Origin of the sequence: Segatella buccae ATCC 33574 (assembly GCF_000184945.1) — a bacterium.
GTDB lineage: Bacteria > Bacteroidota > Bacteroidia > Bacteroidales > Bacteroidaceae > Prevotella > Prevotella buccae.
In genome coordinates this window covers 2,952,700-2,995,427 of record NZ_GL586311.1, presented here as the reverse complement: position 1 = coordinate 2,995,427, position 42,728 = coordinate 2,952,700, and the positions used below count along the sequence as shown (strand labels likewise).

Sequence of the window (42,728 nt, the reverse complement as noted above, 5' to 3'; positions counted from 1 at the left end):
AAGGGGCAAACGGGGGGAATGGGGGAAACGCGAAACGCCCCCCTTTTCGCAAAGGAGGGCGTTCATCTCAATAGGTATTAGTCTTTTTAAGGTAAAAAGATTGTATTCAGGATAACAGATGCAAAGATAAAACATTTTGAAAATATGTGCAAATTCTTTTTCATGTTTAAAAACATAAATTAAGAAAAGCCCCATCCTTCCCCCAAAACAGGGCATGGATGGGACTCCTTCAAGGTCGGGGAAAGTCTTCCCGATTTACTTTGCGTAAAGGGCTACGATGGTCTCGTAGAGCTCCTGCTTGCCGGAGGTCTGCTTGGGTTCGCCATTCTCCTTGGCGTAGGCCACGAGCTGTTCGAGGCCGAGCTTGCCCTCTTCAAACTCCTTGCCCTTGCCGGCATCGAAGCTGGCATAGCGTTCTTTGGCCATCTTGGGCAGTTCGCTCTCGGTGAGGATGGCGGCAGCATTTTCGAGTGCGCGGGCCATGGCGTCCATACCGCTGATGTGGGCGATGAAGATGTCCTCGGGATCGGTGGAGTTGCGACGCAGCTTGGCATCGAAGTTGGAGCCGCCGTTGCCCAGTCCGCCGTTGCGGATGACCTGCATCATGGCCTGTGTGAGCTCGTAGTTGTCGATGGGGAACTGGTCGGTGTCCCAACCGTTCTGGGCATCGCCGCGGTTGGCGTCGATCGATCCGAGCATACCGTTGTCAACGGCCACGGCCAGTTCGTGCTCGAAGGTGTGGCCGGCCAGCGTGGCGTGGTTCACCTCGATGTTCACCTTGAAGTCCTTGTCCAGTCCGTGGGCCTTGAGGAATCCGATCACCGTCTCCGTGTCCACGTCATACTGATGCTTAGTGGGCTCCATCGGTTTCGGTTCGATGAGGAACGTGCCGGTGAATCCTTTGCTGCGGGCATAGTCGCGGGCAGCCTTCAGCATCTGTGCCAAGTGCTCCTTTTCGCGCTTCTGGTCGGTGTTGAGCAGGCTCATGTAGCCTTCGCGGCCGCCCCAGAACACGTAGTTGGTGCCGCCGAGCTTGATGGTGGCGTCAATGGCGTTTTTGATTTGCACGGCAGCGCGGGCCACCACGTCGAAGTTGGGATTGGTGGCGGCACCGTTCATGTAACGCTTGTGGCTGAACACGTTGGCCGTGCCCCAAAGCAGCTTCACGCCGGCTTCCTTCATCTTCACCTCGGCATAGTCGGTGATGGCCTTCATGCGGGCCTCATATTCTGCGATGGTGTCGCCCTCGGCCACGAGGTCGATGTCGTGGAAGCAGAAATATTCGATGCCGAGCTTGTTCATGATTTCAAAGCCTGCATCCATCTTGTCTTTGGCGCGCTGCACGGCATCTTCTGCCTTGTCCCACTCGTAGCTGCGGGTGGGGCCGCCAAACTGGTCGCCGGAGGCATCGCCCAGTGTGTGCCACCAGGCCATGGCGAACTTCAACCAGTCTTTCATCTTCTTTCCGCAGACCTCTTTCTCGGGGTCATAGTAGTGGAAAGCCATTGGATTTTTACTTGCTGTTCCTTCGAAAGGAATCTTGCCGATTTGTGGAAAATACTCTTTTGCCATAGTTTTGTAATTATTAGTTTGTGAAAGATTTTTAGAGTCATAAGTGAGGGGTGAGCAGCCGGCGCGCCCTTCGCGAGCCGGGAGTCAGGGGGCGGTAGGAAGGGTATGGAGTGCAGAAGCGTCTTGGTGCTCCCTCCCCCGGTCTATTCCCCGAGATGGACGGCCAGTTCCCGCTTCCAGTTGGCGTAGGCGGCGAGATAGGCGGCGCGGTTGGCTTCGTCGGGCTCAATGACATCGAGCCTCTTGAGCGTGGCGAAGGCCTCGTTGTGGTCTTTGTAGATGCCTGCACCGATACCCGCTCCCTTGGCCGCCCCGGCACTGCCGTCGGTCTCGTAGAGTTCGATGGTGGCTCCGCTCACCCCGGCCAGCGTGTCGCGGAAGAGCGGACTGAGGAACATGTTGGCCTTGCCGGCGTGTATCTTCTTGATGTCCATGCCCATCTTCTTCATCACCTCCATGCCGTAGCAGAAGCTGAACACGATGCCCTCTTGGGCGGCGCGCACGAGGTGGGCGCGGTGGTGCTTGTTGAAGTTGAGCCCGTTGACGGAGCAACCGATTTCCTTGTTCTCGAGCACGCGCTCGGCCCCGTTGCCGAAGGGGATGACGGTCACCCCCTCCGCACCGATGGGCACGGTGGCGGCCAGTTCGTTCATCTCGGCATAGCCCATCTCGGGGGCCACATTGCGATGCACCCATGCGTTGAGGATGCCCGTGCCGTTGATGCAGAGCAACACACCGAGGCGGTCGAGCGAGGTGGTGTAGTTGGCATGGGCAAAGGTGTTGACACGGCTCTTGGGGTCGTAGTTGACATCGCCCAACACACCATACACCACACCCGAAGTGCCGGCCGTGGAGGCTATCTCGCCGGGGTTGAACACATTGAGGCTCACGGCATTGTTGGGCTGGTCGCCGGCGCGATAGCTGACGGGCGTGCCCTCCTTGAGTCCCAGTTCGTCGGCTGCGGCTTTGCCCACCACGCTCTGCACGGAGAATGTGGGCACCACCTCGGGCAATATGCTCTCGGGGAAGCCGAAGTAGTCGAGCAGAAACTTGGCGGGCTTCTTCGCGGTGAAGTCCCACATCATGCCTTCCGACAGTCCGCTGATGGTGGTCTTCACCTCGCCGCTCAGCTTCATGGCGATATAGTCGCCGGGGAACATGATCTTGTCGATGCGGTCGAACAGCGCGGGTTCGTTTTCCTTCACCCACGCCAGTTTGGCGGCAGTGAAGTTGCCGGGCGAGTTGAGCAGATTGCGCAGGCAGAGGTCCTCGCCCAATTCCCTGAACGCGCGTTCGCCGTAGGGCACGGCCCGCGAGTCGCACCAGATGATGGATGGACGGAGCACCTGCTGATCCTTGTCCACACACACCAACCCGTGCATCTGGTAGGAGATGCCCACAGCGAGGATGTCTTCGCCGCGCGCACCTGTCTCGTTCATGATTTTGCGGAGCGAGAGCTTGGCGTTGTCCCACCACATCTGCGGGTCTTGCTCTGCCCAGCCGGCCTTGACGGCCATGATCGGGGCTTCGTGCTCGGGATAGAACGCCGAAGCGGCTATCGCACCACTGTCGACATCGGTGAGCGATGCCTTCACGCTGCTGGAGCCTACGTCGAAGCCCAATAAATATCTTCTTGCCATATTTGTTGTTATTGTTTTATTACCTTTTTATATATAATACGCATGAAAAGGAAAATCCCCCGAGAGAAAAGGTAAAAAAGTAAAGAGGAAAAAAGTAAAAAACGCATCGGGGGGCAGTAGGGGCAGTGCTTTATGCCTGCCCGCACGCCCGAAGGGCGTATTTTAAAGGTAAAAAGGTAGAAAAAGGAAAAAGGTAAAAAGAAGACCGGAGAGGATATTCGGGGGAAATTTTCCCTGCATTATGCTTTTCGGTCTTCTTTTTACCTTTTTCCTTTTTCTACCTTTTTAAATTAGCATACTTTTTCGAGCTTCTTCATGATGGCAAACATGAAGACGGCCGAGAGCAGGCAGAGCACGATGAACACGCCCCACACCATCCACAATGGCAACGGGCCCCAGAGATAGCCGCCCACGCCCACGAGTTTGTTGCCGATGGCGGTGGCCACAAACCAGCCGCCCATCATCAGACCCTTATACTTGGGAGGGGCCACCTTGGACACAAACGAGATGCCCATCGGACTGAGCAGCAGTTCGCCGAACGTGAGGATGAGATAGGTGCCCACCAGCCAGTTGGGAGAAACAAACGTACCGGCATCACCTGCTGCCTTTTGGGCATCGGGGGTGAGCAGATTCCACGAGGCGAACATCATCACCACGAAGGCTACACCGGCCACCAGCATGCCGTAGGCTATCTTGCGGGGGGGCGAAGGTTCCTTGCCCTTGGCGGCCAACTTGCTGAAAATGGCGATGCTCACGGGAGTGAGGGCCACCACATAGAAGGGGTTGAACTGCTGGAAGATAGGTGCGCTCACGGCGATGGAGCCCTCCAACTGCGTGTAGCGGTAGTAGAGGTAGCCCAGCGAGGCCACTATCACAAGGCCGGCAATGCTCTTGGTCTTGGTGGTCTTGCCTTGGAAAAGGGCAAACAGGGCGTAGACGATGAAGATGATGGCCACGAGATTGAACACGCCGAACTCCATGCTCTCAATGCCGGACGACGACCTGTTGACAAACTCGTTGGCGAAATAGGTCAGCGAAAGACCGTTCTGGTGGAAGGCCATCCAGAAGAAGATGACTACGGCAAACACCAGACAGAGGGCCACGATGCGCTCGCGGGTCTCAGCCGGACTGAGCTGCTCCACTTCGGCCTTCTGGTCGCCGGCCTTCTTGGACGCACCCTCGGTGTGCTTGAATGTGCTGCGGAAAGCGTAATAGATGGCTATCGAAAGGATGAGCGACGCGCAAGCCACGGCAAAAGAGAAGTGGTAGGAGTCGTTTTCGGAGTAGCCGATGGTCTGTGCCCACCGCATGATTTCCACGGCAGCCGTAGGCGCGAAGAGGGCCCCGATGTTGATGGCCATATAGAAGATGGAGAATCCGGAATCGCGCTGGCCGGCATACTGCGGGTCGTCGTAGAGATTGCCCACCATCACTTGCAGGTTGCCCTTGAACAGGCCCGTGCCCAAACCGATGAGCAACAGGGCACCGAGCATCACGATGAGGGCAAACGTGTTGCCGCCCAAGGGAATGGAAAGCAGCAGATAGCCGAAAAACATGACGACGATGCCGATGGTGACCATCTTGCCGAAGCCGAACCGGTCGGCCAGCAGACCGCCTACAAGCGGAAGGAAGTAGACGAGCATGAGGAAGTCACTGTAAATCTCGCCGGCCCATCCGGCATCAAGACCGAAATTGGCACGGAGGAAAAGGGCGAACACGGCTATCATGGTGTAGTAGCCGAAACGCTCGCCGGTGTTGGCCAGTGCCAACGCGTAGAGTCCTTTAGGTTGATTCTCAAACATAGTTTTGGATTGGTTGGTTATTATTTTTATTTAGGAGATTTATTTTAGGAGATTTATTTTAGGAGATTTATTTTAGGAGTTAAGGAGTTAAGGAGTTAAAGGGAGTTAAAGGGAGTTAAGACAATAGCTTTATTGCATGTGCCGTGGAATCCATAAGAGTAAAACCGTTGTCTTAACTCCCTTTAACTCCTTAACTCCCTTAACTCCTAAACAAATCTCCTAAATAGATCTACTTCACCACTTTCACGCTCTTGCCTCCGGACTTGCGGATGTAGACACGGCCGGGTTGCATGGAGCTTACGCGCTGTCCCTGCAAGTTGTAGAACTCGACTGCCGAAGAAGACTGATTGCCGGTGGTCGTGGCGGTGTTGATGCCGGTGGTGGCCCCGGTGATGTTGAGGGTGTAGCGGGTGGCGGTGAGCAGGTCGTTGGAAGTGACGGTCACGAGGGCCTTCACCCCACCCTCCACGGGCTCTACCTGCGTGTCTACTGTGGCTCCGCGCCCATCGACCTTGGCCACGATGTCGGTAGCGGAGAGCGGGCCGTCGGCTGTGAGGTTGTAGGTGAGCGTAGCGGCATCGAAGCCTTCTACGGGCTTGCCCTTCACGCTGAGTGCCGAGAGACGGGCGTTGTAGACCAGAGCGATGTCGTCCACGTAGAGCTCGTCCGTGCTTCCCTTGCCAGGCTGCGCATTGGTAGAGATCGTGATGAGCAAGGCCTTGGGTTCCACGCCGTTGGCTGCGTAGGTGTCGTAGTCGAACGGAATGGAGAGACGCTGCCATGCGAAGTCCTTGGAAGCAATCTTGTTGTCAGTGGCTTTGGCCACGATGTTGGTGTAGGCCTTGTCTTCGGGGTCTTGATAGCGCGTGCCGTCGGTGAGCACGGCATTGACCGTGGCGTAGGGAGCTTTGGGTTGGGGCGTGCCCTGCTTGAACTTCACCCACACCGTGAGACTGTCGGGACGGCCATTCAACGCGAGATAGAACGGGTCGCCATGAGCATCTTTATCGGTCGAACTGAGGTCGAGCCACGAGTGGTTGGCCTTGTTGGAAGCAGTCATGGAGCCGGTATTGAGCCGGCCGGTGGTAATGGTGCCGTTGGCCACGAATATGAATATCTTCGTGGAAGTGATTTTCACACTGTGCTTGCCCGTGGAACCGGGGCGCACCACATCGCTGATGAACGTATGGGGATTGTACCCGGCAAGCCACCGCAATGAAGGATCGCCCGATGTGCTCATGAACGAATGCCAGTGGTTGGGCTCGTCGCTCTTAGCCGTATTCTCGCCGGAACCATCAGTGATGGTAGCAGTATGGAAGTCCTCGAAGCCTCCATTCTCGATATGGTAGCCGCCATTGCCGAACACCACGCGGATGGTCTGGCCGAGCGTAGCCTGCATGTCAATGTCGATCACGGCATAGGCCTTGGGGGCACGCAGTTCGGCCACCATGTTTACGGGCACGGGGCCGAGGCTCGGGCCTATCCATAAGGGCACGCCGGCTTCCGTGCCTTCGGTGATATTGATAGTCTGCGAGGTGCGCAGCGTGGTCACTGCGCCTGCCGTGGTGCCCTTCACGTCTTTAAGCTCAATGTTGCCCACATTCAAGGTCTGTCCGCCCATCTCCAACTTGAAGTTCTTCAGCGTGAGCGTGTAGTCACCGTTGGCGGTTTGATCTACAGAGATGGTGGCCTGCTGTTCGGCCACATTGCCGTTGACATCGACGGTCAACCGGTCGGTATAGTCGGCAGCCATGCCTTGCAGGGCGGTGGCAGCCAACCACATAAATGTCAAGATTTTCTTCATGTCGTTTTCCTTTTTAGCGTTTTATATGTCTGAAATGATGCTGCTGCAATCGGTATCGGCACCCGTCACTTGAGGTGATAGACAACACCCACAGTGCCGAAGATGGAGTAAAGACGCTGCTCGATGGTCTTGAAGTCGCTGTGGAACACGCTGCTAAGCCCCCAGCTCACGTCGGCCCCCACGGCCCAGCGGTCGCTCCATCGCCAGTCGGCCCCGAGGTCGAGCCCCCATTGCAGGTGGCGCAGGTCGGTGGAGAAGTCGTAAGATCCGCGCTCGTCGGCCCCGCGGCCCAGTTCCACACGCGGCCCGGTGGGGTTGCCCACGCGCAGATAGCCAGCATAGGCCTCTCCGCTGAAACGGCGGGAATAGACATAGGTGGCGTAGGGCCCGAAGCGGAGGTCTACATCATTGACCACCCGACAGACGACCTGCACGGGCACGGTGAGTCCCCATTGGCTCACGCGTGTCACCACATTGCCCGTGAACTGCCCTTCGAGAGTTTCCCCGCCGTGGACTATCTGCATGTGGTAGTTCTTCACCTGTGCGTCGGTCTTCATGCCCTTGTTGCCGAAGTGCAGTCCCGTGCGGATGCCCCAGCGGTCGTCGAGCGGCTTCTGGGCCTCGATGCCGATGCTGAAATTGGGGCGCAGCGAGTAGCTGTCGAGCCGGCGTATGGTGGCAGGCAGGCCCACGGGAGCCGTGCCCCCGAGCGAGTAGTCCATGCGGAGATAGTATGAGAGGTCGTCGAGCATCTTCAGACCTTGCGCTCGGGTCACAGAGACGGGAAGCGCGAGGAGGAGTGCGGGGAGCAGATATTTGATTTTCATTGTTCTTCGGTGCAGATGATTTTTACTTTGTCCACCATGAGCGTGCTGCCGACGGCCCCCTCAAACTTGTCGCCGTCGGCGCTTGAGGAGAAGACGATGGCCAGACTGTAGCCCTGCCGGGCGAGCAGGTCGGCGTCGATGTCGGCCCGATAGTCGAACGCCGCCTCAAAGGCCGTCCACTCGCCGGTGGCAGGCACGGAGGCCACGTCGGCCAAGGCCACGATGAGCGGCGAGGTGCGCACGTCGTCGCCGTAGAGCGTCACGGGGTTGCCGGCCTCATCGTGGTTGCGGTAGAGCACGGCATAGACGGCCGCGCGGTCGGTGCGGCCATCCACGGCATTGCCGTTTTTGTCTTGGAATTTCTCGCCGGGACTGTACTTATAATAGCCCGAAAACTTGGTGGGACGCTTGCCGAAAGGCAGTCCGAAGCGCGTGGCGCGAAGGGTGTTGGTGAGTGCCGCGGCCACATCGAAAGTGCCGATGAAGAGGTTGCCGGCTGCCAACCGCTTGTTCACCAGCTGCCCGAAAGGCCCCGTGTCGCGGGTGGTGAGCTTCACGGCCGCCCCGTCGTAGCCCTCCCGGAGGGGCACGGTGGGATAGTCTTCCGGCCGCGCCGAACCCATGCTGATGGCAAAGCCCGGATTGCCCGTGGCCCAGAGGGGCTGCTGCGTGCCGTCGTCGGCCACATGCGTCCACACATAGTATTTCCCGGTGCGCCCTTCGAGGGCGAAATGCTCGAAGTCGTAGTGCAGCGTGTCTTTCACCGTCACCGTCACGGGGTTGAACCCCACCTCGTAGCGGCGCGTCCACCGTCCGTCTTCCGAGGTCACGGTGTAGGTCACGCGCCCGGCGGAAAAGTCGTGCGTGCTGCCCGATGCCGGCACCACCGTGGCTCCGGGGGTGAGGCGGAAGAGCGGGGCGAGGGCGGTCAGACTGGCCGTGCGGCGCACGTTGAAGATGATGGTGCTGTCGGTGTAGGGCACGTTGACGAGCGTGTCGCTGCTGTTGAAAAACAGTTCCTCGGCATGGGGCGTGTGGAGATAGGCGGCCTCAATGTCGCACTCGGCATTGGGTGCCTCTTCCTTGAAGCACGACGAGCACAGCATCACGCAGCATACTGCCACAAACGCAACTATATAATAATGTGATATTCTCATAATCAGCGACAAAAATACGTTTTTTTTTAGCATGAGCAAATTTGATTAAGAAAAAAAGAAGGCTAAGAGACCCCCACCCCCCTAAAGGGGGCTTTGCATTCCTGCGAAAAAAGGGGCGCGGAATACGGAAAATTCGCTTAATTCGCACCATTCGCCGACACAAAATCTCAACGGCGAATGAGCCGAATGATGCGAATGCTGCGGGAAATAATTCGTTTAATCCGTTTAATTCGCCGACAAGAAATAGAAACGGCGAATGAGCCGAATGATGCGAATGCTGCGGGAAATAATTCGTTTAATCCGTTTAATTCGCCGACACAAAATCTCAACGGCGAATGAGCCGAATGATGCGAATGCTGCGGAAATAATTCGTTTAATCCGTTTAATTCGCCGACACAAAATCTCAACGGCGAATGAAACGAATGATACGAATGCTGCGGGAATGAATATAGTCAGAAACTCATTCTGATTTCGAAAAAACCTTATACGGCATTTTATTGCACCTATTCACTTTGCTCCTTTTATCCGTTTTATTCGCCTTATCCGCCCCGTCAAAATTCTTATTTGGCCCGACCGGCCATGCAGAAAAGCCCGAATGACAAAGCAAAAGAGGCTCTTTCACAATGCCATTCGGGCCTTTTCGCAGGGTTGCAAAGCCCCCTTTAGGGGGGATGGGGGGTCCGTGGGGGCCGGTTCAGATTTTTGCATCAAAAAAGGGAAGCACACGCGTGCTTCCCTTGCCAATGCAAAGATACATCAAAAATCGGCGAAATGCAAATCGATGGCGAAAATAGCGGACAACCGCCGTGCCTCCCCGCGCCCGACCGGGAGCAGCCGGCAGTCTGTCGCGCCGTCAGTCCACGAAAGGCTCGAAGGGGTTGTCACGCCCCTGACGGGTGACGAGCAGCTGCATGCGCACGGTGATGGGCAGCCCGAGGGCATTCTTGCGGTGCTTGATGTTGTTCATCACCACGTAGGGATTGCCCGGTTCGGGCACGTGGAGGATGGCGAAGATGCGCCTCACCATATACTTGAACGTGAGCGGCCGTGCCTGCTCGTCGAGCATGAAACGGGCCTCCCACACCATGTGGGTCACTTCGATGAGATCGCTCGCGGTGCTTTTCCAGTGCAGTCCGTCGGCCGGCGAACGGCTCATGAGCAGGCAGAAATGGTGCTCCACGGCCCGCCGCGCCCGCCGCAGATTTTCGGTTTCGTCAGTTTGGTTAGCGGTTTCGAGGTTCTCTTCTCTCTCGATAAATCTTGATTGGATTACATTTTCCATGTTTTTGTTTGTTTTTTCGGTTTTCCCCGGGATTTGGAACCGGAGAGTGCATACGTGTGATTGATGAATAAAAAGGTGGGCAGCAGCTTGTCGGGTTGCCGCCCACGGTCTATTGAAGATTTGGAGCGATGGCGCATCCCCTGTCCCACCCGCTGTCGGGCACGGGTGCGGAAGACGGACGAGGGGCGTGCCTTGACTCCTTCGGGCGACAAAATTAGCACGCAAGCGTGCAATATATGTTCACAAGGAGAGAAAAATCAGTTAAATAATGTTAGCGCGAAAGCCGCGGACGGGTATTGCATCCGCTGCAGGGAGACGACAAAAAACGCCATTGCCCGATGCCGGTGTGGCATCGGGCAATGGCGAAAGATAAAGGGGAAATGGTTGAAGAAGCCGCCCGGACGGGCATTATCCTATCGGACCGGGCGGTGCGGGGGGCTGACGGGCGGTTATCGCAGGGATTGATACGCCCTGCCGGGCGTGCGGGCAGGCACAAAGCGCTGCCCCTACTGTAGGCGCGAAGGTTCTTAACTCCTCACTCCCCTACACGAGTATCACCGTGACGCCGCGGGCCGCCTGCGCCCCCATCACGAGCGACTGCTCGATGTCGGCTGTCTTGGAGGGGCCGCTGATGAAGGTGCCGAAGTTGTAGCGCGGATCCATGTCGATGCGGGCGTAGGCCTCGTGCATGTTGTCGACGATGGCGGTCTTCTTGAGCACAATCACCAGATATTCGGAGATGAAACACACGGCCTTCTCCTTCATCGTCTGGGGCACCCACACACAGCCGTTTTCGGCCACGCCCAGCTCGCCCCTCACGATGCCCACATCGGTGCCGTTGAGGTCGGCCGCCTCGGCCACGGTGTCGGGATTTTTCCCGGCAATGGTGATTTCGGGCAGATGGGAGGCAAACACCCGGGCATCGGGATAGGCCCGGCGCACGGCGTCGTTGAGGTCTTCGCCCTCGCCGAGTTCCAGCACGTGGCCGCCCACCGACTCGGTCATCTCGACAAACTGCCGCAGGCGGTCGGGATAGGTGATGCCGTCGATGGCCATCTCGGGCATGTCGTATTGCATGTAGGTGTTGGCGCGCAGCGTGGCAAACAGGTCTTCTTTTTTCATGTTGCTTTTCAGAAAGGAGTTAAAGGGAGATTTATTTAGGAGTTAAAGGGAGTTAAGGAGTTAAAGGGAGTTAAAGGGAGTTAAGACAATAGCTTTGTTGCTTGACCGACCGTTGTCTAAGGAGTTAAGACAATAGCTTTGTTGCTTGACCGACCGTTGTCTAAGGAGTTAAGACAATAGCTTTGTTGCTTGGCCGGCCTTTGTTTAGGGGAGTTGGCACATCATTCCCTGTCGCTGTCAACGGGCCCCTGCCCCACCTTGCCCTCTTTCCATAGTTCGTGGAACGACTTCCGGGCAAACTCGGGCTTGGCATGGCCGATGCCCCACGGGTTGAGCCGGCTGAAGTGGGTCAGGCTCTCGGGCACGACGTTGGCCAGCGGGGCCAGACGCAGGGCCGAGGTGTAGAGACCGGGATGATTGAAGAGCACCTCCATGCCCGTAGACATGGCCTTCTTCACGGGGTCGGCCTTGCCCAGCGGTTCGAGACTCTGCCGCCAGAGGTATATCTGACTGCCGGGATCCACCATCGAGGGGCACACCTTGTCGCACGAGAGGCAGAGCGAACAGGCACTCACGTTGTCGCTGTAGCGGTAGGGGTCTTTCAACATGCCGAGGTTCACGCCGATGGGGCCGGGTATGAAATAGGTGTAGCTGTAGCCTCCCGAGCGGCGGTAGACGGGACAGGTGTTCATGCACGAACCGCAACGGATGCACTTCAGTGTCTGCCAGTGGTTCTCGTCGGCGAGCATGTTGCTGCGGCCGTTGTCCACCAGCACCACGTGCATCTCGGCTCCCGGACGGGCCTGCCGGAAGTGGGAGGTGTAGGTGGTGGTGGGCTGGCCCGTTCCGCAACGGCAGAGCAGGCGTTGGAATACGGCCAGACTCGCATAGTCGGGCACCATCTTCTCGATGCCCATCGCCACGATGTGCAGCTTGGGCATCGAGGTGGTCATGTCGGCATTGCCCTCGTTGGTACACACCACACAGTCGCCCGTGGCGGCCACGCCGAAGTTGCAGCCCGTCATGCCGGCCCCGGCCTGCATGAACTGGTCGCGCAGATGGTGGCGGGCGCAGCGCGTGAGATAGGTGGGGTCGTAGTTGCCGGGCTCCGTGGAGATGCCCTTCTCCTCAAACATGCGCCCCACCTCCTCGCGCTTGAGGTGGATGGCGGGCATCACGATGTGGCTGGGCCGCTGGCCGAGCAACTGGATGATGCGCTCGCCGAGGTCGGTCTCCACCACATCGATGCCGCGGGCTTCGAGGTAGGGATTCATCTCGCACTCCTCTGTGAGCATCGACTTCGACTTCACCATCTTCTTCACCCCGTGGCTTTCAAGGATGCCGTAGACGGTCTCGTTGAACTCGGCGGCATCGCGGGCCCAGTGGACAATGACTCCGCGGCTCTCAAGACGGGCCGAAAACTGCTCCAGATAGTCGGCCAAGTGGGTGATGGTGTGTTTCTTGATGGCGCTGGCATGTTCGCGCAGCGACTCCCATTCGGGCAGTTGCCGGGCCATGATGTCGCGCTTGGCGCGCACCGACCAGAAGGTCTGGTCGTGCCAGGTGGTTTTCTCGCGGTCTTGGTTAAATTTGGCGGCCGCCTTGCTATGCAGTGTAGACATCTTTCAGATGAGGGGTTTAAGAGGTTAGTGGGAATGGAGGGGATGGAGAAGAAGGCAGTCCCGGGCTGTGGCCGGAGCCTGCCGGTGAGCGGCGGTTTAAAGTCCCGCGGCCAATATCTGGGCCACGTGGATGAAGCTCACGGGCAGTTTCTCCCGCTTGGCGATGCCCGCCATGTGCATCAGGCAGGAGGAGTCCGGGCCTGTGACATATTCGGCACCGGTGGCAATGTGCCGCTTGATCTTATCCTCCCCCATGCGGATGGAGACTGCCGGCTCCTCCACGGAGAACATGCCGCCGAAGCCGCAGCACTCGTCTTTGCGCTCGGGTTCTTTCACCGTGATGCCTTCCACGAGCTGCAGCAGGTCGATGATTTTGTTGAACGGGGGAATGTTCTGCTCCGAGGGCGAGGAGAGGCCCAACTCGCGCACGCCGTGGCAACTGTTGTGTACGCTCACCACGTGGGGGAACCGTCCCGGCACGCTGTCCACCCGCAGCACATCGTGCAGAAACTCTACGATATCCATAATCTTCTTGGAGGTGACGCACTCGTGCTCGCCTTCCAACACATGGGGATAGTAGACTCTCACGTAGGCCGCACACGAGGCGGAGGGGGCCACCACATAGTCGAAGTCCTCGAACAGGTCTTCAAAATTCTTGGCCAGATTCTTGGACATACGCTCGAAGCCCGCATTGGCCATGGGCTGCCCGCAGCACGTCTGCCGCTCGGGATAGGCCACGTCGAGTCCGTAATGCTTGAGCAGTTTGTATGTAGCCACGCCGGCTTCAGGATACAATGCGTCTACATAGCAGGGGACGAATAGACCGATTTTCATCATGGTTTGTCTTGTCAGCTATAAATCTTTGGTTCGCACGACAGGGCGGCAACGCCGCAACACGCACGCCGCCTCTATGGGAGGCTGCCGCCTGTCTTATTTGCAAATATAACAATTTCCCGTAAACTGCGACTGCAAAGCTTAAAAAAAGTTTAAGTTTTGTATTTGTTTAACACAAATCGAAACCTCCTCCGCGCTTTTTCCTGCCAAGCTCCAAATGCCGGGGAGAATGACCACCGGCCTACCTTATTATAATAAGGAAGACACGAGGGAAGGCTCATTCTTTTCCTTTCCGCCCCATTCGCCCCACCCGCATCATTCGCCGAAAAAAATCATGTCGGCGAATGATGCGAATCAAACGAATTTTTCCATATCCCTCTTTTCGCAGGAGTGCAAAGCCCCCTTTAGGGGGTAGGGGTCTCTTAGGGTCTTATTGATGTTTGGTTAAGCGCGAAATTTTCATTTGATAAACTTTGCGAATCCAAAAAATATTGATAACTTTGCACACGTGATTGAACTGGAAAGACATATCGAAATTCTATTGTTGAGCAACGACTGCGTGATAGTCCCCAATCTGGGAGGGTTTATGGCCCATCACGTCGACGCACGCTACGACGAGAGAGACTACACCTTTCTCCCGCCTCTGCGCACGCTGGGCTTCAACCCCAAGCTTCGGCTCAACGACTCTCTGCTTGCCCTGTCGTATGTAGACGCCTACGACATCAGCTATCCCGACGCATTGGCGCGCATCGACGACGAAGTGGCCGAACTGAAGCAGCACCTCGAAAACGAAGGCAGCTATGAGTTGGCCGACATCGGCACGCTCTACAACAACGGGGAGGGCACCTACACCTTTGAGCCCTGCGAAGCGGGCATCCTCACGCCGCAGCTGTATGGCTTCGGCAGTTTTGAGATGAAACCCATCGAGCAAGAGGCCCTAAAGGAGGAAGAGACCGCAGCACCGACTGTCATCGACATCAACGCCACAACGGCCGAAGGGCCAAAAACAGCGACGGCCAACAGCGTGTTTGACAGAAACGATGACAGCGAGGACAAGACCATCAGCATACGCGTGAGTCTGCTGCGCAACATGGCGGCTGCCTGCATCGCCGTGGTGGTATTCTTCCTGTTCTCCACTCCGCTCGGCACACCTGAAGCCGGCACCCGGCTGGTGCGCGGCAAGATAGACACCGGTCTGCTCTACCGCATCATGCCGAAAGACCTCACCACCAAGGCACCCACCAAGCTCGTGGCACAACCCAAAACCGACAAGGAGACCGGACACGCCGCCAAGAACGACATGGCTCAGGAAAAAGCAGAAGTGCCGGAGACATATTACAGCATTGTACTGGCCAGCCATGTCACCCGCACCAATGCCCGCGCATACGTTGAGCGACTGCACCGTGCCGGTCACACACCGGCCCGCGTGCTCGACGGCAAGGGCAGCGTGAAGGTGATTTACGGCACCTACCCCACCGAGAGCAAGGCCTACAACGCACTCAACATCCTCAGCCGTAAACCGGAATTTGCCGAAAGCTGGGTGCTGCACGTAAAGGGCAGCCGCTAAAAAAGCCCGGCGGCAGTCCCCCCCACAACTCCTAACTCCTCATTCCTAACCCATAACTCTTAACTCCCCCGACATGAAGCGCGTCCGCTGCCCGAAATGCGATAATTTCATCACGTTTGACGAAACCAAATACGAAGCCGGCCAGTCACTGGTCTTCGAATGTCCGGAGTGCGGCAAGCAGTTCGGCATACGCATGGGCGTGTCCAAGCTCCGCGCCACCCGCAAGGAGGAGACTTTCGACGAAAACGCCAACGAGAAGGGCTGCGGCTCCATCGTGGTCATCGAAAACGTGTTTCACTACAAGCAGGTCATTCCCCTGCAAATGGGCGACAATGTGATAGGCCGATACATGAAGGGCAGCAAAATCAACTGCCCCATCGAGACCGTCGACCCGAGCATCGACATGACCCACTGCGTGATCAACGTCAGCCGCGACAAGCACGGCCGGCTCAAATACATCCTGCGCGACGGCCCCAGCTACACCGGCACATTCGTGGACAACGTGATATTGGGCGACCGCGAGCGGCGCGTCATCGAAGACGGAACGCTCTTCACCCTCGGTGCCACCTCCATCATCTTGCGCACCCCCGACAGCGAAGACGAATAACCGGGGCACTGCCCCATCGGTTGCGTGCAAAGCACATCCCCCTACTTTTTTGACTTTTCTGACTCTTGGCAAAGGGAATACAAGCCGCTGACTCTTGCCGGTTGATTCCACGATTGTCCTTTTTCCGTTACCAATCGTAACAAATTCTGTTATTATTTCTTTAAATTGGAAGAAATGTCTTATCTTTGCAAAATCGTATCGGCCTGCAACCCATAAACATGGCAAAAAGAAAGGGAAGGCCGAGAATAAGTAACAGATTGAACGACAAAGAATGAAACCAACCGCAATATTGCTGCTCCACTGTCCGGACGAGCAGGGGATTATCTCCGAGATGACGAAATTCATCACAGACAATCAGGGTAACATCGTCTACCTTGACCAGTATGTGGACCGGGAAGACGGCATCTTCTTCATGCGCATAGAATGGGCCTTGGAGAAATTCACCATCCCCCGCGAGAAGATCCGGGAATACATCGACACGCTCTACGCACAAAGATACAAGATGGAGTTCAACCTCTACTTCAACGACGTGAAGCCGCGCATGGCCATCTTTGTGAGCAAGATGAGCCATTGCCTCTACGACCTGCTGGCACGCTACAAGGCCGGCGAGTGGAACGTGGAGATACCCTGCATCGTGAGCAACCACGAAGACCTGCGCTATGTGGCCGAGCAGTTTGACATACCTTATTATGTATGGTCGATCAAGAAAGACCACTCCAACAAGGCCGAAGTGGAACGGGCGGAGATGGAACTGCTCAAGAAAGAGAAAGTGACCTTCATCGTGCTGGCGCGCTACATGCAGATTATCAGCGACGACATGATCAAGGCCTATCCCAACCACATCATCAACATCCACCACTCCTTCCTCCCCGCCTTCGTGGGGGCCAAACCCTATCATCAGGCGTGGGAGCGCGGCGTGAAAATCATCGGGGCCACGAGCCACTACGTGACAGCCGAACTGGATGCCGGGCCCATCATCGAACAGGATGTGACGCGCATCACGCATAAGGACACGCCCGAGAGTTTGGTGCTCAAAGGCAAGGACTTGGAGAAAATCGTGCTGAGCCGGGCCGTGACCAAACACATTCAGCGCAAGATACTCACCTACCACAACAAGACCATCATCTTCAGTTGAAGCGGAGGACAACGGCCCTGCAGCCGTCCCGCGCACATAACTGCCAGAAGATTCCCATGAAAGTAGCAATCATCAAATACAACGCCGGCAACATCTATTCGGTCGTCAACGCACTCAGGCGGTTGGGCGTCGCCCCTATCCTCACCGACCGGGCTGAGGAACTCGCGGCGGCCGACCGCGTGCTGTTTCCCGGACAGGGGAATGCCCGCGAGGCGATGGCCTATCTGCGCAGCCACGGTCTCGACCGCGTGATAGCCGGTCTGCGGCAGCCCGTACTGGGCATCTGTGTGGGCCAGCAGCTGTTGTGCCGGCACTCCGAAGAGGGCGACACCGACTGCATCGGCGTGTTCGACGCCGAGGTGAAACGCTTCCGGCCCGAACGCCACGAAGACAAGGTGCCACTCATGGGGTGGAACGAGATAACCGACCTCAGCGGGCCGCTGCTCAACGGTCTCGGACCGCATCCCTACACCTACTTCGTACACAGCTACTACGTGCCGCTATGCCAAGACACCGTGGCCACGGCCCATTACATACAGCCCTACAGTGCCTGTCTGCACAAGGGCAACTTCTATGCCTGCCAGTTCCACCCCGAAAAGAGCGGAGAGACGGGCGAGCGCATCTTGCGCAACTTTCTCGACATTGACAAATAACATACGGCCATGACACAACGCATAGAACTCATCCCCGCCATCGACATCATAGAGGGCCAATGCGTGAGACTCACAAAGGGCGACTACGGACAGAAGACCGTCTACGGCAGTCGGCCGGCAGAGGTGGCCCGGGAGTTTGAACGGCTGGGCTTCAGCCGGCTGCACATCGTCGACCTCGACGGGGCCAAGTCGCAACACATCGTCAATGTCGGTGTGCTGCGCGAAATCACCTCCGCCACATCGCTCACCGTAGACTTCGGCGGCGGCATCAAGAGCGAAAAAGACATCACCGCGGCCTTCGACAACGGAGCCTCAATGGTCACCGTGGGCAGCGTGGCCGTCACCCGCCCCGACCTCTTCCTCGACTGGCTCGGGAAGTACGGGGCCGACAGACTCATCCTCGGGGCCGACGTGAGAAACGGCAAAATCTCCATCAACGGGTGGAAGGAAGACTCGGAACAAGACCTGCTGCCTTTCCTCCGCCAATATGTGGAGCGGGGCGTGAAACACGTGCTCTGCACCGAAATCAGCAAAGACGGCACCCTGCAAGGGCCGGCCATAGAACTCTATCAGAGCATCATGGCTGCCTACCCGGGACTGCACCTCATCGCCAGCGGCGGTGTGTCGGGCAACGACGACATCGAACGGCTCGACAGGGCCGGCATACCGGCTGTGGTGTTCGGCAAGGCATTCTACGAAGGACGCATCGACGTGGCCCGACTGGGACTCCCCCACCACGAAAGTACAACCATATAAACAAAAGACTGCAAAGACAATGTACAGAGGACCGGCCAAACGCATCATCCCCTGCCTCGACGTGAAAAACGGCGAGACGGTGAAAGGCACCAACTTCGTGGACTTGCGGAGTGCGGGCGACCCCGTGGCTCTGGGCAAGGCCTACAGTGCCGCGGGAGCCGACGAACTCGTGTTTCTCGACATCACGGCAAGCGTGGAGGGCCGCAAGACATTCACCGACATGGTGAGCCGTGTGGCCGCCGAACTCAACATACCCTTCACCGTGGGCGGAGGCATCAACGAACTGGCCGATGTAGACCGCCTGCTCCATGCCGGGGCCGACAAGGTGAGCGTCAACAGTTCGGCACTCCGCCGGCCGGCACTCATCGACGAGATAGCCTCCCACTACGGCTCGCAGGTGTGCGTGTGCGCCATCGACGCCCGCCACGACGAGGACGGGTGGCACTGCTACGTGAAGGGCGGGCGCGAACGTGTGGAACGGGGACTCTTCGACTGGGCCCGTGAGGCCGCCGACCGCGGGGCCGGCGAGATACTCTTCACGAGTATGGACCACGACGGCGTGAAGCAGGGATTTGCCAACGAAGCCCTCGCCCGACTGGCCGACGAAGTGCCCATTCCCGTCATCGCCAGTGGCGGAGCGGGAGCCCCGGAGCACTTCCGCGACGCCCTCACCGTGGGCAAGGCCGATGCCGCACTAGCGGCCAGCGTGTTCCATTTCGGCGAAATCGCCATCCCCGACCTGAAGGCCTATCTCCGCAAGGAGGGCATCAACGTGAGGAGATAATGTTAAAATAGGAGTGAAAGGGAGTTAAGACAAATGCTTCATTTCCGACGCATGGCTGTCCATCATTCAACCTGCCTGAGAAGAAAGCCTCTTGAGTTATGGGCTGTTGTCTTTAACTCCTAACGAGCGAAGCGAGTGCTAACTCCCTTTAACTCCTTTAACTCCTATAAAAAGAACAACAATGGAAATAGATTTCGATAAATCGGGCGGTCTCGTGCCCGCCATCATCCAAGACGCCACGACGAAAAACGTCTTGATGCTGGGCTTCATGAACAAGGAGGCACTTGACAAGACCCTCGCCACCGGAAAGGTGACCTTCTGGAGCCGCTCGCGCAACTGTCTGTGGACAAAGGGCGAAACCTCGGGCAACTACCTCAACCTCGTGTCGGTGAAAAGCGATTGCGACAACGACACGCTGCTCGTCCGCGCCACGCCCGACGGGCCTACCTGCCACAAGGGCACGGACACCTGCTGGGGCGAGGAGAATGCCTACAACCCCATCGTGTTTCTCAGCGAGTTGCAGGATTTCATCGACCGCCGGCGCGAGGAGATGCCCGAAGGCAGCTACACCACCGCGCTCTTCAACAAGGGACTCAACCGTATAGCCCAGAAAGTGGGCGAGGAGGCCGTGGAGACGGTCATCGAGGCCACCACGGGCGGTGACAAGCTGGTGGATGAAGCCTCCGACCTGCTCTACCACCTCATTGTGCTGCTCGCGAGCAAGGAACTGCGCATAGAAGACCTCGCCGCCGAACTGCTCCGGCGCCACAACCCCGACTGGGACAAGGCGCGCCGCAAGGCCAAGGCCGACGGCACCTACCGGAAATAAAGACCATCCAGACTGCCCCACAGGCAGCAAACCACATAAAAACGAGAAAGAACCATGTTGATAGACTACGAGAAAGTAAACGTATATCAAGAAGACACCCCGGTGCTGAAAGCTGTCGACTTCCATGTCGACGAAGGGGAGTTCATCTATATTATAGGTAAGGTGGGCTCGGGCAAGAGTTCGCTGCTGAAGACCTTCTACTGCGAACTCGACATCGACGGTGACGAGGCGGAGAAGTCGGAAGTGCTCGGGCGCGACCTCAAGACACTCAGGCGCAAGGACATCCCGGCCCTGAGACGGGAGATGGGCATCATCTTTCAAGACTTCCAACTGCTCCACGACCGCACCGTGAGGAAGAATCTGGAGTTTGTGCTCAAAGCCACGGGTTGGAAAAACAAAGACGACATCCGCCGCCGCATCGAGGAAGTGCTCACCGAGGTGGACTTGCTCGACAAGCTCGACAAGATGCCCAACGAACTCTCGGGCGGCGAACAGCAACGCATCGCCATCGCCCGCGCCATACTCAACAAGCCCAAAATCATCCTCGCCGACGAGCCCACGGGCAACCTCGACCCCGAGACGGCGGGCAACATTGTGCATCTGCTCAAAGACATCACGGGCATGGGCACAGCCGTGGTCATGACGACCCACAACATCCCCATGCTCGACAAGTATCCCGGCATCGTGTACCGCTGCAACGGCGGCACCATCAGCGATGTCACCAAGGAGTATAACCACATAGACCTCACGGAAAGTGAGGAGGAGTGATTTAGGAGATTTTTGGGGAGTTAAAGGGAGTTAAGGAGTTAAAGGGAGTTAAGACAACAGCCCATAACTCGAGAGACTCCTTTCTCCGGAAGTTGAGTGGCAGGTAGCTATGTGTCAGAAATGAAGCATTTGTCTTAACTCCCTTTAACTCCTTAACTCCCTTTAACTCCTAAAATTCTTAAAAATTCTCCTAAAAAAAGATTTACCAAATACATTAAATATTACGCGTATATGAAGGTCATGAAATTTGGAGGCACTTCCGTCGGCTCACCCGAGCGCATGAAGAATGTCGCCTCACTTGTAACGGAATCGGGAGAACCCACCTTTGTCGTTCTCTCCGCCATGAGTGGAACCACCAACTCCCTTGTAGAGATTTCCGACTATCTGTACAAGAAGAATCCCGAGGGAGCCAACGAGGTGATCAACAATCTCGAGCGCAAATACATGCAGCATGCCGAGGAACTCTACTCCACCGACGAGATGAAACAGACCACCAAGGAGTTTCTCGCGGGCGAGTTTGACTACCTCCGCTCGTTCACCAAAGACCTCTTCACCTCGTTTGAGGAAAAAAGCATCGTGGCCCAAGGCGAAATCATGAGCACCAACATGGTGGTGAACTACCTCAAGGAGCAGGGCGTGAAAGCCGTGCTGCTCAACGCCCTCGACTTCATGCGCACCGACAAGAACGCCGAGCCCGACCCGCAATACATCAAGGAAAAGTTGCAGGCCATCCTCGCCGCCACTCCCGAGAGCCAAATCTACATCACCCAAGGCTTCATCTGCCGCAACGCCTACGGCGAAATAGACAATCTGCTGCGCGGCGGTTCCGACTACACGGCCTCGCTCATCGGCGCAGCCATACCGGCCGAGGAGATACAGATATGGACCGACATCGACGGGATGCACAACAACGACCCGCGCGTGGTGGAGAAGACCGAAGCCATACGCCAGCTCAACTTCGAGGAGGCCGCCGAGCTCGCCTACTTCGGCGCGAAGATACTCCACCCCACCTGCGTGCAGCCGGCCAAGTATGCCGGCATCCCCGTGCGCCTGAAAAACACCATGGCACCGGCCGCAGAGGGCACCATCATCGACAACGTGCTCGTGCGCGGCAAAATCAAGGCCGTGGCCGCCAAGGACAACATCACGGCCATCAAGATCAAGTCATCGCGCATGTTGCTCGCCACGGGATTCCTGCGCAAGGTGTTCGAGATATTCGAGAGCTACCAGACACCTATCGACATGATTGCCACCTCGGAGGTGGGCGTGTCGATGAGCATCGACAACAGCACCCACCTCAACGACATCGTCAACGAACTGAAGAAATACGGCACCGTGACCGTCGACACCGACATGTGCATCATCTGTGTGGTGGGCGACCTCGACTGGAGCAACCTCGGTTTCGAGACGCTCGCCACCGAGGCCATGAAGAGCATTCCGGTGCGCATGATTTCCTATGGCGGCAGCAACTACAACATCTCGTTCCTCATCAAGGAGGCCGACAAACAGCGCGCCTTACAGAATCTGAGCAACGTGCTCTTCACCTGACGGAAACCGCCCCGGCTCCGTGCAGAACGCTTGCACCCTCCATGCAGAGGCCATGCACCAAGCGTGCAACAGCCATGCACGGAGGGTGCAGCAGTCATGCACCGCGGTCGTGACAGCATCAGCGAAAAGGCATAACAGCCACACCGCCCGCCGTCTCGGCTCCGTCGGTTTAGTTCATCGGCCCCGTTGCTCCGGCTCATCATGCCATACCCACAACTCCCCACCCCTCACTTCTCACTTCTAACTCAAAACATGCTATGACGAAAGGAATCTTCCCGACCGACAAATTCCGGGACACAAGAACCCCCTTCTACTACTATGACACGGAGCTGCTGCGACGCACGCTCAAGAGTATCAACGACGAGGCCGCACGCCACGACGGGTTTGTGGTACACTATGCCGTGAAGGCCAACGCCAACCCCAAGGTGCTCAACGTGATATGCCAGGCCGGGTTGGGTGCCGACTGCGTGAGCGGCGGCGAAATAGAGGCCGCCCTGCGGGCCGGATTCCCGGCATCGAAGACGGTGTTTGCAGGCGTGGGCAAGAGCGACTGGGAAATCAACCTCGCGCTGGACAAGAACATCTTCTGCTTCAACGTGGAGAGCATTCCCGAACTGGAAATCATCAACGAACTGGCGGCCCGCAAGGGCACCACGGCCCGCGTGGCCTTCCGCATCAACCCCAACATCGGGGCCCACACCCATGCCAACATCACCACGGGGCTGGCCGAAAACAAGTTCGGCATCGCCTTGGAAGACATGGACAGCGTCATCGAGAGGGCAGCGACGCTGGAGCACGTGGCGTTCGTCGGACTGCACTTCCACATCGGCAGCCAGATACTCGACATGGGCGACTTCAAGGCCCTGTGCAACCGCATCAACGACCTGCAAGCCCACTTGGAGCACCGCCACATAAGGCTGGAACACCTCAACGTGGGCGGCGGATTGGGCATCGACTACCACCACCCCAACCGCGTGCCCGTGCCCGACTTCAAGGCCTACTTTGACACCTACGCGCGCCACCTGAAGCTCCGCGAGGGGCAGAGGCTGCACTTCGAACTGGGCCGCGCCGTCGTGGGCCAGATGGGCACGCTCATCACCCGCACCCTCTATGTGAAGCAGGGGGCCGCCAAGCAGTTTGCCATCGTCGATGCCGGCATGACCGACCTCATACGCCCCGCCCTCTATCAGGCCTACCACAAGATAGAAAACCTGTCGAGCCAAGAGCCCCCCGAGACCTACGACGTGGTGGGCCCGATATGCGAGTCGAGCGACGTCTTCGCCAAAGCCGTCGACCTCAACAAGGCGCACCGCGGCGACCTCATGGCCATCCGCTCGGCCGGAGCCTACGGCGAAATCATGGCCAGCGGCTACAACTGCCGACAACTGCCCGCAGGATATATAACAGAAGACTTTTAAATGGATTTCCTCATCATTGACCCGACGACCGTCATCCTCTCCGTGGCCGTCATCTTGCTGTCGGCCGCAGGGGCGATGGCCAACCCTTTTTTCAGATCCGTGGGCCCCGACACACCCCCTGACGCGCCCGGCGAGACGGAAGACGGCGGCGGCACCGCCCCACGCACGCCCCTGCCGCAGGCCACGGTGCTCATCACCGTACACGACCAGGCCGACAGCCTTGAGCGCAACCTGCCCGCATTTCTCTCGCAAGACTATCCCGACTACCGGGTGGTCGTGGTGGGCGAGAAGGGCGACGGCGAGACCGAAGACATACTCAAGCGGCTGGCCGCCCGCCACAGCCGGCTCTACTACACGCTCATTCCCGAGTCGTCGCGCTACATGAGCCGCAAGAAGTTGCAGGTGACACTGGGCGTGAAGGCTGCCGGGAGCGAATGGATAGTGCTCACCGAGGCCACCATGCGCCCGCAGTCGGACAGGTGGCTCGCCACGATGGCGACCCACTTCGCCGACGACTGCAACCTCGTGATGGGCTACGCCGGCTTCGACGACGCCACGCCCGGCTACCGGCGATTCATCCGTCTGCGGGAGGCCTGCTATCTGCTGCGGCGCGCCCGGAGGGGCCGGGCCCTCTCCACCAACATGGCCAACCTCGCTTTCCGCAAGAGCGACTTCCTGCGCCACAACGGTTTCCGGGGCAACCTGCAACTCGTGCGCGGCGAGTATGAATTTCTCGTGAACCGCTATGCCGAGAGGGGGCGCACCCGCGTGGTACTCTCGCCCGCGGCATGGCTCACGGAAGAAGCCCCCGGCAACCGCACGTGGCTGAACACCCACCTCTATCACATCGCCGCGCTGCCCCTGCTCTCGCACACGGGCAGTATGCGCCTGCTCCGCTTTGCCGACCATCTGCTGCCCCATCTCAGTCTGGCAGCCGGTCTCGCCGCCGTGGCGTGGGGACTCCTCGCCCACAACGCGCTGCCCCTCGCCTCGGGAGTGCTCGCCCTGCTCGTGCTCGCCGTCGCCCGCACCCTAATAGCCGCGCGGGCCATGCGCCGCTTCGGCATCGCCATTCCGGTCCTGCTGCTCCCGTTCTACGAGTGGAGTGTGGTGGCCCACAATGCGCTGATGCACCTGCACTACTGGCGGGCCGACAAGAACGATTTCACCTCGCACAAGCTGTAACGACAATCTCCGGAGCGCATCCGACGGCACAAAAACAAGTAAAAAAACACACTTTTTTTGGGTTTTTCATTTGTTTGGCGTATATTTGCAGACAGGATGAATGTATATCTATTCATAGACAGACGGAAGAAGAGTGTAGATGTCCACGGCGAATACGCGCAACTGCTGCGTGAGGGCTGCGAGACCGCAGACACGCTCGCCGAGGCCGATGTGGTGCATCTGCTCGGCGCGTGGAGCTTCAAGGCCGCCCGCATAGCCCGCCGCGCGCGCCGCATGGGCATCCCCTACGTGGTGACCCCGCTGGGGGCCGTCTCTCCTTGGAACCGCACTCATCCCCGCTGGCGGCGTCTGCTGCAAACGTGGCTCTACGAGAAACGGATGCTCACCCGGGCCCACGCGCTGATAGCCACGTCGGAAATGGAGCGCAGCTATCTGCTCGGACTGAAATGGAACCCGCAGGTGTTCCACATCGCCAACTCGCTGCTCACGCGCACGATAGCCCCGGCCGGCATGGTGCAACTCAACAGGCAGGCCGCCGGGCACAGCCTTGAGCTGTTTGAACAGGCCCGTACCGAGGCCGTCACGCGGGCCACGGCCTTCGTCGACGACATGACTTTCGGCGAGGCGGAAAGTGGGCAGACATGGCCCAATGAGCGGGAAATCGTGGGCCAAATCATGCGCATCCGTCTGCGCATGGCCCACCGCAACATCCCCGACACCTACATCGACCGCCTGAACAGCCTGCTCAACCACACCGAATACAACGACGACATCGTGGCCGAAGCCCTCCACCGGCTGGGACTCACACGCTTCGCCCGCAGTCTGTTCGGCGTGATGGCCACCGTGACCGGGCTCACGGAGGGGTTCATGCCGCTGCCGGCACTGTCTTCCCGACAGGGCAAGACCATCGGCCGATACATCAAAAAAGATACAACTAACAAAAACTCAACTGATCATACATGAAGCATTACGACATCGAGCGCGACATGCGCTACCTTAAACTACTCTCGCAATCTTTCCCTACTGTGGCCGACGCAAGCACGGAAATCATCAACCTGCAGGCCATCCTCAATCTGCCTAAGGGCACGGAACACTTTCTGGCCGACATCCACGGCGAATATGAGGCCTTCCTGCACGTGCTCAAAAACGCGTCGGGCAATATCAAACGCAAGGTGAACGAACTCTTCGGCACCACCCTGCGCGAAAATGAAAAGCGCGAACTCTGTTCGCTCATCTACTACCCGGAGCAGAAACTGGAACTCGTGAAGCAGACCGAGGAAGACATCAACGACTGGTATCACATCACCATACACCAGCTCGTGGCCGTGTGCCGCGACGTGTCGAGCAAGTACACGCGCTCCAAAGTGCGCAAGTCGCTGCCCGAAGACTTCTCCTACATCATTCAGGAACTGCTCCACGAGCGCACCGACGACATCGACAAGGCGGCTTACGTGAACGGCATCGTGGAGACAATCATCTCCACAGGACGGGCCGACGACTTCATCATCGCCATCGCCAACGTCATACACCGCCTCTCCATCGACTCGCTACACATCCTCGGCGATGTCTACGACCGGGGGCCGGGGGCGCACATCATCATGGACACCATGCGCCACTACCACTCGTGGGACATACAGTGGGGCAACCACGACATACTCTGGATGGGGGCTGCGGCGGGCAACGATGCCTGCATCTGCAACGTGATAAGGCTCTCCCTGCGCTATGCCAACCTCACCACGCTGGAGGAGGGCTACGGCATCAACCTCGTGCCGCTGGCCACCTTTGCCATGGAGACCTACGGCGAAGACCCCTGCACGGAGTTCAAACCCAAACTCTCGGGAGAGTCGTCGGTGAACGACGAAAAGACGCTGCGACTCACGGCACAGATGCACAAGGCCATCGCCATCATACAGTTCAAGCTCGAGAACCAGCTCTTCGAACGCCATCCCTCGTGGAACATGCAGAAGCGCAACCTCTTCAAGCACATCGACTACGAGAAGGGAACCATCGACCTCGACGGCAAGACCTACAAGCTCACATCGTGTTTCTTCCCCACCATCGACCCCAAAACGCCCAACTCGCTCACCAAGGAGGAAACGATGCTCATGCGCAAGCTCCACCACTCGTTCATGGTGAGCGAAAAACTGGGCAAGCACATACGCACACTGCTGCAACACGGCTGCATGTACACCATCATCAACAACAACCTGCTCTTCCACGCTTCGTGCCCGCTCTGCGACGACGGCACGCTGAAGGAGGTGGAAATCTATCCCGGACGGCGTTACAGCGGACGGGCCCTGATGCACAACACGGGCATGATGATACGCACGGCCTTCCAGTCGGACTCCGACACGGGCGAGCGGCAATATGCCATCGACTACTTCCTCTACCTCTGGTGCGGCACCGACTCACCGCTGTTTGACAAGTCGAAGATGGCCACCTTCGAGCGATACTTCATCAAGGAGAAGGAAACCCACGCCGAGGAGAAGGGCAACTACTTCAAGTTGCGCGACAACGAGGAGGTGGTAGACCACATCCTCGATGCCTTCGGGGTGTCGGGCCCCAACCGCCACATCATCAACGGCCATGTGCCCGTGAGGGCCGCCAAGGGCGAAAACCCCATCAAGGCGGGCGGCAAGCTGATGGTGATAGACGGCGGATTCAGCCGGGCCTACCACAACGAGACGGGCATCGCGGGCTATACGCTCGTCTACCACTCGCGCGGTTTCCAGCTCGTGCAGCACGAACCGTTCACCAGTGCCGAAGATGCCATCAAGCGGGGCACCGACATTGTTTCCACCATACAGATAGTGGAGATGAGCAACCACCGTATGCGCGTGGCCGACACCGACAAGGGCGAGGAACTGCGCCGGCAGGTGGGCGACCTCGAAGAGCTGCTCTATGCCTACCGCCACGGCTACATCAAGGAGACGGAGCAAAAGAAATGACCCTCGCGGGCTGCCCTCCCCGCAGCCCGCAGGCTCCTGAAAACGACAAAAAGCCCGGAAGTCTTGTGCATGACTTCCGGGCTTTTCGCTATGTCATCGTGTGTCTTGCCCGACACACGACCGTTCATAAACGGCTATTGTCTATACGGCGTGCGTTCGTGCAGATGCCTGAAAAGCTCGGTTTTCTCCTCCGTCAATTCTCCGCTTTCCCATAGACTGTCTATCTCCTGCCGGGCTTTTCGTGCAAAGAAATCGGAGACAGCCTGCTTCAAGTCTGCCAACACTTCGGGCGACTTGACCACAGACATCATCCGCAGCATCTCCAACTGCGCTTCGTTTAAAACCGTCGCAGCCATATCACGTTTCTTATTCTATTGCTTGTTTCACATCACCCCGTCGGCGCGCAACTTCTGCTGCCACTTCCAAGCACTGGCCAGCACATCGCCCAACTCGGCCTCGGCCTTCCAGCCCAGCACCTTGTTGGCCTTGTCCACATTACCCCAAATCTTCTCGATGTCGCCCTCGCGGCGCGGGCCGTACTTCCAGTTCACTTTCACGCCCGTGGCCTGCTCGAAGGTGTCGACAATCTCTTTGGTGGAGTTGCCGCGGCCCGTGCCGATGTTGAAGTATTCCAGCTGGTCGGTCTCCTTGTCGAGCACGCGCGCCATGGCGGCCACGTGGGCCTTGGCCAAGTCAACCACGTAGATGTAGTCGCGTATGCACGTGCCGTCGGGCGTGTTGTAGTCGTTGCCGAAGATGGTCAGCTGTTCGCGTATGCCCATTGCCGTTTGCGTGACATAGGGGATGAGATTGTTCGGCACCCCGTTGGGCAGTTCGCCGATGAGGGCCGAGGGATGGGCCCCGATGGGATTGAAATAGCGCAGCACGATGCTCTTGACCGGTGCACCGCTGTGGATGTAGTCGGCGATGATCTGCTCGTTGATTTCCTTCGTGTTGCCGTAGGGTGACGTGGCCTTCTGGTGGGGTGCCTCCTCGGTGACGGGCAGATTTTCGGGCAGAGGCTGCCCATAGACCGTGCAACTCGACGAGAAGATGAAGCCCTTCACGTTGTAGCGGGGCATGAGTTCCAGCAGATTGACGAGCGACACCACGTTGTTGCGATAATAGAGCAAGGGCTTCTGCACGCTCTCGCCCACCGCCTTGCTGGCGGCGAAGTGGATGATGCCCGTGATGGCAGGATATTTCTTGAACACGGCTTCGGTGGCGGCAAAGTCGCGCAGGTCCACCTGCTCGAATGCCGGACGGATGCCCGTGATCTGTTCGATGCCGTCGAGCACCTCCACCTTGGAGTTGCTCAGGTTGTCTACAACGACCACATCGTAGCCTGCCTGCTGGAGTTCGACCGTGGTGTGGCTGCCTATAAAGCCCGTTCCGCCGGTCACTAAAATCGTCTGCTTCATATTTTCTACATATTTTGTTTAAGCCAAGAAAGAAAAGCAGCATCCCCGTAAGCCGGGTTCTGTTGGCCGCCAAGGCGGCTGTCTGTCATTTATCTAATCCACGAGTTGCCCCGAGGCTTTAGCATTCTACCCTCCGCAGTCTCCGCAAGGGAGGTCGGGCGAGCAACCCTCAAACTGCGGTTTACATGAACTTGCAGCCTCCGGAAGGCACGGCTTGGCCGATCACCCGGCCAACCGGTGGTCTCTTACACCACCTTCTCACCCTTACCGGCCCGTGGGGGCAGGCGGTCGTTCTCTTCTGCCAACACCTGTCGTCACCGACAGCTCCTATTTTCGGGAGCGGAGTGCTCTGTGCTGCCCGGACTTTCCTCTCGCGCACTCAGAGCGACGCCAGCGACAGACCGGGATACTGCTTTCCATGAAGCAAAGTTAAGAAGTTTTTTGCAAAGACACAAGATTTTGCCACATTATTTAAGAAACGACAATATTTTAAACGAATGTAAATTTATCCTTGCCCGTGCTTAAAGACCTTTAATGTGTTAATTTGAAATGTTAAAATCGAATAAAGATAACCGACATTTTGACACTATCACGATTTTTGCGCCTATATTTGCAACCGAAACAAACAGGCGACGGGAGGCCCAGGGGCCACGACCCGGAGCAGAAAAAAAGAGTAACAATCAAAAGCAATAAAGAAAATGAACAAGAAGAATTTTGGCAAGTATGCCATTGCCGCACTTTGCGCCGTGTCGGTTGCATTCTCGACCGGAGCATTCATCAAGGCCAATGCCGCCGAAGCACCCGCCGTGGCAGCAGGCCAACCCGTAGACTTGACTTATGCGGCCGAAAAGGCACTGCCGGCCGTGGTACACATCAAGTATGTGCAAAACGCCAAGACCAAGACCGTGGAGGTGCAGAGCAATCCGTTTGAGGATTTCTTCGGCGGCGACCCGTTCGGCTTCTTCGGCAATCCGGGCGGAGGCTCGCAGAAGAGGCAGGTGCAGACACCCAAGCAGGTGGCCACGGGCTCGGGCGTGATCATCAGCAGTGACGGATACATCGTGACCAACAACCACGTGGTGGACGGGGCTGACGAACTCACCGTGACGCTCAACGACAACCGCGAATTCTCGGCCCGCATCATCGGAACCGACAAGGCCACCGACCTCGCACTCATCAAGATAGACGGCAAAAACCTCCCCACCCTGCCCGTGGGCGACTCGGAGAAGATCAAGGTGGGCGAATGGGTGATTGCCGTGGGCAACCCCTTCGGACTGAACAACACCGTGACGGCGGGCATCGTGAGTGCCAAGGCGCGCTCGCTGGGGGCCAACGGCGTGGAGAGCTTCATACAGACCGATGCCGCCATCAACGCCGGCAACTCGGGTGGCGCACTGGTCAACACCTCGGGCGAACTCATCGGCATCAATGCCATGCTCTACTCGCAGACGGGGTCGTATAGCGGCTACGGATTCGCCATCCCCACCACCATCATGAACAAGGTGGTGGACGACCTGAAGAAGTTTGGCAGCGTGCAGCGCGCACAGCTCGGCATACAGGGCGGAGACGTGATCAACTACATCAACTCGCAGAAAGACAACGGCAAGGAGGTGGACCTCGGAACCAACGAGGGTGTCTACGTGGCTAAAGTCGACGACGAGGGTGCAGGTGCCGCCGCCGGACTGAAAGAGAACGACGTGATCACGGCCGTGGACGGTCACAAGGTGACCAAGATGGCCGAACTGCAAGAGGTGATTGCCAAGAAACGCCCGGGCGACAAGATGAGCATCACCTATCTGCACAACAAGAAGTCGGTGACCAAGACCGTGACGCTGAAAAACGCACAGGGCAACACGGAGGTGGTCAAGCCTGCCGACCTCGATGTGCTGGGGGCCAACTTCCGCGCCGTGACCAACGAGCAGAAAACGCAGCTCGGCATCGGCTTCGGACTCGAAGTGATCAAGGTGAACAGCGGTGCACTGAAGGAGGCCGGCGTCTCCCGCGGATTCATCATCCAGAAGGTGAACGACCAGCCGGTGCGCACCATCGACGAACTGCAAAAGCTCGTGAAGAGTGCTTCCACCAGCAAGGAGCCGGTGCTCTACATCCAGGGCGTATGGCCTACCGGCAAGAAAGGCTACTTCGCCGTGCCGCTGCAGGGGTAAGTGGACGAGTTGACAAGTAAACAAGTTGACGAGTGAACAAGTGGCTTGCAGAAGAAACCGCAAGCTGACAGATAAATAGACAGACGGGTGGCGTGCAGGAGACGGCCCACGGGCAATCTCCACCAAAAAGGCACGCCACCCGTCTTGTTTGTTTCCACGGTCCGGCCGATGCTTGGCAATACGCTCATCGAACAAAACAAATTGTCAAACTATTTATCCGTTTTCGGCCTCTCTGCTTGCGATATTCTCGGCCGACACTCCACCCGGGCGCAAATGAGCGAGTTTGGCGGCATTTCCAAAACGCTGACCATCAGCCGCTTGAATTTTATTGACACATATCTGAACCCCAAAACGGGCCTGAACAAGCCCAAACAGGCTTGCAAAAGGGCCGCAGTTGCGATGCAACTGCGGCCCTTTCAGCTCCCAACCGTGGCCCTTTCGCAAACTCTGCGGGCCCGGAGGGGAAAACCGACAGACTTTTCCGGTAGTTTAAAGCCTATCTTCCACTCTCGTTGGAGCATTTCCGCGGATGTCTTTTTGTTGATATTCTTCGCCACCATCCGGCATCTTTCGAAACCCCATCTCATCGGTTTTTCCCAAGCCAAGCATGACAACAAGCCCCGTGCTCCCGCTAAAAGCAGCGGAAAAACTTGCAGGGATAAAATAAAAACGGTATATTTGCAATAACTATTATATTAGTTATTAAAGCCGAATACCGAATATAACAACTAACATGATGATTGCTAATCATGTATATTTTTGAGCCCATATCAACGGAAGACATCCTCAAACGGCTGTCGGGAAACTGCCGGTTGCGCCGATTGGAGAAGAACATGTCGCAGAAGTCGCTGTCGGAGACGAGCGGCGTGCCGCTGTCCACCATACAGCGGTTTGAGCATACGGGCGAGATTTCCCTTGCCAGTTTCGTGAAAATCGTGCGTGTACTCGGCTATGCGGAGGACATGATGGGGCTGATAGGCAAACCGAAATACGCAAGTCTTGACGAAATGGTCAAGATCAATAAGAACAGGGGCAGAAAGCGAGGGACCGATGAAGGAATTTGATTCACTGAAAGTCATGTATCATGACCGGCTCGTGGGCCGCCTGACCATGGGCACCAACGACACGTGCCTCTTCCAGTATGAAAAGGAGTGGCTGGACTCGGGCTTTTCCATATCACCCTTGAAACTGCCGCTAAGATTACTGAACATTGACAAAAGGGAACTTGCCAACTCCCTCTCAAAGGAATGAAAGCAGGCACACCAAAATATAAATAAAAATGGATTGGAATAACTTTAGTTTTATAGATTTATTCGCCGGTATTGGAGGCATCAGATTAGGATTCGAATCTGCTGGCGGACATTGCGTGTTCTCTTCTGAGTTTGATGAGAATGCTTGTAAAACTTATGAAGCAAACTTTGGCGAACATCCATCAGGTGACATTACAAAAATAGAAGCAAAAGATATTCCTGATTTTGACATTCTTCTTGGGGGCTTTCCTTGTCAGGCTTTTTCTATCATAGGGAAGAAAGAAGGGTTTGAAAATGAAACTTGCGGTACTTTGTTTTTCGAAATAGAAAGAATATTGAAAGAAAAAATGCCAAAAGCATTTATGTTAGAAAATGTTAGAAATCTAACGGCTCATGACAAGGGAAATACTTTTAAGGTAATTATGAACCACTTAGAAGCATTGGGATATACTGTGTATGCAAAAGTTTTGAATGCTTTGGACTTTGGCATTCCCCAGAAAAGAGAACGAATCATCATTGTAGGATTTAAAGACAATATTTTGTTTTCTTTTCCAACTCCCGTTCCAATATCTCAAAGAAAAACTCTCAAAGATATTCTCGAAATTGATGTTGACAAGAAATATTATGTCAAGGATAAAATTAGAGAATCAAGACTTATGCGACTTAAAGACCCTAATTATCCTAAGCCATATATTTCCCATGAAAACATGGCGGGAAGCATAACCCCACATCCATATTCTTCATGTCTGAGGGCTGGCGCATCTGCAAATTACATTCTAATAAATGATGAACGTAGACCGACAGAAAGAGAAATGTTGAGACTTCAGGGATTTCCCGATGATTTTAAGATTGCGGTTTCATACAGCAACATCAAACATCAGACTGGAAATTCTGTTGCAGTACCTGTTATAAAAGCTGTCGCACATCAGATGATTAGAACATTAAAGAACTTTGAATTAAATAGATAATTATGATAACAAGAGAACAAGCAAAAGCCGCTTTGGATACAGTCATCAAAAAGTCCAGAGTTCACTTGTACAAACCAATACAAATAGCAGAAATACTTTATCGGGACAGAATTTATAAAGACATAAACCTTCTCTCGTTGGAGGATTATCGGACAAAAAGCAAGAAATGGAGGGATAAAGTGTCTATCGTGCTGCTTGGAAGAGTAAGCACCAGTAGTGCACGATTCCAAGACGATTTATTCAATGATAATGCCACTCCACCAGCAGTATTAGATGTTCTGGGACATGAAAATCGTAGAACCAATGGTGCGGTAGAAGCGTATATCTATAACAAGTTTGACTATAAACATGAGCAACTGTCTAATGCTCTTTCGTATTGCTTAGACGCTGATACAGAATCTTTTGAAGTCAAGAAATTTATAGATTCGTTTTGGAATGAGCCGGGATTAAAGAGAAGTCTTGACAAAATATATGAAATCATAGTTTATGCCTTGTTCTCCACATTGGTTGACGCGATGAATCTTAAAGTTGAAGTTACTGTAGGGGAAGAAGCGTACCCTCTATTAAAGGAATTTGAAGAGTTCACAAAAAAAATCATGTGTTTAGATTGCTCAACGCCACAACATATACAAGAGGCGAAAGTTTATCGTGTTGGGGTTACAAATGCCGCAGACCGTGGACTTGATATGTATTCCAACTGGGGACCAGCCATTCAAATTAAACACTTAAGTTTAGACCTTACTATTGCTGAGAACATTGTAAATAGCGTTTCGAGTGATCGAATTGTCATCGTGTGCAAGGATGCTGAAAAAGATGTGATAGTATCTCTTCTGACTCAAATAGGTTGGAGAAGTCATATCCAAAGCATTGTAACTGAGAATGATTTGGTAACATGGTATGAGAAAGCACTTCGGGGAAGTTACTCTGATATGTTAGGGGAAAAGCTTTTATTTTGTCTCGCCAATGAAATAGCTGAAGAATTTCCGTCCGTAGACAGCACTCCTGAAATCATAAAGGAAAGACATTACGAACTGATTTCTGACCCTTTCTGGAAATAACGGATGACGCCGCCGGACACTATGGCAGCCAAGATAAGAAAATATTATGAATCGTTGTAGGACAAGGAATCCAAAAACCGACAATGGAAAAACAAAATATGAGCATTGAGGAGTGGACACAGTTTCTCATTGACAACAAAGACAAGACGAGACTCCGGCAGCAGCTCGGAGAGGATATAGGCATGGCCGTATCATGGGGATGGTTTGCAAAGCGTTTCCTCAATCGGCCTGTCGATTTCGTCTACAGCCGGCTTATCGGCTATGAACGCACCGGTGAGAGAGTCCCCGACATGACCGCCGAGGAAGAACAACAATTCAAGAAAGGTCTTCTCACGCTTGCCGAACAGCTAAAACTGGCTGCGGAAAACTTCTAATTCTCGTCATGCATGGGGGCCAGATGGGGCGATTTGATAAGTTATGTTTCAATGCCGGACAAATCACATCCATTTGGCAAGTCTTCCGGATGGTATTTCCGCTATTACAGAATTACTTGACCACCATGACTGAATCCTGATATCCCCGGCAAGAAATAATTCTCACAAACACTTGTGCGTTTCATGGGAAATCGCTATATTTGCACAAACGACTGCGGAAAAATGTAGTCTTGCTACACTTTTCTGCGCTTAAAAATGTGAAATGGAGATAGAAAGAGATATTATAGATGCGTTCAAGAGGTGGAAAGACGAGCAAGAAAGAAAACCCATCCTGCTGAAAGGGGCAAGACAGATTGGCAAGACATGGGCGATGGAAGCCTTCGGACGGGAATACTTCGAGTATTGCGCCAAGTTTGATTTTGACCGCCAGCCTGAATTGAAGTCTGTTTTTCAGACTTCCAAGAGTCCCGAACGGATTCTCAAAGAGTTGTCACTCTACACGGAAGTTCCCGTCATTGCCGGTAAGACGCTTATCATCTTCGACGAGATACAGGAGTGTGAGGAGGCATTGAACAGCTTGAAATACTTTTATGAGGATGCCCCTGAGTTTCATGTCATGGCGGCAGGCAGTCTGCTTGGCGTAGCGGTCAAGAAGCGTAGCATGACCGTGCCTGTGGGGAAGGTGAGCATCATGCGCATGTACCCCATCACGTTCCGGGAGTTTCTGCGTGCAACTGACGCAAAGACATTCCGGTATGTGGAAGACTTGCAGAAAGCAGAACACCTCCCGGAGATAGTCTTCAACAAATTGAAGACGGAATACCGACGTTATCTCGTGTGCGGCGGTATGCCTGAAGCTGTCATCAGCCTACTTGACAACAGGGGTATGGAGGCTGTGGAACAAGTGCAGCAGGATATCCTCGATCTCTACGAACTTGACTTCGCCAAATATGCCACGCCACGGGAGATTCCCCGCATTCATGCCATCTGGCACTCTCTGCCATCACAGTTGGCCAAGGAAAACCGTAAGTTCGTCTATAAGGTGGTGAGGCCCGGAGCACGGTCGAAGGATTACGAGGATGCACTTCTCTGGCTGGAAGACGCAGGGATGATTTACAGAGTGCTCAACATCACCAAGCCCGGTCTGCCGGTTTCCGCATACGAAGATCCCACTGCATTCAAGGTGTATGCTTGCGATTGCGGACTGCTGCGCCGCCTGGCCCGACTTCCGGCAACGGTCGTGCTGAATGCCAACGCCAACTACACGGAGTTTAAAGGCAGCATGGCAGAAAATGCCGTCTTGCAGTCGCTGCTGCCACTGATGAAAGATGATGTGCCTCACTACTGGTCGCCGGACAGCCGGGCAGAGATAGAGTTCATCTTGCAATGGGGTGAAGAGGTCATTCCTGTGGAAGTAAAGGCCGAAAACTGTGTCAGTGGCAGAAGCTTGTCTGTCTATCATGAAAAATACCGGCCGAAAGAGCGCATTCGCTTCTCTTTCCTCAACCTGCAATACAATGAGGGGCTGCTTAGTTGTCCCTCCCCGCTTGCTGATTGGTTCTATCGGTTCTTGTCACCGACGTAATATCTTTTATCTCGACTTAAATTCATGTGGTGGTATCAGGACAATCTTTTTTTCTGCACATTAAATTGAAAAGGATAGGAAGGCCAAAACCGATGGAAAGCCTGTCGCCGCTTCTCCCCCGTGCCTTAGTCCCGTGCCTTCCGCTAAAAGTTTTTGGGAAAGCGCGCTTTCGCTTGGGAGATAAAATAAAAAGTGTTACCTTTGCCTTTCGGAAAAGAAACGCGGTAATGAAAAGGTAAAGAAGTAAAAGAATAAAGAGGCTTCACACAGCCGTATGACAAAAGGCTTCCCCAACTTGTAGGGGCAGTGCTTTATGCCTGCCCCTACAAGCAGGGATGGAAGTCCTGCAAGCAGGGTGAAACCTCTTTTACCTCCTTACCTTCAATTTGACGAAGCATGATAGTTTGCATTGCAGAGAAGCCCAGCGTGGCGCAGGACATCGCCCGCATCATCGGCGCAACGACGCGCCGGGACGGATATATCGAGGGCAACGGCTACCAAGTGACGTGGACCTTCGGACACCTGTGTGAGCTGAAGGAGCCCGACGACTACACCCCGATGTGGAAGCGGTGGAGCCTCAGTGCCCTGCCCATGATTCCGCAGCGGTTTGGCATCAAACTCATCAACGACCAGGGCATCCGCAAGCAGTTTGCCACCATCGAACGGCTCATGCAGGCGGCCGACGGCATCGTGAACTGCGGCGACGCGGGACAGGAGGGAGAACTCATCCAACGGTGGGTGATGCAGAAAGCCAAGGCCACCTGTCCGGTGAAGCGGCTGTGGATTTCGTCGATGACCGACGAGGCCATCCGCGAGGGGTTCGATGCGCTCAAAGACCAGAGCGAATACCAGAGCCTCTATCTCGCAGGACTCTCGCGGGCCATCGGCGACTGGATATTGGGCATGAACGCCACACGGCTCTACACGCTGAAATACGGGCAAAACCGGCAGGTGCTGTCCATCGGGCGGGTGCAGACCCCCACGCTGGCACTCATCGTGAACCGGCAGAAGGAGATAGACAACTTCAAGTCTGAACCCTACTGGGTGCTGGCCACCATCTATCGCGACACGACGTTTACGGCCACTTCGGGCAAGTTCACGAGCAAGGAGGAGGGCGAGCAGGCCTTCGCCACCATTGCCGGCAAACCGTTTGCCGTGACCGACGTGCAGAAGAAGCGGGGCACCGAGGCACCGCCCCATCTCTACGACCTCACGTCGCTGCAGGTGGAGTGCAACAGGAAGTTTGCCTACTCGGCCGACATGACGCTCAAACTCATCCAGAGCCTCTACGAAAAGAAGGTGACCACCTATCCGCGTGTGGACACGCAATATCTCTCCGACGACATCTACCCCAAGTGCCCGGGCATCCTGAACGGCGTCTACAAGACCACGTTTGGCGGCATGGCCCCCTACGCCGAATTCGTGAAACCGCTCGGGGGGAAGAAGCTGCCCAAGAGCAAGAAGGTGTTCGACTCGTCGAAGGTGACCGACCACCACGCCATCATTCCCACCGGGGTGCCGCCCACGGGCCTGACGGATATGGAACGCAACGTGTTCGACCTCGTGGCCAAACGCTTCATCAGCGTGTTCTACCCCGACTGCCGCTTCTCCACGACCACCGTGCTCGGAGAGGTAGACGGGATAGCCTTCAAGGTGAGCGGCAAGGAGATACTCGAGCCCGGTTGGCGAGCCGTCTACACCAAGGACAAGGGCGACGAGGAAGAGGAGGCCAAGCGCAGCGAGGAGGAGCGCACGCTGCCCTCGTTTGTCAAAGGGGAGAGCGGCGAACACACGCCCACGCTCACCGAGAAGTGGACCACACCGCCGAAATACTACACCGAAGCCACGCTGCTGCGCGCGATGGAGACGGCGGGGAAATTTGTCGAGGACGAGGAACTGCGTGCGGCACTCAAGGAGAACGGCATCGGCCGGCCGTCGAGCCGCGCGGGCATCATCGAGACGCTGTTCAAGCGCCACTACATCCGGCGCGAACGCAAGAATCTGCTGGCCACGCCCACGGGCATCGAACTCATCGACACCATCCACGAGGAACTGCTCAAAAGCTGCGAACTGACGGGCATCTGGGAGAAGAAACTGCGCGACATCGAGCGAAAGACCTACGACCCGATGCAGTTTATCGACGAACTGAAACAGCAAATCACCGAAATCGTGAACGACGTGCTGGCCGACAACAGCAACCGCCACGTGACCGTCACCACCGAGGAAGACCTCAAGAAGAAGACTACCCGTAAGAAGCCGGCTCCCAAGAAGTCGGCCGACAAGGTTGCCACTCCCCCGGCATCCCCCTCCTCCCCCACTCCGCCGGCCACTCCGCCGACTGCTCCCATAGCCACTCCCGTGCCAGACGACAGCATCATCGGCAGCCCCTGTCCGCTCTGCGGCAAGGGCACGGTGATAAAAGGAAAGACCGCCTACGGCTGCAGCGAGTGGCGCAACGGCTGCACCTTCAAGCTGCCGTTTGCAGCACAGTGACTCCCGGGCGGGCATCCCCCTTCTCCGCAAGAACGGAAAGGCCCCTGTAAAAGGAGTGGAAGCCTTTCATAACAAATAGTAGGTATTTGCTAAAAATATCTACTATTTTTTTGTGATTCAGAATAAAATATCGTATTTTTGCAGATGCTTAAATTTTGATGCTACATGAGACAACTGAAAATCACCAAATCGATTACCAATCGGGAAAGTGCATCACTGGACAAGTACCTGCAAGAGATTGGACATGAAGAACTGGTCACCGTAGAAGAGGAAGTGGAACTTGCTCAACGAATACGGAAAGGAGACCGGCACGCGTTGGAAAAACTGACTAAGGCCAATCTCCGCTTTGTTGTCTCTGTGGCCAAACAATATCAGAATCAAGGCCTCAGCCTGCCCGACCTCATCAACGAGGGCAACATGGGACTCATCAAGGCCGCCGAGAAGTTTGACGAGACGCGCGGCTTCAAGTTTATCTCCTACGCCGTGTGGTGGATCAGGCAGAGCATCCTGCAGGCCATCGCCGAACAGAGCCGCATCGTGAGGCTGCCGCTCAACCAAGTGGGCAGCGTGAACAAAATCAACCGTATGCTCAACAAGTTTGAGCAGGAGAACGAGCGGCGGCCGAGCATCGACGAGATAGCCGACTCGGTGGACTTGCCCGAAGACAAAATCGAAGACGCACTGAAGGTGAACACGCGTCACGTGAGTGTGGACGCACCCTTTGTCGACGGTGACGACAACAGCCTGATCGACATTCTGCCCAACTCCGATGCCCCCATGGCCGACAAGGCACTGGTGATGGAGTCGCTCCGCGAAGAGATAAGCCGCGCGCTGAGAACACTCAACGAGCGCGAACGGAACATCATCGAGTGCTTCTTCGGCATCAACAATCCCGAGATGACACTTGAGGAAATTGGCGACAAGTTCGGACTCACGCGTGAGCGGGTGCGGCAAATCAAAGAAAAAGCCATACGCCGCCTGCGCCACAACACCAAAAACAGAGTGCTCAAAGCCTATTTGGGATAACCCCGGAGGGAACCGGGACCAACCCTCAAAACGATAAAAACAGAAGACGGCGTGAACATTTCAGGACGCGCCCTAAAGTGAATATGAGAATGACAAGAAACCTGCTGGCGGCCCTGCTGCTCGCACTTATAGCCGGAATCAATGCCGGCGCCAAGAGCAAAGCCGAGAAAGCCTACCTTTTCGGAATGGCGGCTTCGTTTAACGACTCCACCGTGTATTTCACCGAAATACAGCCGCTCGACACCGTGTGGCTGGCCGAAAAGACACACTTCCTCATGGGCCGCAACGAATATGCGGCACAGCTGCGCGAACACTTGGCGGCACAGGGAGAGAACAACCGCACATGCATCGTGTGCTTCGACACCAACCTCAAGCGGTTGACCGGCAAGTATGCCAAGCTGAAAGCCAAATACACGGACGCTTTCAAGAAAAAAAAGAAAATGCTCGACCGCAAGGCTTTCATCGTGAAAGACCTCACGCCGGCCGACTTCACCTTCAAGACCGTAAAGCCCTACGAGGCGGAGGAGACCGCTCCGGTGAAGAAGAAGGCACGCAAGAAGAGCCACAAGGCCATGCCCGGAGGCGGACAGGAGCAAGGGCAGGCTCCCGGAGAGATGCAGCCCGAAGGGCCTTCGCCGCGATAACCACGACCAATGCTGAAGGAACATGGCGCAAGTCAACTATTTCAACATCGCAGATTACCCCATCCAAATAGTCTTTGAGGAGTCACCGTACAACGACATGCGGCTGCTCCCTTCGTTTGAACCCTTCCGGACGGCAGCGCCCGGTGAGGGCAGTGACACCCGTGCCGGACATGACGGAACGGGCCAACCGCTCTTCCGCCTCGTCGTGGACGACACGCTGCGCCCCATCGCCAAGGAGCGCCGCAAGCGCATCAGGACATTCGACACGGGCAACGGGGACACCATCGTAGACAAGGTGGACGACGGGGGATACCAGTATATCATCAAAGACCTCAAAGGGGCAGAGTGCTGTATGTTGCAGACCGACAAAGAGTTCAGCCACTGCCGGTGCGCCCTTAACGGGAGCTACGACATGCGTTGCTTCGGCCTCAACAACGCCCTCATGCTCATTTTCGCCTTTGCAAGCAGCCTGCACCACACACTGCTCATCCACGCTTCGCTCGTGAGACAAAACGGCCGCGGCTATGCCTTCATCGCCAAGAGCGGCACGGGCAAGAGCACGCAAGTGAGTCTGTGGCTGCGCTATCTGCCGGGGTGCGACCTGATGAACGACGACAACCCCGTCGTGCGCGTCGTCGACGGCCTACCTTATATATATGGCAGCCCGTGGAGCGGCAAGACTCCCTGCTATCGCAACGTGAAAGCCCGGCTCGGTGCCATCACCCGCATAGACCGCGCCCCGCAAAACAGCATCGAGCGACTCTCGCCCGTAGAGGCTTTCGCCTCGCTGCTGCCGTCGTGTTCGAGCATGAAATGGGATGAGGACATCTACAACCGCATCTGCGACACCGTGTCGCTCATCGTGGAGTCGACGGGCATCTACACGCTCCATTGCCTGCCCGACAGGGAGGCCGCCGAACTGTGCAACGCTACCATAGCCCAACATCAAGATCCACAGGGATGAAAGAAGAAACCAAACGATACCACGCTTCAGGGCTGGAAATCAAGGAGGTGCAGTTTGCCAACGAGGTGCTGCTGCCCGAAGTGGTGAAGATGCTCAACGAGGGGCACACCGTGACGCTCCGGCTCAGGGGTTTCTCCATGAGGCCTTTTCTCGAAGACAACCGCGACAAGGCTCTGCTCACCAAGCCCATCCACTCGCAGGAGGGCGATGTCGTGCTGGCCGAGACCGGCCCACGCCACTACGTGCTCCACCGCATTGTCAAGATTCAGGGCGACAACGTGACCCTGCGAGGCGACGGCAATCTGGCCGTGGAACGTTGCAAGATGGCCGACATCAAGGGGTTTGCCATCGGTTTCTACCGCAAGGGGCGCACCACGCTCGACAAGACCAACAGCCTGAAGTGGCGCGCCTACTCGCTCGTGTGGACGTCACTGCTCCCCTTCCGCCGCTATCTGCTGGCTTTCTACCGCCGCATCTGGCTCAAGATATTCAAACCGCAGATCCTATCGGCCGGCAACGACCAAACATTCAAGACTAACTGACAAGCAACTGAAATATATGAAAGCAAAAAAAGGATTCAACATTCGCAAGGTGTGCGGAGAAAACATCATCGTGGCCGAGGGCGAAGAGAACATCGACTTCTCAAACATCATCAGCATGAACGAGAGTTCCGCCTTCCTTTGGAATAACATCAACGGCAAGGACTCTTTCACCGTCGACGAACTGGTGGACAGCCTGCTCGGTGAATATGAGGTGGACGAAGCCACGGCCCGCCGAGATGTGGAGGCACTCGTTGACAACTGGCGGCAGGCCGGGATCATTGAGGAGTAAGGAACAAAAAAAACACAGACCCCAAAACCACGGACCCCCCATCCCCCCTAAAGGGGGGCTTACCTTCCTGCGAACAAGTGGATGGTAAA

General features: G+C 56.1%; 39 protein-coding genes and 1 other RNA gene. 27 read left to right on the top strand and 13 right to left on the bottom strand.

Annotated features, from left to right (window positions below; all coding sequences use genetic code 11):
• Window positions 1-255: 255 nt before the first annotated feature.
• The 10 genes from xylA to HMPREF6485_RS11850 form a co-directional block, all read right to left on the bottom strand.
• The gene (xylA, locus tag HMPREF6485_RS11905) at window positions 256-1,572 is read right to left on the bottom strand and encodes a xylose isomerase (protein WP_004346800.1); all 1,317 of its coding nucleotides are present in this window, start codon (window positions 1,570-1,572) and stop codon (window positions 256-258) included.
• 143 nt (window positions 1,573-1,715) lie between these two features.
• Window positions 1,716-3,212, bottom strand: a complete 1,497-nt coding sequence (locus HMPREF6485_RS11900) for a xylulokinase (protein ID WP_004346799.1) — start codon at window positions 3,210-3,212, stop codon at window positions 1,716-1,718.
• 290 nt (window positions 3,213-3,502) lie between these two features.
• Complete coding sequence (locus HMPREF6485_RS11895) at window positions 3,503-5,014, bottom strand: peptide MFS transporter (RefSeq protein ID WP_004343455.1); 1,512 nt, start codon at window positions 5,012-5,014, stop codon at window positions 3,503-3,505.
• Window positions 5,015-5,243: 229 nt separating this feature from the next.
• Window positions 5,244-6,818, bottom strand: coding sequence for a calycin-like domain-containing protein (locus HMPREF6485_RS11890; protein WP_004346797.1), 1,575 nt, complete (start codon window positions 6,816-6,818; stop codon window positions 5,244-5,246).
• 65 nt (window positions 6,819-6,883) lie between these two features.
• Window positions 6,884-7,645 carry a porin family protein gene (locus HMPREF6485_RS11885; protein ID WP_004346796.1) on the bottom strand — a complete coding sequence of 254 codons (762 nt, stop codon included), beginning with the start codon at window positions 7,643-7,645 and terminating at the stop codon, window positions 6,884-6,886.
• Window positions 7,642-8,802, bottom strand: a complete 1,161-nt coding sequence (locus HMPREF6485_RS11880; RefSeq protein WP_044126100.1) for a PCMD domain-containing protein — start codon at window positions 8,800-8,802, stop codon at window positions 7,642-7,644. The genes HMPREF6485_RS11885 and HMPREF6485_RS11880 overlap by 4 nt, the downstream gene beginning before the upstream one ends.
• Before the next feature lie 853 nt (window positions 8,803-9,655).
• A complete protein-coding gene (locus HMPREF6485_RS11875; protein WP_004342298.1) occupies window positions 9,656-10,084 on the bottom strand; it encodes a hypothetical protein in 429 nt (142 codons plus the stop codon).
• 543 nt (window positions 10,085-10,627) lie between these two features.
• Window positions 10,628-11,206 (bottom strand): LutC/YkgG family protein, encoded by a 579-nt coding sequence (locus tag HMPREF6485_RS11860; RefSeq protein ID WP_004346792.1) that lies wholly within the window; start codon window positions 11,204-11,206, stop codon window positions 10,628-10,630.
• A 221-nt stretch (window positions 11,207-11,427) separates the two neighbouring features.
• The gene (locus HMPREF6485_RS11855; RefSeq protein WP_004346790.1) at window positions 11,428-12,828 is read right to left on the bottom strand and encodes a lactate utilization protein B; all 1,401 of its coding nucleotides are present in this window, start codon (window positions 12,826-12,828) and stop codon (window positions 11,428-11,430) included.
• A gap of 96 nt (window positions 12,829-12,924) precedes the next feature.
• Window positions 12,925-13,662 (bottom strand): (Fe-S)-binding protein, encoded by a 738-nt coding sequence (locus HMPREF6485_RS11850; RefSeq protein WP_044126439.1) that lies wholly within the window; start codon window positions 13,660-13,662, stop codon window positions 12,925-12,927.
• Between the two features lie 508 nt (window positions 13,663-14,170).
• On the opposite strand from HMPREF6485_RS11850, the gene HMPREF6485_RS11845 reads away from it, so the two are divergent.
• From HMPREF6485_RS11845 to HMPREF6485_RS11785, 13 genes are all read left to right on the top strand, one after another.
• A complete protein-coding gene (locus HMPREF6485_RS11845; protein ID WP_456154109.1) occupies window positions 14,171-15,229 on the top strand; it encodes an HU domain-containing protein in 1,059 nt (352 codons plus the stop codon).
• A gap of 73 nt (window positions 15,230-15,302) precedes the next feature.
• Window positions 15,303-15,836 (top strand): FHA domain-containing protein, encoded by a 534-nt coding sequence (locus HMPREF6485_RS11840; protein WP_004342308.1) that lies wholly within the window; start codon window positions 15,303-15,305, stop codon window positions 15,834-15,836.
• A 271-nt stretch (window positions 15,837-16,107) separates the two neighbouring features.
• Window positions 16,108-16,971, top strand: a complete 864-nt coding sequence (purU, locus tag HMPREF6485_RS11835) for a formyltetrahydrofolate deformylase (protein WP_004346787.1) — start codon at window positions 16,108-16,110, stop codon at window positions 16,969-16,971.
• Between the two features lie 56 nt (window positions 16,972-17,027).
• Window positions 17,028-17,624, top strand: coding sequence for an imidazole glycerol phosphate synthase subunit HisH (hisH, locus tag HMPREF6485_RS11830; protein WP_004346786.1), 597 nt, complete (start codon window positions 17,028-17,030; stop codon window positions 17,622-17,624).
• Between the two features lie 9 nt (window positions 17,625-17,633).
• Window positions 17,634-18,380, top strand: a complete 747-nt coding sequence (gene hisA, locus HMPREF6485_RS11825; protein ID WP_004346785.1) for a 1-(5-phosphoribosyl)-5-[(5-phosphoribosylamino)methylideneamino]imidazole-4-carboxamide isomerase — start codon at window positions 17,634-17,636, stop codon at window positions 18,378-18,380.
• A gap of 19 nt (window positions 18,381-18,399) precedes the next feature.
• Window positions 18,400-19,164, top strand: coding sequence for an imidazole glycerol phosphate synthase subunit HisF (hisF, locus tag HMPREF6485_RS11820; protein WP_004342312.1), 765 nt, complete (start codon window positions 18,400-18,402; stop codon window positions 19,162-19,164).
• 181 nt (window positions 19,165-19,345) lie between these two features.
• Window positions 19,346-19,993, top strand: a complete 648-nt coding sequence (hisIE, locus tag HMPREF6485_RS11815) for a bifunctional phosphoribosyl-AMP cyclohydrolase/phosphoribosyl-ATP diphosphatase HisIE (protein ID WP_004346783.1) — start codon at window positions 19,346-19,348, stop codon at window positions 19,991-19,993.
• Between the two features lie 54 nt (window positions 19,994-20,047).
• Window positions 20,048-20,761, top strand: coding sequence for a cell division ATP-binding protein FtsE (locus HMPREF6485_RS11810; protein ID WP_004342314.1), 714 nt, complete (start codon window positions 20,048-20,050; stop codon window positions 20,759-20,761).
• A 231-nt stretch (window positions 20,762-20,992) separates the two neighbouring features.
• A complete protein-coding gene (locus HMPREF6485_RS11805) occupies window positions 20,993-22,309 on the top strand; it encodes an aspartate kinase (protein ID WP_004342315.1) in 1,317 nt (438 codons plus the stop codon).
• 257 nt (window positions 22,310-22,566) lie between these two features.
• Complete coding sequence (gene lysA, locus HMPREF6485_RS11800; RefSeq protein ID WP_004346781.1) at window positions 22,567-23,727, top strand: diaminopimelate decarboxylase; 1,161 nt, start codon at window positions 22,567-22,569, stop codon at window positions 23,725-23,727.
• Complete coding sequence (locus HMPREF6485_RS11795; protein ID WP_004346780.1) at window positions 23,728-24,912, top strand: glycosyltransferase; 1,185 nt, start codon at window positions 23,728-23,730, stop codon at window positions 24,910-24,912.
• A 96-nt stretch (window positions 24,913-25,008) separates the two neighbouring features.
• Entirely contained in the window at window positions 25,009-25,875 is an 867-nt protein-coding gene (locus tag HMPREF6485_RS11790; RefSeq protein WP_004346779.1) for a glycosyltransferase, read from the top strand.
• The gene (locus HMPREF6485_RS11785; protein ID WP_004346777.1) at window positions 25,872-27,860 is read left to right on the top strand and encodes a fructose-bisphosphatase class III; all 1,989 of its coding nucleotides are present in this window, start codon (window positions 25,872-25,874) and stop codon (window positions 27,858-27,860) included. Before HMPREF6485_RS11790 ends, HMPREF6485_RS11785 begins: the two co-directional genes overlap by 4 nt.
• Before the next feature lie 134 nt (window positions 27,861-27,994).
• On the opposite strand, the gene HMPREF6485_RS11780 is transcribed toward HMPREF6485_RS11785, so the two are convergent.
• From HMPREF6485_RS11780 to rnpB, 3 genes are all read right to left on the bottom strand, one after another.
• On the bottom strand, window positions 27,995-28,216 hold the full coding sequence (locus tag HMPREF6485_RS11780; protein ID WP_004346775.1) for a hypothetical protein: 222 nt from the start codon (window positions 28,214-28,216) through the stop codon (window positions 27,995-27,997).
• Window positions 28,217-28,243: 27 nt separating this feature from the next.
• Window positions 28,244-29,281, bottom strand: coding sequence for a UDP-glucose 4-epimerase GalE (gene galE / locus HMPREF6485_RS11775; protein ID WP_004346773.1), 1,038 nt, complete (start codon window positions 29,279-29,281; stop codon window positions 28,244-28,246).
• A 32-nt stretch (window positions 29,282-29,313) separates the two neighbouring features.
• Window positions 29,314-29,694, bottom strand: an RNA gene (gene rnpB / locus HMPREF6485_RS13190) — RNase P RNA component class A.
• A gap of 285 nt (window positions 29,695-29,979) precedes the next feature.
• On the opposite strand from rnpB, the gene HMPREF6485_RS11770 reads away from it, so the two are divergent.
• The 14 genes from HMPREF6485_RS11770 to HMPREF6485_RS11710 all read left to right on the top strand — a co-directional run bounded on the left by HMPREF6485_RS11770 (window position 29,980) and on the right by HMPREF6485_RS11710 (window position 42,639).
• Window positions 29,980-31,446, top strand: coding sequence for a Do family serine endopeptidase (locus HMPREF6485_RS11770; protein WP_004342322.1), 1,467 nt, complete (start codon window positions 29,980-29,982; stop codon window positions 31,444-31,446).
• Between the two features lie 168 nt (window positions 31,447-31,614).
• Entirely contained in the window at window positions 31,615-32,133 is a 519-nt protein-coding gene (locus HMPREF6485_RS11765; protein WP_004346772.1) for a hypothetical protein, read from the top strand.
• 62 nt (window positions 32,134-32,195) lie between these two features.
• Entirely contained in the window at window positions 32,196-32,510 is a 315-nt protein-coding gene (locus HMPREF6485_RS11760; protein ID WP_004346771.1) for a helix-turn-helix domain-containing protein, read from the top strand.
• Entirely contained in the window at window positions 32,497-32,697 is a 201-nt protein-coding gene (locus tag HMPREF6485_RS13795) for a HipA N-terminal domain-containing protein (protein ID WP_004346769.1), read from the top strand. Before HMPREF6485_RS11760 ends, HMPREF6485_RS13795 begins: the two co-directional genes overlap by 14 nt.
• 28 nt (window positions 32,698-32,725) lie before the next feature.
• A complete protein-coding gene (gene dcm, locus HMPREF6485_RS11755; protein WP_004346767.1) occupies window positions 32,726-33,664 on the top strand; it encodes a DNA cytosine methyltransferase in 939 nt (312 codons plus the stop codon).
• A 2-nt stretch (window positions 33,665-33,666) separates the two neighbouring features.
• Window positions 33,667-34,722 carry a HaeII family restriction endonuclease gene (locus tag HMPREF6485_RS11750; RefSeq protein ID WP_004346766.1) on the top strand — a complete coding sequence of 352 codons (1,056 nt, stop codon included), beginning with the start codon at window positions 33,667-33,669 and terminating at the stop codon, window positions 34,720-34,722.
• An 83-nt stretch (window positions 34,723-34,805) separates the two neighbouring features.
• Window positions 34,806-35,096 (top strand): DUF5053 domain-containing protein, encoded by a 291-nt coding sequence (locus HMPREF6485_RS11745; RefSeq protein ID WP_004346765.1) that lies wholly within the window; start codon window positions 34,806-34,808, stop codon window positions 35,094-35,096.
• A gap of 262 nt (window positions 35,097-35,358) precedes the next feature.
• Window positions 35,359-36,681, top strand: coding sequence for an ATP-binding protein (locus HMPREF6485_RS11740; RefSeq protein ID WP_004346764.1), 1,323 nt, complete (start codon window positions 35,359-35,361; stop codon window positions 36,679-36,681).
• 396 nt (window positions 36,682-37,077) lie between these two features.
• Window positions 37,078-39,174: a DNA topoisomerase 3 gene (locus HMPREF6485_RS11735; RefSeq protein ID WP_004346762.1), complete on the top strand. Its 2,097-nt coding sequence runs from the start codon at window positions 37,078-37,080 to the stop codon at window positions 39,172-39,174.
• Between the two features lie 165 nt (window positions 39,175-39,339).
• Window positions 39,340-40,200: a sigma-70 family RNA polymerase sigma factor gene (locus HMPREF6485_RS11730; protein ID WP_004342335.1), complete on the top strand. Its 861-nt coding sequence runs from the start codon at window positions 39,340-39,342 to the stop codon at window positions 40,198-40,200.
• Between the two features lie 83 nt (window positions 40,201-40,283).
• Window positions 40,284-40,844, top strand: coding sequence for a hypothetical protein (locus HMPREF6485_RS11725; protein WP_004346760.1), 561 nt, complete (start codon window positions 40,284-40,286; stop codon window positions 40,842-40,844).
• 22 nt (window positions 40,845-40,866) lie between these two features.
• Window positions 40,867-41,808: a hypothetical protein gene (locus HMPREF6485_RS11720; protein WP_004342340.1), complete on the top strand. Its 942-nt coding sequence runs from the start codon at window positions 40,867-40,869 to the stop codon at window positions 41,806-41,808.
• Window positions 41,805-42,350, top strand: coding sequence for a S24/S26 family peptidase (locus HMPREF6485_RS11715; RefSeq protein ID WP_004346759.1), 546 nt, complete (start codon window positions 41,805-41,807; stop codon window positions 42,348-42,350). Before HMPREF6485_RS11720 ends, HMPREF6485_RS11715 begins: the two co-directional genes overlap by 4 nt.
• A gap of 16 nt (window positions 42,351-42,366) precedes the next feature.
• Window positions 42,367-42,639, top strand: a complete 273-nt coding sequence (locus tag HMPREF6485_RS11710; RefSeq protein ID WP_004342344.1) for a PqqD family protein — start codon at window positions 42,367-42,369, stop codon at window positions 42,637-42,639.
• Window positions 42,640-42,728 lie beyond the last annotated feature (89 nt).

Bases quoted from the DNA above. Each gene is read 5' to 3' on its own strand.
- HMPREF6485_RS11740 (WP_004346764.1), top strand. From the start codon at position 35,359: ATGGAGATAGAAAGAGATATTATAGATGCGTTCAAGAGGTGGAAAGAC.
- hisF (WP_004342312.1), top strand. From the start codon at position 18,400: ATGTACAGAGGACCGGCCAAACGCATCATCCCCTGCCTCGACGTGAAA.
- HMPREF6485_RS11880 (WP_044126100.1), bottom strand. From the start codon at position 8,802: ATGAGAATATCACATTATTATATAGTTGCGTTTGTGGCAGTATGCTGC.
- HMPREF6485_RS11765 (WP_004346772.1), top strand. From the start codon at position 31,615: ATGCTTGGCAATACGCTCATCGAACAAAACAAATTGTCAAACTATTTA.
- HMPREF6485_RS11750 (WP_004346766.1), top strand. From the start codon at position 33,667: ATGATAACAAGAGAACAAGCAAAAGCCGCTTTGGATACAGTCATCAAA.
- HMPREF6485_RS11875 (WP_004342298.1), bottom strand. From the start codon at position 10,084: ATGGAAAATGTAATCCAATCAAGATTTATCGAGAGAGAAGAGAACCTC.
- hisH (WP_004346786.1), top strand. From the start codon at position 17,028: ATGAAAGTAGCAATCATCAAATACAACGCCGGCAACATCTATTCGGTC.
- HMPREF6485_RS11715 (WP_004346759.1), top strand. From the start codon at position 41,805: ATGAAAGAAGAAACCAAACGATACCACGCTTCAGGGCTGGAAATCAAG.
- HMPREF6485_RS11780 (WP_004346775.1), bottom strand. From the start codon at position 28,216: ATGGCTGCGACGGTTTTAAACGAAGCGCAGTTGGAGATGCTGCGGATG.
- lysA (WP_004346781.1), top strand. From the start codon at position 22,567: ATGACGAAAGGAATCTTCCCGACCGACAAATTCCGGGACACAAGAACC.
- HMPREF6485_RS11710 (WP_004342344.1), top strand. From the start codon at position 42,367: ATGAAAGCAAAAAAAGGATTCAACATTCGCAAGGTGTGCGGAGAAAAC.
- HMPREF6485_RS11730 (WP_004342335.1), top strand. From the start codon at position 39,340: ATGAGACAACTGAAAATCACCAAATCGATTACCAATCGGGAAAGTGCA.
- HMPREF6485_RS11810 (WP_004342314.1), top strand. From the start codon at position 20,048: ATGTTGATAGACTACGAGAAAGTAAACGTATATCAAGAAGACACCCCG.
- hisIE (WP_004346783.1), top strand. From the start codon at position 19,346: ATGGAAATAGATTTCGATAAATCGGGCGGTCTCGTGCCCGCCATCATC.
- HMPREF6485_RS11785 (WP_004346777.1), top strand. From the start codon at position 25,872: ATGAAGCATTACGACATCGAGCGCGACATGCGCTACCTTAAACTACTC.
- HMPREF6485_RS11855 (WP_004346790.1), bottom strand. From the start codon at position 12,828: ATGTCTACACTGCATAGCAAGGCGGCCGCCAAATTTAACCAAGACCGC.
- HMPREF6485_RS13795 (WP_004346769.1), top strand. From the start codon at position 32,497: ATGAAGGAATTTGATTCACTGAAAGTCATGTATCATGACCGGCTCGTG.
- dcm (WP_004346767.1), top strand. From the start codon at position 32,726: ATGGATTGGAATAACTTTAGTTTTATAGATTTATTCGCCGGTATTGGA.
- HMPREF6485_RS11790 (WP_004346779.1), top strand. From the start codon at position 25,009: ATGAATGTATATCTATTCATAGACAGACGGAAGAAGAGTGTAGATGTC.
- HMPREF6485_RS11725 (WP_004346760.1), top strand. From the start codon at position 40,284: ATGAGAATGACAAGAAACCTGCTGGCGGCCCTGCTGCTCGCACTTATA.
- HMPREF6485_RS11770 (WP_004342322.1), top strand. From the start codon at position 29,980: ATGAACAAGAAGAATTTTGGCAAGTATGCCATTGCCGCACTTTGCGCC.
- HMPREF6485_RS11895 (WP_004343455.1), bottom strand. From the start codon at position 5,014: ATGTTTGAGAATCAACCTAAAGGACTCTACGCGTTGGCACTGGCCAAC.
- HMPREF6485_RS11850 (WP_044126439.1), bottom strand. From the start codon at position 13,662: ATGAAAATCGGTCTATTCGTCCCCTGCTATGTAGACGCATTGTATCCT.
- purU (WP_004346787.1), top strand. From the start codon at position 16,108: ATGAAACCAACCGCAATATTGCTGCTCCACTGTCCGGACGAGCAGGGG.
- HMPREF6485_RS11840 (WP_004342308.1), top strand. From the start codon at position 15,303: ATGAAGCGCGTCCGCTGCCCGAAATGCGATAATTTCATCACGTTTGAC.
- HMPREF6485_RS11745 (WP_004346765.1), top strand. From the start codon at position 34,806: ATGGAAAAACAAAATATGAGCATTGAGGAGTGGACACAGTTTCTCATT.
- HMPREF6485_RS11860 (WP_004346792.1), bottom strand. From the start codon at position 11,206: ATGAAAAAAGAAGACCTGTTTGCCACGCTGCGCGCCAACACCTACATG.
- galE (WP_004346773.1), bottom strand. From the start codon at position 29,281: ATGAAGCAGACGATTTTAGTGACCGGCGGAACGGGCTTTATAGGCAGC.
- HMPREF6485_RS11805 (WP_004342315.1), top strand. From the start codon at position 20,993: ATGAAGGTCATGAAATTTGGAGGCACTTCCGTCGGCTCACCCGAGCGC.
- hisA (WP_004346785.1), top strand. From the start codon at position 17,634: ATGACACAACGCATAGAACTCATCCCCGCCATCGACATCATAGAGGGC.
- HMPREF6485_RS11720 (WP_004342340.1), top strand. From the start codon at position 40,867: ATGGCGCAAGTCAACTATTTCAACATCGCAGATTACCCCATCCAAATA.
- HMPREF6485_RS11900 (WP_004346799.1), bottom strand. From the start codon at position 3,212: ATGGCAAGAAGATATTTATTGGGCTTCGACGTAGGCTCCAGCAGCGTG.
- HMPREF6485_RS11890 (WP_004346797.1), bottom strand. From the start codon at position 6,818: ATGAAGAAAATCTTGACATTTATGTGGTTGGCTGCCACCGCCCTGCAA.
- HMPREF6485_RS11760 (WP_004346771.1), top strand. From the start codon at position 32,196: ATGTATATTTTTGAGCCCATATCAACGGAAGACATCCTCAAACGGCTG.
- HMPREF6485_RS11735 (WP_004346762.1), top strand. From the start codon at position 37,078: ATGATAGTTTGCATTGCAGAGAAGCCCAGCGTGGCGCAGGACATCGCC.
- xylA (WP_004346800.1), bottom strand. From the start codon at position 1,572: ATGGCAAAAGAGTATTTTCCACAAATCGGCAAGATTCCTTTCGAAGGA.
- HMPREF6485_RS11795 (WP_004346780.1), top strand. From the start codon at position 23,728: ATGGATTTCCTCATCATTGACCCGACGACCGTCATCCTCTCCGTGGCC.
- HMPREF6485_RS11885 (WP_004346796.1), bottom strand. From the start codon at position 7,645: ATGAAAATCAAATATCTGCTCCCCGCACTCCTCCTCGCGCTTCCCGTC.